The organism is Streptomyces sp. NPDC058685 (assembly GCF_042714725.1).
Classification (GTDB): domain Bacteria; phylum Actinomycetota; class Actinomycetes; order Streptomycetales; family Streptomycetaceae; genus Streptomyces.
Map to the genome: position 1 here is coordinate 59,103 of NZ_JBHXSL010000020.1, position 52,008 is coordinate 111,110.

At 70.8% G+C, this 52,008-nt stretch carries 41 protein-coding genes (1 of these 41 cut by a window edge); 22 read left to right on the forward strand and 19 right to left on the reverse strand.

What is annotated here, in order from left to right:
• Nucleotides 1–1,572, reverse strand: the 5' portion of a protein-coding gene (pgm, locus tag ACFWU3_RS18540; protein WP_384438234.1) for a phosphoglucomutase (alpha-D-glucose-1,6-bisphosphate-dependent). The gene continues 69 nt to the left of window position 1, outside the view; only the first 1,572 of its 1,641 coding nucleotides appear in the window; its start codon is at nucleotides 1,570–1,572; its stop codon lies off the left edge, out of view.
• Nucleotides 1,573–1,818: 246 nt separating this feature from the next.
• Here pgm and ACFWU3_RS18545 point away from each other — a divergent pair, with 246 nt between their 5' ends.
• A complete protein-coding gene (locus tag ACFWU3_RS18545) occupies nucleotides 1,819–2,310 on the forward strand; it encodes an MSMEG_6728 family protein (RefSeq protein ID WP_384438237.1) in 492 nt (163 codons plus the stop codon).
• A gap of 26 nt (nucleotides 2,311–2,336) precedes the next feature.
• Here ACFWU3_RS18545 and ACFWU3_RS18550 read toward each other — a convergent pair whose 3' ends face one another.
• From ACFWU3_RS18550 to ACFWU3_RS18585, 8 genes are all read right to left on the reverse strand, one after another.
• A complete protein-coding gene (locus ACFWU3_RS18550) occupies nucleotides 2,337–2,942 on the reverse strand; it encodes a TetR/AcrR family transcriptional regulator (protein WP_384438240.1) in 606 nt (201 codons plus the stop codon).
• Nucleotides 2,943–3,055: 113 nt separating this feature from the next.
• Nucleotides 3,056–3,919 carry a 3-hydroxybutyryl-CoA dehydrogenase gene (locus ACFWU3_RS18555; protein WP_384438242.1) on the reverse strand — a complete coding sequence of 288 codons (864 nt, stop codon included), beginning with the start codon at nucleotides 3,917–3,919 and terminating at the stop codon, nucleotides 3,056–3,058.
• An 84-nt stretch (nucleotides 3,920–4,003) separates the two neighbouring features.
• Nucleotides 4,004–5,173: an acyl-CoA dehydrogenase family protein gene (locus tag ACFWU3_RS18560; RefSeq protein WP_384438245.1), complete on the reverse strand. Its 1,170-nt coding sequence runs from the start codon at nucleotides 5,171–5,173 to the stop codon at nucleotides 4,004–4,006.
• A gap of 53 nt (nucleotides 5,174–5,226) precedes the next feature.
• Entirely contained in the window at nucleotides 5,227–6,399 is a 1,173-nt protein-coding gene (locus ACFWU3_RS18565) for an acyl-CoA dehydrogenase family protein (RefSeq protein ID WP_384438248.1), read from the reverse strand.
• A gap of 35 nt (nucleotides 6,400–6,434) precedes the next feature.
• Nucleotides 6,435–8,495, reverse strand: coding sequence for an acetate--CoA ligase family protein (locus tag ACFWU3_RS18570; RefSeq protein ID WP_384438251.1), 2,061 nt, complete (start codon nucleotides 8,493–8,495; stop codon nucleotides 6,435–6,437).
• Nucleotide 8,496: 1 nt separating this feature from the next.
• The gene (locus ACFWU3_RS18575; RefSeq protein WP_384438254.1) at nucleotides 8,497–8,688 is read right to left on the reverse strand and encodes a ferredoxin; all 192 of its coding nucleotides are present in this window, start codon (nucleotides 8,686–8,688) and stop codon (nucleotides 8,497–8,499) included.
• A complete protein-coding gene (locus tag ACFWU3_RS18580) occupies nucleotides 8,685–9,971 on the reverse strand; it encodes an NADH-ubiquinone oxidoreductase-F iron-sulfur binding region domain-containing protein (protein WP_384438257.1) in 1,287 nt (428 codons plus the stop codon). The genes ACFWU3_RS18575 and ACFWU3_RS18580 overlap by 4 nt, the downstream gene beginning before the upstream one ends.
• The gene (locus ACFWU3_RS18585) at nucleotides 9,968–10,453 is read right to left on the reverse strand and encodes a hypothetical protein (protein ID WP_384438260.1); all 486 of its coding nucleotides are present in this window, start codon (nucleotides 10,451–10,453) and stop codon (nucleotides 9,968–9,970) included. Before ACFWU3_RS18585 ends, ACFWU3_RS18580 begins: the two co-directional genes overlap by 4 nt.
• Nucleotides 10,454–10,819: 366 nt before the next feature.
• Between ACFWU3_RS18585 and ACFWU3_RS18590 the strand changes: the two genes are divergently transcribed.
• From ACFWU3_RS18590 to ACFWU3_RS18620, 7 genes are all read left to right on the forward strand, one after another.
• Nucleotides 10,820–12,112, forward strand: coding sequence for an aromatic ring-hydroxylating dioxygenase subunit alpha (locus ACFWU3_RS18590; RefSeq protein ID WP_384438263.1), 1,293 nt, complete (start codon nucleotides 10,820–10,822; stop codon nucleotides 12,110–12,112).
• Between the two features lie 164 nt (nucleotides 12,113–12,276).
• Nucleotides 12,277–13,416 carry a spermidine/putrescine ABC transporter substrate-binding protein gene (locus ACFWU3_RS18595; RefSeq protein WP_384438266.1) on the forward strand — a complete coding sequence of 380 codons (1,140 nt, stop codon included), beginning with the start codon at nucleotides 12,277–12,279 and terminating at the stop codon, nucleotides 13,414–13,416.
• Between the two features lies 1 nt (nucleotide 13,417).
• Entirely contained in the window at nucleotides 13,418–14,407 is a 990-nt protein-coding gene (locus tag ACFWU3_RS18600; protein WP_384438269.1) for an ABC transporter permease, read from the forward strand.
• Nucleotides 14,404–15,345: an ABC transporter permease gene (locus tag ACFWU3_RS18605; protein WP_384438272.1), complete on the forward strand. Its 942-nt coding sequence runs from the start codon at nucleotides 14,404–14,406 to the stop codon at nucleotides 15,343–15,345. The genes ACFWU3_RS18600 and ACFWU3_RS18605 overlap by 4 nt, the downstream gene beginning before the upstream one ends.
• A complete protein-coding gene (locus ACFWU3_RS18610; RefSeq protein ID WP_384438275.1) occupies nucleotides 15,342–16,481 on the forward strand; it encodes an ABC transporter ATP-binding protein in 1,140 nt (379 codons plus the stop codon). Before ACFWU3_RS18605 ends, ACFWU3_RS18610 begins: the two co-directional genes overlap by 4 nt.
• Nucleotides 16,478–17,800 (forward strand): flavin monoamine oxidase family protein, encoded by a 1,323-nt coding sequence (locus ACFWU3_RS18615; protein ID WP_384438278.1) that lies wholly within the window; start codon nucleotides 16,478–16,480, stop codon nucleotides 17,798–17,800. Before ACFWU3_RS18610 ends, ACFWU3_RS18615 begins: the two co-directional genes overlap by 4 nt.
• Nucleotides 17,793–19,208: an aminobutyraldehyde dehydrogenase gene (locus tag ACFWU3_RS18620; protein WP_384438281.1), complete on the forward strand. Its 1,416-nt coding sequence runs from the start codon at nucleotides 17,793–17,795 to the stop codon at nucleotides 19,206–19,208. The genes ACFWU3_RS18615 and ACFWU3_RS18620 overlap by 8 nt, the downstream gene beginning before the upstream one ends.
• Nucleotides 19,209–19,247: 39 nt before the next feature.
• Here the strand turns inward: ACFWU3_RS18620 and ACFWU3_RS18625 are convergent, their stop codons facing one another.
• The 5 genes from ACFWU3_RS18625 to ACFWU3_RS18645 all read right to left on the reverse strand — a co-directional run bounded on the left by ACFWU3_RS18625 (nucleotide 19,248) and on the right by ACFWU3_RS18645 (nucleotide 26,634).
• Entirely contained in the window at nucleotides 19,248–20,057 is an 810-nt protein-coding gene (locus ACFWU3_RS18625) for an HAD family hydrolase (protein WP_384438284.1), read from the reverse strand.
• Nucleotides 20,058–20,111: 54 nt separating this feature from the next.
• Nucleotides 20,112–22,877 (reverse strand): ABC transporter substrate-binding protein, encoded by a 2,766-nt coding sequence (locus ACFWU3_RS18630; RefSeq protein ID WP_384438287.1) that lies wholly within the window; start codon nucleotides 22,875–22,877, stop codon nucleotides 20,112–20,114.
• 141 nt (nucleotides 22,878–23,018) lie between these two features.
• On the reverse strand, nucleotides 23,019–25,337 hold the full coding sequence (locus ACFWU3_RS18635) for an FtsX-like permease family protein (RefSeq protein WP_384438290.1): 2,319 nt from the start codon (nucleotides 25,335–25,337) through the stop codon (nucleotides 23,019–23,021).
• A gap of 2 nt (nucleotides 25,338–25,339) precedes the next feature.
• A complete protein-coding gene (locus ACFWU3_RS18640; protein WP_384438293.1) occupies nucleotides 25,340–26,131 on the reverse strand; it encodes an ABC transporter ATP-binding protein in 792 nt (263 codons plus the stop codon).
• On the reverse strand, nucleotides 26,128–26,634 hold the full coding sequence (locus tag ACFWU3_RS18645) for a PadR family transcriptional regulator (protein ID WP_352208019.1): 507 nt from the start codon (nucleotides 26,632–26,634) through the stop codon (nucleotides 26,128–26,130). Before ACFWU3_RS18645 ends, ACFWU3_RS18640 begins: the two co-directional genes overlap by 4 nt.
• 166 nt (nucleotides 26,635–26,800) lie before the next feature.
• Between ACFWU3_RS18645 and ACFWU3_RS18650 the strand changes: the two genes are divergently transcribed.
• The 6 genes from ACFWU3_RS18650 to ACFWU3_RS18675 all read left to right on the forward strand — a co-directional run bounded on the left by ACFWU3_RS18650 (nucleotide 26,801) and on the right by ACFWU3_RS18675 (nucleotide 34,203).
• Nucleotides 26,801–28,069 carry an ABC transporter substrate-binding protein gene (locus ACFWU3_RS18650; protein WP_384438297.1) on the forward strand — a complete coding sequence of 423 codons (1,269 nt, stop codon included), beginning with the start codon at nucleotides 26,801–26,803 and terminating at the stop codon, nucleotides 28,067–28,069.
• A 203-nt stretch (nucleotides 28,070–28,272) separates the two neighbouring features.
• Nucleotides 28,273–29,946: a glycoside hydrolase family 13 protein gene (locus ACFWU3_RS18655; RefSeq protein WP_384438300.1), complete on the forward strand. Its 1,674-nt coding sequence runs from the start codon at nucleotides 28,273–28,275 to the stop codon at nucleotides 29,944–29,946.
• 37 nt (nucleotides 29,947–29,983) lie between these two features.
• Nucleotides 29,984–31,315: an ABC transporter substrate-binding protein gene (locus tag ACFWU3_RS18660; protein WP_384438303.1), complete on the forward strand. Its 1,332-nt coding sequence runs from the start codon at nucleotides 29,984–29,986 to the stop codon at nucleotides 31,313–31,315.
• Between the two features lie 10 nt (nucleotides 31,316–31,325).
• Nucleotides 31,326–32,663, forward strand: coding sequence for an ABC transporter permease subunit (locus ACFWU3_RS18665; protein ID WP_384438306.1), 1,338 nt, complete (start codon nucleotides 31,326–31,328; stop codon nucleotides 32,661–32,663).
• Complete coding sequence (locus tag ACFWU3_RS18670) at nucleotides 32,660–33,598, forward strand: carbohydrate ABC transporter permease (protein ID WP_384438309.1); 939 nt, start codon at nucleotides 32,660–32,662, stop codon at nucleotides 33,596–33,598. The genes ACFWU3_RS18665 and ACFWU3_RS18670 overlap by 4 nt, the downstream gene beginning before the upstream one ends.
• Before the next feature lie 233 nt (nucleotides 33,599–33,831).
• Nucleotides 33,832–34,203, forward strand: a complete 372-nt coding sequence (locus tag ACFWU3_RS18675; RefSeq protein ID WP_384438312.1) for a VOC family protein — start codon at nucleotides 33,832–33,834, stop codon at nucleotides 34,201–34,203.
• A gap of 450 nt (nucleotides 34,204–34,653) precedes the next feature.
• Here the strand turns inward: ACFWU3_RS18675 and ACFWU3_RS18680 are convergent, their stop codons facing one another.
• Nucleotides 34,654–34,956 carry an RICIN domain-containing protein gene (locus ACFWU3_RS18680; protein WP_384438359.1) on the reverse strand — a complete coding sequence of 101 codons (303 nt, stop codon included), beginning with the start codon at nucleotides 34,954–34,956 and terminating at the stop codon, nucleotides 34,654–34,656.
• A gap of 325 nt (nucleotides 34,957–35,281) precedes the next feature.
• Here ACFWU3_RS18680 and ACFWU3_RS18685 point away from each other — a divergent pair, with 325 nt between their 5' ends.
• Both ACFWU3_RS18685 and ACFWU3_RS18690 read left to right on the forward strand, forming a co-directional pair.
• Complete coding sequence (locus ACFWU3_RS18685; RefSeq protein WP_384438315.1) at nucleotides 35,282–36,028, forward strand: class I SAM-dependent methyltransferase; 747 nt, start codon at nucleotides 35,282–35,284, stop codon at nucleotides 36,026–36,028.
• A 305-nt stretch (nucleotides 36,029–36,333) separates the two neighbouring features.
• The gene (locus ACFWU3_RS18690) at nucleotides 36,334–36,513 is read left to right on the forward strand and encodes a hypothetical protein (protein ID WP_384438318.1); all 180 of its coding nucleotides are present in this window, start codon (nucleotides 36,334–36,336) and stop codon (nucleotides 36,511–36,513) included.
• 323 nt (nucleotides 36,514–36,836) lie between these two features.
• Here ACFWU3_RS18690 and ACFWU3_RS18695 read toward each other — a convergent pair whose 3' ends face one another.
• Both ACFWU3_RS18695 and ACFWU3_RS18700 read right to left on the reverse strand, forming a co-directional pair.
• Nucleotides 36,837–37,835 (reverse strand): helix-turn-helix domain-containing protein, encoded by a 999-nt coding sequence (locus ACFWU3_RS18695; protein ID WP_384438320.1) that lies wholly within the window; start codon nucleotides 37,833–37,835, stop codon nucleotides 36,837–36,839.
• 241 nt (nucleotides 37,836–38,076) lie between these two features.
• A complete protein-coding gene (locus ACFWU3_RS18700) occupies nucleotides 38,077–41,898 on the reverse strand; it encodes a S8 family serine peptidase (protein ID WP_384438323.1) in 3,822 nt (1,273 codons plus the stop codon).
• Nucleotides 41,899–42,220: 322 nt separating this feature from the next.
• Between ACFWU3_RS18700 and ACFWU3_RS18705 the strand changes: the two genes are divergently transcribed.
• The 4 genes from ACFWU3_RS18705 to ACFWU3_RS18720 all read left to right on the forward strand — a co-directional run bounded on the left by ACFWU3_RS18705 (nucleotide 42,221) and on the right by ACFWU3_RS18720 (nucleotide 45,196).
• On the forward strand, nucleotides 42,221–42,631 hold the full coding sequence (locus ACFWU3_RS18705) for a hypothetical protein (RefSeq protein ID WP_384438326.1): 411 nt from the start codon (nucleotides 42,221–42,223) through the stop codon (nucleotides 42,629–42,631).
• Between the two features lie 108 nt (nucleotides 42,632–42,739).
• Nucleotides 42,740–43,138: a hypothetical protein gene (locus ACFWU3_RS18710; protein WP_384438330.1), complete on the forward strand. Its 399-nt coding sequence runs from the start codon at nucleotides 42,740–42,742 to the stop codon at nucleotides 43,136–43,138.
• 623 nt (nucleotides 43,139–43,761) lie between these two features.
• Nucleotides 43,762–44,391 (forward strand): C39 family peptidase, encoded by a 630-nt coding sequence (locus ACFWU3_RS18715; protein ID WP_384438333.1) that lies wholly within the window; start codon nucleotides 43,762–43,764, stop codon nucleotides 44,389–44,391.
• A gap of 124 nt (nucleotides 44,392–44,515) precedes the next feature.
• The gene (locus ACFWU3_RS18720; protein WP_384438336.1) at nucleotides 44,516–45,196 is read left to right on the forward strand and encodes a pyridoxal 5'-phosphate synthase; all 681 of its coding nucleotides are present in this window, start codon (nucleotides 44,516–44,518) and stop codon (nucleotides 45,194–45,196) included.
• 281 nt (nucleotides 45,197–45,477) lie between these two features.
• Here ACFWU3_RS18720 and ACFWU3_RS18725 read toward each other — a convergent pair whose 3' ends face one another.
• A complete protein-coding gene (locus ACFWU3_RS18725) occupies nucleotides 45,478–45,762 on the reverse strand; it encodes a WhiB family transcriptional regulator (RefSeq protein ID WP_313948278.1) in 285 nt (94 codons plus the stop codon).
• 320 nt (nucleotides 45,763–46,082) lie between these two features.
• On the opposite strand from ACFWU3_RS18725, the gene ACFWU3_RS18730 reads away from it, so the two are divergent.
• The gene (locus tag ACFWU3_RS18730) at nucleotides 46,083–47,837 is read left to right on the forward strand and encodes a S8 family serine peptidase (RefSeq protein ID WP_384438362.1); all 1,755 of its coding nucleotides are present in this window, start codon (nucleotides 46,083–46,085) and stop codon (nucleotides 47,835–47,837) included.
• 172 nt (nucleotides 47,838–48,009) lie between these two features.
• On the opposite strand, the gene ACFWU3_RS18735 is transcribed toward ACFWU3_RS18730, so the two are convergent.
• A complete protein-coding gene (locus ACFWU3_RS18735; protein WP_384438340.1) occupies nucleotides 48,010–48,339 on the reverse strand; it encodes a hypothetical protein in 330 nt (109 codons plus the stop codon).
• A gap of 233 nt (nucleotides 48,340–48,572) precedes the next feature.
• Between ACFWU3_RS18735 and ACFWU3_RS18740 the strand changes: the two genes are divergently transcribed.
• The gene (locus ACFWU3_RS18740) at nucleotides 48,573–51,938 is read left to right on the forward strand and encodes a S8 family serine peptidase (protein WP_384438343.1); all 3,366 of its coding nucleotides are present in this window, start codon (nucleotides 48,573–48,575) and stop codon (nucleotides 51,936–51,938) included.
• The last annotated feature ends 70 nt before the right edge of the window (nucleotides 51,939–52,008 follow it).

Sequence of the window (52,008 nt, forward strand, 5' to 3'; positions counted from 1 at the left end):
GAGGAACGACTCGGCGTACACCTTGTAGACGTCCTCCGTGCCCGAAGGGCGGGCGGCGAACCAGGCGTTCTCCGTGGTCACCTTGATGCCGCCGATCGGCGCGCCGTTCCCGGGTGCCTCGGTCAGCACGGCGGTGATCCGCTCCCCGGCAAGCGAGTCGGCGGTCACCTGCTCGGGCGAGAGACGGCCGAGCACCGCCTTCTCCTCCCGGGTCGCGGGCGCGTCGACCCGTGCGTAGGCCGGTTCACCGAACCGCTCCGTCATCGCGGCGTAGTGCTCGCTCGGCGTACGGCCCGTCACGGCAAGGATCTCGGACGCCAGCAGCGCCAGGATGATGCCGTCCTTGTCGGTGGTCCACACCGAGCCGTCGCGCCGCAGGAACGAAGCGCCGGCGGACTCCTCGCCGCCGAAGCCGATGCTGCCGTCGGCCAGTCCGTCGACGAACCACTTGAACCCGACGGGTACTTCGACCAGCTCGCGACCGAGTTCGGCGGCCACACGGTCGATCATGCTCGACGACACCAGTGTCTTGCCCACGCCCGCGCGGGCCGGCCACTGCTCGCGGTTGGCGTAGAGGTAGGAGATCGCCGTGGCCAGGTAGTGGTTGGGGTTCATCAGCCCGCCGTCCGGGGTGACGATGCCGTGCCGGTCGGCGTCCGCGTCGTTGCCCGTCGCGATCCCGAACCGGTCGCGTCCCTCGATCAGCGACGCCATCGCGTAGGGCGACGAGCAGTCCATCCGGATCTTGCCGTCCCAGTCCAGCGTCATGAACCGCCAGGTGGGATCGGTCAGCGGGTTGATGACCGTCAGATCGAGGCGGTGCTCCTCGGCGATGCGGCCCCAGTAGGCGACCGACGCGCCGCCCAGGGGATCGGCGCCGATGTGCACCCCCGCGGCGCGGACGGCGTCCAGATCGACCACGGACGGAAGATCGCGCACATAGGACCCGAGGAAGTCGTACCGTCCCGTCGTCGGAGCCGCCAGCGCCCGGGCGCAGGGGATCCGGCGGACGTCCTTCAGGCCGCCCGTGATGATCTCGTTGGCGCGCTCCTGGATCCAGCCGGTCGCCTCGGACCCGGCCGGACCGCCGTTGGGCGGGTTGTACTTGAAGCCGCCGTCCGCCGGCGGGTTGTGCGAGGGCGTGACCACCACACCGTCGGCGATCTTCGAGCTGCGTCCCGCGTTGTGCGCCAGAATCGCGTGCGACACCGCCGGCGTGGGGGTGTAGCCGTCCTCGGTGTCGAGGAGCACGGTCACGTCGTTGGCCGCGAAGACCTCGATCGCGGTCACCCGCGCAGGTTCCGACAGGGCGTGCGTGTCCGTGCCGAGGAACAGCGGGCCGTCGATGCCCTGCCGGGCCCGGTACTCGCAGATCGCCTGGCTCGTCGCGGCGATGTGGTCCTCGTTGAACGCGGTTGCCAGGGAGGACCCACGATGCCCCGACGTCCCGAAGGCGACCCGCTGGGCCGGATCGGCCGGATCCGGATGCAGGGCGTAGTAGGCGGTCACCAGCCGGGCCACGTCGATGAGATCCTCCGGCTGCGCCGGCTGTCCCGCGCGCTCGTTCGGCATTCGCCCACTCCTCCATGTCGACCGGTCTCCTACCGGGCCATGATCGCGCGCGGAGGGCGATTCCTCCGGCTGCGGCTCGGCCCGGTCCCACATGTGGGGCATGCCCAGCGCGGGCCCGGACATCCGTGCCGCACGGCGATCGGGCGGCGCTCCGGCGGGCAGGTGGCCGGTTGCACCGTCCGTCGCCGGGGGAGGAGATCGGCGAGCGGTGCGTGAAGCCGCGGCCCCGCGCGGTATGCACCTTCCATGCAGACCTTCCTGCCCCATCCCGGATTCACGGAATCCGCCGAGGCCCTCGACCAGCGGCGTCTCGGCAAACAACGCGTCGAGGCGCTCCAGGTCCTGCGCGGACTCACCGTGCCGGGCTACGGATGGCGGCGCCATCCGGCGGTGCGCATGTGGACGGGGTACGAGGAGGCCCTCGTCCGGTACGGACTGGAGATGTGCCGTGTGTGGACCGACGCGGGACGGAACGACACCTGTGCCGTCACCATGGTCGACGACTTCCACGCCGTGCGCCCGGATGCAGCCGTACGCTCCCAGGAGGAACTCGCCTCGGACGGCGACCTTCCGCCCTGGCTCGGGAATGAGGCGTTCCACCGCAGCCATCGATCGGCGCTGCTGCGCAAGGACCCCGACTTCTACCGTGAGCTGTTCCCGGATGTGCCGGACGACCTGCCGTACGTCTGGCCGAGCTCCGACCGCGACCCCGAAGCCGCCGATCAGCCGCCGAGCTGAGGACCGGACCGGCCCGCACGACGGCGTCAGAGCACCGGGAAGTCCGGGCCCGTCCCGAGCGCCGGGGCGGCCGCTCCCCAGATGGTCGCCTGCGCGCTGTCCAGATCGACCTTCGGGTCACCGAGCATCAGCCGGATGCCGAAGCCGTCGCACAGCGCGAGCAGCATGGTGCTCGTCGCGTCGATGTCGCAGTCGGTGAACTCTCCGGAGTCGATACCGCGCTTGATCGCCTGGCCGACCCAGGTGTGCAGCTGGTCGTAGAGGTCGACGGCGAGGTGCCGCGCCGCATCGTCCCGCAGCGCCCTCACCCACAGCTCCTGCCACAGCCGCCAGTCCTGCCGCAGCTCGGGATCCGTCGGGAGCAGGCTGTGCAGAATCCGCGCCAGTACGACCGAGGCGGGCACCGAATCGGCGTCCCGCTCCAGCTCGGTGCCGGTCTGGGCGAAGGAGTGCGTCATCGCTTCCGTGAACAGCTTCTCGCGGTTCTCGAAGTGGTAGTGCAACAGCGCCGTCGAGACACCCGCGTGCTCGGCGACCATCCGCATCCGGATCTTCTCGAAACCGACCTCGGCGATCACTTCGCACGCCGCGGCGAGAATCCGCTCACGTGTTTCCCGCGTGCGTTCTGCCATGGCCACGTTGCTGCTCCCCGCGTCGTCCGGTGCCGGTCCCGGCGGGCCGCCCGTCGGCCGCGCCGGCTTCCATCTTCGCGTACGGCTGCGTACGACCGCCCGGGGCCGGGCCGTCATGAGTGGTACGTGTGGAAGCCCCTGCCCGACTTCCGGCCGAGCAGACCCGCCTCGACCATCCGGGCCAGCAGCGGCGGCGGTGCGTACAGCGGCTCCCGGAACTCGTCGTACATCGACTCCGCGATGGCCTGGGTGGTGTCCAGGCCGATGAGGTCGGTCAGCGCGAGCGGTCCGAGGGGGTGGGCGCAGCCCAGCGTCATGCCGCGGTCGATGTCCTCGGCGGACGCCGTGCCCGACTCCACCATGCGCACGGCGGCCAGCAGATACGGGACGAGCAGGGCGTTGACGATGAATCCGGCCCGGTCCCTCGCCCGGACGACCTGTTTGCCGAGTACCTCCGAGGCGAACTCCTCCGCACGAAGCGCGGTGCTCTCGGCCGTGAGCAGGGACGGCACCAGCTCCACCAGGGGCAGCACCGGCACCGGATTGAAGAAGTGCAGGCCCACCACGTGCTCCGGGCGGGCGGTGGCCGCGGCAAGGCGGATGACGGGAATGGAGGACGTGTTGGTCGCCAGGATCGCGTCCTCGCGCAGCACGGTCGCGTCGAGCCGTGCGAACACCGCCAGCTTGGCGGCCTCGTCCTCGGCCACCGCTTCGACCACCAGGTCCCGGTCCGCCAGCCCGTCCGGGTCCGCGGTCGTGGTGATGTGCGCCAGCGCCGTGTCCCGGCCCTCGGCATCGATCTTTCCGGCGGTCAGGGCCCGGTCCAGCGAGGCGGTGATACGCCGTCGCCCGGCGTCGGCGGCCGTATCGTCCGACTCGACCACGACGACGTCCCGGCCGGCGCGTGCGCACACCTCGGCGATACCGGAGCCCATCAGACCGCAGCCGACGATCCCGACCCGCTCGATGCCGTCCATCTGTCCTCACTTCTCTCGGGGTGCGAGATCTCTCGGGGTGCGAGGGAGGTCCCGAGCCGTCGGCCACGGGACCTCCCGGAGCCGTCAGGCGGACGGGATCTGGAGAACGCCCGTACCGCGCTTGATGAGTTCGCCGGCGATGATGAGGCGCTGGATCTCGGAGGTGCCCTCCCAGATGCGGTCGACGCGCAGTTCGCGGTAGAGGCGTTCGACGGGGTAGGAGCGGTCGTAGCCGCGTCCGCCGAAGATCTGGACGCAGCGGTCGATGACGCGTCCCGCCGCCTCACTGGCCGACAGTTTGGCGATGGCCGCCTTGGCGTGCAGCGTCTTGCGGTCCGCCAGACCCTGGTCCACCTCCCAGGCCACCTGGTGCGTGTAGGCGCGGTTGACGGCGATGTCGACGGCGCAGTCGGCGAGCATGCCCTGGATGAGCTGGAAGTCGGCGATGCGGGAGCCGAACTGGCGTCGCTCGACGGCCCAGTCACGGGCCAGTTCGAGCGCACGCTCCGCCGCGCCCGTCGTCCGCGCCGCGATCATCAGCCGTTCCTCGGTGAACCAGGACCGGGTGATGTCGTACCCCTCGCCGATGCCACCGAGCACGGCGTCCTCGCGGACGCGGACATCGGTGAAGGTGAACTCGGGGTGCTCGTAGACGAAGGTGTGCATGAAGCGCGGCACCCGCGTCATCTCGACGCCCGGTGTGTCCTTGTCGACGAGGAAGAGCGTCGGAGCGCCGTCCTCACCGGCAGCGGCCAGCACGATGATGAAGTCCGCGTGGTCGCCGACCGTGACGAACCACTTCTCGCCGTTCAGCACCCAGCCGTCCGCGGTGCGCGTCGCCGTCGTCCTGAGATTCTGCGGGTCGGAACCGGCCTCCGGCTCGGTCACCGCGTAGCAGTCGCGGCGCTGCCCCCGGATCACCGGCACGAGGTAGCGCTCGCGCTGCTCGGGCGTGCAGAAACGCAGCGCGTTGGCGGGCCGCCACACCATGTCCCACAGGGCACCGGTGAGCCGGCCGAGCTCCTCCTGCACGGTGGCCTGCTCCAGGATCGAGAGCCCGGCACCGCCCCACTCCGCCGGCATGTTGACCGCCTGGAGCCCGCTGTCCAGCACGGCGTCGCGGATCTCCGCGTGGGCCTGCGCGGGCAGGCCGTTGTTCTCCTCGCAGTCGAGCTCGTACTTCATGATGAACTCGGTGAGCCCTCGCGCGGAGCTCCTGAGCTCCTCCTGACGGGCGGTGAGACGGAAGTCCATGGTGTTCCTCTGTGTTCGGCGGTCGGTGCGTACGCGGGCAGAAGCAGGGGGCGTCAGTGCAGGGGCAGGGCGAGAGCCTGGGTCCCGCGCTTGATCAGCTCGTTGGCGATGATGAGGCGCTGGATCTCGGAGGTGCCTTCCCAGATGCGGTCGACGCGCAGTTCGCGGTAGAGGCGTTCGACGGGGTAGGAGCGGTCGTAGCCGCGTCCGCCGAAGATCTGGACGCAGCGGTCGATGACACGTCCCGCCGCTTCGCTCGCCGCGAGCTTCGCCGTCGACGCCTTGGCGTGCAGCGTCTTGCGGTCGGTGAGCGGCTGGTCGGCCTCCCAGGCCACCTGGTGCGTGTACGCACGGCAGACCGCGATGTCGACGGCGCAGTCGGCGAGCATGCCCTGGATGAGCTGGAAGTCGGCGATGCGGGAGCCGAACTGGCGTCGCTCGACGGCCCAGTCACGGGCCAGTTCGAGCGCACGCTCCGCCGCGCCCGTCGTCCGCGCCGCGATCATCAGCCGCTCGTCGGTGAACCACTCCTTGGTCAGGTCGTAGCCGTTGCCCACCCCGCCGAGCACGTCCTCGTCCGGGACGAAGACATCGGTGAAGACGAACTCGGGGTGGCCGTTGACCGCGGAGTGCATGAAGCGCGGCACCCGCGTCATCTTCACCCCCGGCGCCTGCTTGTCCACGAAGAAGAGCGTGGGCGCACGGTCGGGACCCGCGTCCGCCTGGACCAGAAGGAAGTCCGCGATGTCGCCGCAGGTCACGAACCACTTCTCGCCGTTGAGCAGCCAGCCGCCATCGGTACGGTCCGCGGTGCTGGTGCCCGAGCCCGGGTCCGAGCCGGCTCCCGGTTCGGTCACCGCGAACGCGTCGAAGCGCTCACCGCGGATCACGGGGAGCAGGTACTTCTCCCGCTGTGCCTCGGTGCCGTAGGCGAGGACGTTGGCAGGCCGCCAGGGAATGTCCCACAGGCAGTTGGTGACCTTCCCGAACTCCTCCTCGACGATGACCTGATCGAGGAGGGACAGTCCCGCACCGCCCCATGCGGCGGGCATGTTGATCGCGTAGACGCCGGCGTCGATGGCGGCACGGGTCAGTTCGCGGACGGTCTCGACGGGCAGCGGTCCGCCGGCCTGCTCGGACTGGTCCTCGTACCGCATCAGCAGCCGGGAGTAGGCGGCGGACCGGGCCTTGAGATCGGCCTGTTCGGGGGTGTAGCGGAACTCCATGGTGGTGTCCTCCGGGAGGGGTGGGGTGCGGGAGGTCAGGCGAGTACGGCTCGGGCGTCGAGGGCGAGCACGCCGTCCGGGCGGACCAGCAGGGGGTTGACCTCGAGTTCGGCGATCTCGGGGTGTGCGGCGGCGACCGTGGTGATCCGCTCGATGACGGCTGCCGCCGCGGAGATGTCGACGGCCGGCCGGCCGCGGACGCCGGAGAGCAGCGCGGCCGTCCTGAGGCACCTCAGCAGCGCCTCGGCGCGTTCCGCGGGTACCGGTGCCAGGGAGAAGGCGACGTCGTGGAAGATCTCGGTGAAGATCCCGCCGAGCCCGACCATCGCGACGGGCCCGAACCGGGGGTCGCGGTTGACGCCCACGATCAGCTCGACGCCGTCGGAGAGATCGGCCATCGCCTCGACCGAGTAGGCGGCCGCGCCCAGTCGGGCGTCCATCTCCCGGAACGCGGCGAGCAGCGCGGCCTTGTCGTGAAGCCGCAGCGCCACCCCGCCCGCGTCGGACTTGTGCAGGACGTGCAGGGCCTTCAGGACGTACGGGCCCGGGAACGCGTCGGCTGCCGCGAGGAGTTGAGGCTCGTCCGTGATCTCGCGCGATGCGGGGAAGGGCACACCTGCCGCGGAGAGAAGCGACCGGATGCCGTAGTACCCGGCGTCCGCCGCCGGCGGCGCGGCCGGCGGCAGCGGTGCCACCTCTGGTGGGCCGCCGACGGGACGCACCGTCATCGCCGCCAGCGCTCGGGCGGCGTCCTCGGTTGCGGCGAAGACCGGTATCCCGGCCTCGGCCAGTGTCCGGCAGCTCGGCGACTGCGGATACATCGACTGGACGACCAGGGGCTTGGGGTTCGCCCGCCAGCGGGTGACGATCCCCTGCGCCGCCTGTGCCTCACCGGCCCCGAGCGCGGCGCCCCCGCCGCCGAGTCCGCCGCCCGAGGCCGCGTAGCCGCCGAAGTACCCGGTCAGCAGGACGGTGTCGACCTCGTCGGCGTCGAGGAGTCCACCGACGGTCGTGGCGTACGAGAGCGGGTTCTGCTCGCCCATGCCGGCCAGGTCGACCGGGTTGCCGACGGCCGACTGCTCCCACAGCAGCTCCTTGAGCTGTTCCTGTGTGCCGCCGGTCAGCTCGGGGACGTCGAGTCCCGATGTCTCGGCGGCGTCGGCGGCGATGACACCGTGACCGCCGCCGTCCGTGAGCACGGCGGTGCGTACGCCCCTGCCGCGGGAGTCGGAGTGCAGCGCCGCCAGCACCACGGTCATCTCGCGTGGTGTGGTGACCAGGTGGACCCCGGCGTCCCGGCAGGCGGCGGCCACCACGTCGGACGACGAGGTCAGGGCGCCGGTGTGCGACTGCGCGCTGCGGGCGGACGCGGTACCGCGACCCGCGGTGAGCAGGACGACGGGCTTGCCCGCCGCTGCCGCAGCCCGCGCGAAGGCGCGGCCGTCGCCGAAGTCCTCCGCGTACACGCCGATGGCCGATGTGGCGTCGTGCCGGGCGCAGTCCTCGACCAGGTCGACCAGCGTGACGTCGGCCTGGTTGCCCAGGGAGACGAAGCGGGAGAATCCCAGTCCGTGCGGGGCGCACCGGATCTGGAGCTCCAGTGCGAGGTTGCCGCTCTGGCTCAGCAGGGCGATCCCGCCGGGGGCGAAGCTGTCGGAGGCCAGGTACAGCTCGGTCGTGTTGTCCGCGATCCCCAGGCAGTTGGGCCCGACGAGCACGGCTCCCGCTTCGTGCACACGGGCGGCGACGGCCTGTTGGCGCGCGAGGCCGGCGGGGCCGGTCTCGGCGAAGCCCGCGGTGATGCCGACGATGGCGCGGGCCCCGCAGGCGAGTGCGTCGTCGACGGCGGCCTCGAAGCCGGGGCCGGGTACGGATATCACCACCAGGTCGACGGGCTCGCCGATCTCGAGGAGGCTGGTGGCCGCCTTGCGGCCGAGGACGGTGCCGCCGCGGCGGTTGACCAGATGGACCGGCCGCCTGTCGGGGGCACGCAGTGCCTGTGCGGCGACGGAGTGGCCGTACTTCGCCGGATCGTCGCTGGCGCCGACGACGGCGACCGACTTGGGATCGAAGAGGGCGCTCAGATCACGTGCCATGTCACTTCTCCAGGCGAAGGGCGGCGTTGGGACAGGCTTGGGCGCAGACACGGGCGGCATCCTCGCGGCCGGAGGGCACCGGGACAGCGATGACCGCGGCGTAGCCCCACTCGTCGAGCTCGACGAGGTCGGCGGCTTCTTCCTGGCAGAGCCCGTAGCCCTGGCAGAGCGTGGAGTCGAGGAGGAGTTTCACGGTGTTCCTTTCAGCGCGGGCACGGGCGTGGCAGGGGAGGGGGCGATCTCCGGTACGGGTACCGAGAGACCGCGGCCGCGGGGGGCGGCGGCGCAGGACGGGCAGGGGGAGTCGAGGTGGGCACGCGTGACGTCGGGGAAGGCGCGCAGGAGGCTGCCCGCGTTGCCGGCGGCCGCGTCGAGCAGGCCGCAGGCTCCGCGTCCTGGCAGTCCCTCCGACCAGCGGAGCAGTTTGGTGAGGGCGTCGGGAGCGGCTGTGCCGAGGTGCAGCGCGTGCAGGGTGTCGCGGATCGATCCGGTACCGGCCACACAGACGCCGCACTGCCGGGCGCTCTCGGCAGCGAGATGGCCCACGGCATCGGAGGCGAGGGAGACCGGGCACTCACCGGCGCCGAGGAAGCGGATCGCGCCGCAGCCCACCGCGGTCCGCGCGGCGGTGAGTACTTCGGGATCCAGCGGCAGATCGAGGGAAGCGGCACCGACCAGGCCGCCGAACAGTCCGCCCATCAGTGCCCCCGACGCCTCGTGCGTGCCCTGGAGGGTGGCGAGGCTGCGGAGGGTGGTGCCGTAGGGGACCTCGGCGAGCATGGCGGCACTGTCGCCGCCGGAGAGTGAAACGAGGGTGGAGCCTGCCGTGCGCCGTCGTACGTCGGGCCGGGACGCGATGAGTGCGATCCGGGCGAGGGTCTCGACGTTGGAGACCAGGGTCGGCCGGTCCTCGACGCCGCGCTCGAAGGGGCGCGGCGGCTTCGCGGTGGGCAGCGCGGGGCCGCCGTTGATCCTGCGGACGACCGCGCTCTCCTCGCCGGCGACGTAGGTGTGCGGGGTCTCGACGATCTCGATGGGCAGGGGCTGCTCGTGTTCGGCGAGCGCCCGCCGCACGGCGTCACCTGCCACGGGGTCGGAGAGATAGACGCAACCGCGGGTGGCTCCGGTGATCGCGGCGGCGTGAGCCAGACCGTCGAGGACGAGGTGGGGCCTGGCACGCAGCAGCCAGCGGTCCTTGACCGAGCCGGGTTCGCCTTCTTCGCCGTTGGCGACCACGACCGGGGGTGCGCCGCCGTCCCGGACGGCGCGGAGCTTCACGGCGGCCGGAAAGCCGGCGCCGCCGCGGCCGCGAAGACCCGAGTCGGCGATGTGCTCCAGCAGCCGGTCCGGTTGGGCGAGCTCCTGACAGCCGCCCGCGGACAGGTAGTCGTCGATGCTCTCGGCCGTGTGGGGCGCTGTTCCGAGCACGGTGCCCGAAAGCTCCGCCATCAGGGAGAGGATGGTCGTCGCTGTCATGCGCGTCCCCTTGCTGTGCCGTGCGTGGTCTCCGCGCCGGTGACGGACGCCGGTATGCCGGTGCCGGCGCCGGTGCTGTCGGTCCCGGCCGTGGTGCCGGTCCGCAGGGCCCGAACCGCTTCCTCCAGCGCACGGCGATCCGCGGCCGTGCTGTCGTAGCCGGGACCGGGGAGACCGATGAGCATGTGGTGGTGGTCGAGCACGACCTCGCCCGCGAGCAGTGCCGCACGCCGGTCGCCGGGCCGGGAGCCGTCGGCGACGGCGGTCACCAGATGGGTGACCTCGGCCAGGTAGCGCAGCCAGCTGCGGCGGGTGCCGCGCAGGATCAGGCGCTGCACCCTGCGGTGCTCGGCGTCCGCCAGCTCCGGCGGTACGGCGGCCGTATCGCGCCGGGGAGCGCGCAGGGCAGCCACGCTGCGGGGCAGTTCCCGTTCGGGTTCGGGGGTGAGCCCGAGCCAGACCAGACTCCGACGACCGCTCATGCGTGCCTCCGGGGGAGAGGGAAGGGAAGCCGGCCCGGCGTGACCGGGCGGCGGGGAGCCTCGGGGACGAGGTGCTGTCCGTGGGGCTCGGTGCAGGGCGAGAACGCCGTGCGACTCCGGTGGTAGGGGCCCGGTGCGCCACCGGGCGGTCGCTGCGAGGGCCGGTGACATGCCGGATCCGGCGACACCGACTAAACTAACTAATCAATTAGTCAGTCCGCAAGCCTTGACTTTGCGGAAACCCGCCAGCAACCTGACTGACCAATTAGTTAGTGCGGTTCCGGCGTCCCCCGCCCCGGCCCACTGACCGCCTGTGGGCCGCCTCAACAACCGATCGCCGCACCTGTGGCATGGAGGAGACAGCCGATGCAGCCCGACATTCCCGTCACCATGACACCGCCGACCCGCCAGACCCAGGAAAGCCCGGGTCAGGCGCTGTCGGCCCGCTACTACACGGATCCCGAGACGGCAGCCGCCGAGACCCGGAGCATCTTCGCCAGGTCCTGGCAGCTCGCGTGTCATGAATCCGATCTGCCCGGACCGGGCGCCCGTCTCGCCGCGTCCGTCGCCGGACGCGAAGTCCTCGTGGTGAGGACCGAGGACGGCTCACTCGCCGCCCATCTCAACGTCTGCCGGCACCGCGGAACACGGCTGGTCACGGCCCCCGAGCCCAGTGGCAAAGCCATCCGCTGCCCGTACCACGGCTGGACCTACAAGCTCGACGGACGCCTTGTCGGAGCCCCCGAGGCACGCCAGATCCCGTGCCTGGACAAGCCCAAGCTCGGCCTCCACTCCGTCGCTGTCGAGTCGTTCCTCGGCTTCGTCTTCGTCAACCTCGACCGGGACGCCGTGCCGCTGGCCAAACAGTGCGCCGGCCTCGCCGAAGCGGTCGGCCACTACGCGGGCACCGACCTGGTGCCCGTGGGCCGCAGCCGTATCCATGATCTGGAAGGCGCCGAGGTCCAGAACGCCAACTGGAAAGTCGCCGTCGACAACTACCTGGAGGGTTACCACGTACCCGTGGCCCACCCGGGCCTGATGCGCCTTCTCGACTACCAGGGCTACACCTGCGAGATCGAGGAGTCCTACGCACTCTTCGCCTCACCGCTGCGCGACAAGCCGTCCTCGAACTGGGCGGAACGTCTCTACCAGCGGATCGCCGCCCCGATGCCCGGTCTCGCCGAGGCCGACCGCAGGGTGTGGCGGTACGCCGTGATCTACCCCAACACACTCATCGACTTCTACCCCGACCATGTGCTTGCCTGGACCGCGATCCCCACGGCGGTGGACCAGGTGGCCGTGCCCGGCGCCTTCTACACCCGGCGGGGCACCGGACTGCGCACCCGCCTCGCCCGGCGGCTCAACATCCACATCGGCTGGATCACCAACGACGAGGACGCCGAGCTGGTGGCCAGGGTGCAGAAGGGACTGACCACGCCGGGCTTCGAGCCCGGACCGCTGTCCCGCCGCGAGGCGGCGGTCGGCTGGTTCGCCGGACGCGTCCGCGAAGACCTCGACGGCAGCACCGGCGAAGGATTCGGCGGCGCCGCCGGCGGACGGCTCGACGGCAGCATCGGTGGCCGGCTCGCCGGCGGCCCCCATGACCGAGTCGACGGCGCCTCCGGCCCGGACAGCCCCCGCAACGCTCCGACGCCCTGAGCCGACACCCGGCGGCCAGGCAGGAGAAACCGGAACCGCGGCGGCGGTGCACCCCACACCGTCCGGCGGCTCCCAGGTCGAGCACGGAGTCAGGCATCCGTGCGTCCGTGACCGCGCCCTGAGCACTGTTCGTCCGTCCACGGACCCCACGGAGAGGACCGTCGATGTCCCCCGAGGCACTCCCACCGTCCCGCCGCTCCTTCCTCCGCACCAGCACCGGCGCGGCTCTCGGCCTGGGACTCGGTGCAGCGACAGCCGGCTGCGGCTTCCTGCCCGAGGATCCGAACGCCCACGGCGATCCCGACGCCCCGATCGATGTGCGCGTCGACGGGAACCTGATCTATTTCAACTGGGCCGACTTCGTCGATCCGGCCGTCTTCAAAGGGTTCGAGAAGGAGTACGGCGTCAAGGTCATCCAGTCGAACTTCGACTCGATGGAGGGCATGGCCGCCAAGCTCAACGCGGGAAACCGCTACGACCTGATCTTTCCGACGGCCAAGTGGGCCCAGCGGCTGACCGCGGGCCGCCGGCTGCGCCGGATCGACCACACCCGGCTGAAGAACGCCGAGTCCGTCTTCGGCACGTACGACTACTTCGCCGACCCCTGGTACGACGCCCACTCCGCCCACACCGTCCCGTTCACCATGTACAAGACGGGGATCGGCTGGCGGAAGGACCGCGTCGGCGAGCTCACCGGCTCCTGGGACGACCTGTGGAACCGGCGCGCCAAGGGCAAGGTCTTCGTGCTGGACGACCGTGACGAGGTACTCGGCCTGGGCGCGCTCAAGCTCGGCCTCGACGTCAGCACCGCCGACGAGAGCGACCTGGACCGCATCACCGACACCCTTCAGTCGCTCCGGCCCCATCTGCGGGGCTTCTCCAGCGACAGCTACAACAACCTGCTCAACGGCAACGCGGTGATGACCCAGGCGTGGAGCGGCGACATGGCGGCCATGCTCGGGCAGGCCAAGGACCCGTCCGTGCTGGGCTTCGAGGTCGCGAAGGAAGGCGCCCCCGTCAACTCCGACTGCTACGCCATCCCGTCCGACGCACGGCACCCCGGCACGGCGATGCTCTTCATCGACTACATGCTCCGCCCGGAGAACGTGAAGAGAAACATCGAGTACATCGGCTACCCGATGCCGGTCGGCGGCAGCGAGGACACCTACGCCGCCCTGGTGGAGCCCTTCCCGCAGTGCCTGGTCGGCGCAGACGACCTCAAGGACGAACTCTTCTTCCGCAACGGCAGCTCGAAGGGCGAACGCGCCCGCGACACCGCCTGGACCCATGTGAAGGCCGGCTGACATGGCACTACGCACCCCACCCGACGGCGGGAATCCCCTGGATCCGCCCGACCACCGGAAGCCCGCGTCCCCTGCCGACGGTGCGAAGCCCCCGTCCCGTCCCGACCGCGGGAGGTCCCGGCCCCGCCCCGGCTCCTCCGCCGCCGGCACCCGGCTGTGGACCTGGCTGATGATTCCCGGCACCCTCTGGATGACCGGCTTCCTCATCGCCTCGCTCGTGCTGGTCGCCGCGCTCGCGTTCGGCACCACCGATCCGCTCGGCAACCCGCAGTTCGGTCTCAACTTCGACAACATCGCGGCGATGGCCGACCCGGCCTACCGTGCGGTGCTGCTCCGCTCCCTCGGCTACGCACTGCTCACCTGCGCGATCTGCCTCCTGGTGGCCTATCCCGTCGCCTACGCCATCGCCCTGCACGGCGGCCGCTACAAGAACCTCCTGATCGCCGCCATCGTCGTGCCGTTCTTCGCCAACTACCTGGTGCGGATGTACGGCTGGTCCGTCGTCCTGTCCGACGACGGACCGCTGCTCCGAGCGCTGCGCGCCATGGGCCTCGCGGACGGGGACACCAAGATCCTCCAGACGGGCCCCGGAGTCGTCGCCGGACTCGTCTACGGCTTCATCGTGTTCATGATCATCCCGCTGTACGCGGCGCTGGAACGCATGGACGTCTCCCTCATCGAAGCGGGACGCGATCTGTACGGCGGCCCCTTGCGGACCTTCTTCTTCGTCACCCTGCCCGCCACCCGGCAAGGGGCGGCAGCCGGCTGCGTCCTTGTCTTCCTGCCCGCCATGGGCGACTTCGTGAGCGCCCAACTGATGGGAGGGCCCGACCAGATCATGATCGGCAACCTGATCCAGGACAAGTTCTTCCAGGGCCAGAACTGGCCGCTCGGCTCGGCACTCACCATGCTGATGATGGCGGTCCTGTTCGTCGGGATGATCGGCTACCTGCGCCGTACCCGCAAGGACGAGGCGGAGGCGGTCCGATGACCCTGCGTCCCGCCCTCCACCCGGTGCGCCGGCCGAGCCCCCGCACCGCCGCCGACACCACACCGCGCGGCGCGGGCAGGTCCGCCGCCTCCCGTCCGGGCCACTCCTCCCGCACCCGGCACCGCCGAGGCACCGACCGCAGGCCCCGCTTCGCGATCGCCGTCACGGCGCTGTTCTTCCTCCTCCTCTACCTCCCCATCGGCGTCGTCGTCCTCTTCTCCTTCAACTCCCAGAAGTCCCTGACCGTCTTCGAGGACTTCAGCCTCCGCTGGTACTCGGCGTTCTTCCGGGACGACGTCCTGCTGTCGTCACTCGGGATGAGCCTCCAGGTGGCCCTGGTCGCGATGGTGGGATCGCTGATCCTCGGCGTCGCCCTGGCCCTCGGTCTGGTCCGCTGCCGCAGCCGTCTCGGTTCCCTCGCCGGACTGGTCATGCTCGTCCCGCTGATCACCCCGGAGATCGTCACCGGTGTCGCGGCGATGCTGCTCTTCAAGGGCATGGGCATCACCCTGTCCACCGGCACCGTGATGCTCGCGGAGATCACCTTCTCCATCTCCTATGTGACCGTGATCCTCCGCTCCCGGATCGCGGCACTCAACCCGGAGGTGGAGGAAGCCGCGATGGACCTCGGCGCCACCCGCTGGCAGTCGCTCCGGCTGGTCACGCTGCCCGCCCTGCTGCCCAGCATCCTGGCCTCGGCGGTCCTCATCTTCGCCCTCGTCTTCGACGACTTCGTCCTCGCCTACTTCACCACCGGCGTGGAGCCCCAGCCGCTGTCCGTACGCATCTACTCGGCGATCCGGTTCGGTGTGCAGCCCACCATCAACGCCGTCGGGACCCTCATGCTGGCCGGCTCCGTCGGCCTCATCGTCCTGGCGCTGACGATCCCGCGCCTGTTCGGCCGCCGCGGCGGCCTCGATCTGCTCTCCGGGAAGTGACAGCCGTGACATCCACGACCTCCGCGGACACCTCGCCCGCAGTCCGCCTCGACGGCGTCAGCAAGAGCTACGCAGGCTCGTTCGCCGTGCACGAACTCTCCCTCGACATCGGGGCGGGCGAGTTCTTCTCGCTCCTCGGCCCCTCCGGCTGCGGCAAGACCACCTCGCTGCGGATGATCGGCGGCTTCACCGATCCCACCGACGGCACCATCCTGCTCGGCGGCGAGGACGTCACCTGCCTCCCGCCCAACCAGCGCAACGTCAACACCGTCTTCCAGAGCTACGCGCTCTTCGACCACCTCTCGGTCGCCGACAACGTGGCCTTCGGCCTCAAGCGCAAGGGCGTCGGCCGGAAGGAGATCCGCGAGCGCGTCGGCAACATGCTCGACCGCGTGCAGCTCGGCTCCCTCGCCGACCGCAAACCCCGCACCCTCTCCGGCGGTCAGCGCCAGCGCGTCGCCCTGGCCCGTGCCCTCGTCAACCGGCCCCAGGTCCTGCTGCTCGACGAGCCGCTGGCGGCGCTCGACCTCAAACTCCGCCGCCGGATGCAGGTCGAGCTCAAGCAGATCCAGCGCGAGATCGGCATCACCTTCGTCTTCGTCACCCACGACCAGGACGAGGCGCTGACCATGTCCGACCGGGTGGCCGTGATGAACGAGGGGCACGTCGAGCAGTGCGGCACTCCTGAGGACGTCTACGAACACCCGGCGAGCACCTTCGTGGCCTCCTTCATGGGGACGTCCAACCTGGTTCCCGGCACGTACCGTTCCGGCTCCGTCGTCGTCGACAAGGGCCCGTCGCTGCCCGTCGGCAGCCGCAGCGGAGTGACCGAGGGCAGCAACGTCAGTCTCTCCATCCGGCCCGAGAAGATCTGGCTCTCCGACTTCACCCCCGACATGGCCATGGTGAACGGCGTCATCCGGGAAACCGTTTACTCCGGCCCCACCACCACCTATCTCATCGAACTCGCCCCCGGCATCACCGTCTCCGTCCTGGAACAGAACACCGACCGCTCCCGTATGGAGGACCGCTGGAGCGGCGGCGAGAGCGTCGAGATCGGCTGGAGGCCCGAGCACTGTCTCGTGCTGGACGGTCACGCCGGACGCGAGAACACCGCACCCAGGGAGCGCGTATGAACCACGACGTCATCGTCCTGGGCGCGGGGCTGGCCGGACTCGCCGCGGCCCGCGACCTCGCCGCCGGCGGAGCGGACGTCCTCGTCGTCGAGGCACGCGACCGCGTCGGCGGCCGGGTGGAACAGACCCGCCTGCCCGACGGCCGGCTGGTCCAGCTCGGCGGCGAAGTGGTCGGCCGCGCCCACACCGCGTACCTCGCCCTCGCCGCGGAACTCGGTCTCACCCTGACCCCCAGCTATGTCGCCGAGCCGGGCGCCATGGCCCGTGCCACGCCGGAAGGCGTCTCCGCGGGCGACCCGCCGCACTGGTTCACCGGCGGGGACGACACCTGCCACCGCCGGGTCACCGCCGCCTTCACCGCCCTCGCCCGGACCGTCGACCCCGACGACCCGTGGTCCCACCCCGAAGCCGCCGCGCTGGACCGGCTCTCCGTCGCGGACTGGCTGCGCGGCGAAGGGGCGTCCCCCGGAGTCGTACGTCTGTGGGAGATCGGCCAACTCGCCCTCGCGAGCGGCTCCTACGAACGCACCTCGCTGCTCGCCGCCCTGCGCAAGAACGCCGCGGTGCCCGGCAGCGGGGACGGCGACCACTACGACTACGAGGACTGGGAAGGGCTGCGTGTCGCAGAAGGGTCGGCGACGGTCGCCCTGCGCATGGCGGAGGCACTGGGGGAGCGGATACGCCTCGGTGCACCGGTCGCGTCCGTCACCGTGGAACCGGGCAGGGTCGAGGTCGGTCTCGCCGGCGGGGAAACCCTCACCGCCGGGGCCGTCGTCAGCGCCCTTCCCGTCGGCCCCCTCCGATCGGTCACCGTCTCGGGTGTCTCCGACGAGCGCATGGCCTCGCTGCATCGTCAACGCCAGGCGGTCGCGGCCAAGTTCACCGCCGCCTACGACAAACCCTTCTGGCGCGGCCGCGACCTCAACGGACTGTCCGAGTGCGAAGGAGTCCTCGGCAGCACGTGGCCGCAGAGCGAGGGAATCCTCTCCGCCCTGATCCCCCCGGAGCGCTACGGCGTCCTGCTCGGCATGCCCTCGCACACCCGCGAGCACGAACTGCTCGGCGACATCGCCCGTCTCTACGGCGACGAGGCCCACCGACCGGTCGCCGCGTATCTGCGCCTGTGGGGCACCGACCCCTGGACGCAGGGTTATGTCACCCAGTGGACGCCGGGCGATGTCACGGGCGTCGGTCCTCTGCACGCCACCCACGAACCACCGTTCTACGTCTGCGGTTCCGACCAGTGGGTCGCCGGCTACATGGAAGGCGCGGTCCGCACGGGCCGTGCGGCAGCGAAGGAGGCACTCCGGCGTGGCTGAGACCCAGAAGCACTCCGAGATCCTCAACCACATCGGGGGCGCCGACCTGCCCGCCGCGTCCGGCGAGGTGACACAACTCGTCGACCCCGCCAGTGGCGAGACACATCGCAGCGCCCCGCGCTCCGGACCGGCCGATGTCCAGGCGGCCTGCGCCGCGGCGGCGGCGGCGTACGAGACCTGGTCCGTGACCACACCGGGCGAACGGCAGCGCGCCCTGTTGCACATCGCCGACGCGATGGAGGCACACGCGGACGACCTGGTGGCGGCGGAGGTGGGGGACACGGGCAAGCCCGCCGAGCTGTTCCGCGACGACGAACTCCCGGCGACCGTCGACGCGTTCCGCTTCTTCGCGGGAGCCGCGCGCGCTCTGCCGGGTGCCGCGGCGGGGGAGTACACCGAGGGCCGCACCTCCCTGCTGCGCCGCGAACCGATCGGTGTCTGCGCCCAGATCACCCCGTGGAACTACCCGCTGATGATGGCCGCGTGGAAGATCGCCCCCGCTCTGGCGGCGGGCAACACCACCGTGCTCAAGCCCGCCGACACCACGCCCTCGTCCGTCGCGCTGCTGGCGCGGATCGCCGCTGACCACCTGCCGCCGGGCGTACTGAACGTCCTGTGCGGCGACCGGGACACCGGCCGGGCCCTCATCTCCCATCCCGAGGTCCGGATGATCGCGGTCACGGGCAGCGTCCGCGCGGGCCGCGAGATCGCCGCGGCAGCCGCCGCCGACCTCAAACGCGTCCACCTGGAGCTCGGCGGCAACGCCCCCGTGATCGTGCACGACGACGTGGACATCGAGGCCACCGCCGCGGAGCTGGCCGCGGTCGCGTACTACAACGCGGGCCAGGACTGCACGGCACCGACACGGCTCCTCGTGCACACCCGGGTGTACGACGCGTTCGTGACCGCCCTCGCGGCGCACGCCGCGAAACAGCGCCCCGGAGCCGACTTCGGACCGCTCAACAGCGCCGGTCAGCTCGCCTCCGTGGAACGGCTGCTGAACGGGCTCCCCGCCCACGCCGAGATCGTCACCGGCGGCGCACGCCTCCGGCGCCCCGGCCACTTCCTCGAAGCCACCGTGATCGCCGGGGTCCGCCAGAGCGACGAGATCGTGCAGGAGGAGATCTTCGGGCCGGTCGTCACCGTGCAGCGCTTCACCGACGAGGACGAGGCGCTCCGCCTGGCCAACGACGTACGGTTCGGACTCGCCGCCAGTGTGTGGACCGCCGACCACGAGCGCGCCATGCGGGCAACCCGGGCCCTGCACACGGGGATCGTCTGGGTGAACACCCACGGCACGACGGTGTCCGAGATGCCGCACGGGGGAGTCAAGCACTCCGGGTACGGCAGCGATCTGTCGATGTCCGGCCTGCTGGACTACACGCAGGGCAAGCACGTGATGCTGTGACGGCGCCCGGGCCACCGCCGAGCCGCCATCGACGTACGGTCAGCCCCGGCCGAAGAACTCCTCCAGCACGACGGCCACCCCGTCGTCCGCGTTCGACGCGGTGTGCCGCCCCACCGCAGCCAGTACCGCCGGATGGGCATTGGCCATCGCGTAGCCGGTGCCCGCCCACTGGAGGATCGCCAGGTCGTTCGGCATGTCGCCGAAGGCGATGACGTCGCTCGCGTCGATGCCACGGACGGCACACAGCGCGGACAGCGTGCTCGCCTTGCTCACACCGGGTGCGCTGATCTCCAGCAGACCGCGGCCGCCGGAGTGCGTGAACTGCGCGACCCCGCCCGCCGACTCCTCCGCCGCGGCCAGCAGGAAGTCGGCGTCGAGCTGCGCCGACCAGGCGAGCAGCTTGGTGACGGGCACCTCCGTCAGCCACAGGTCCACCAGCGACGCCACCGCCACCTCGAAATCGGCGGCCCCTTCGAAGCGCAGCCCGAACCCCGGCTCGTACAGCAGGTGGTGTCCGGTCTCCAGGGCGAAACCCAGCCCGGGAGCGGCCGCCGCCAGGGCCGTGGCCACCTGGCGGGCCGTGGGCAGCGGCAGGACCCGTGTCTCGACGACGATCCGTGAGGCGACGTCGTAGACGAGGGCTCCGTTGCTGCACACGGCCGTGCCGACCAGGCCGGTCGCGGCGGTGAGCATGTCGACGAATCGAGGCGGCCGGGCCGTGACGAAGACGACCTCCGTACCGGCGGAAACGGCGGCCCGCAGGGCGCCCAGCGTGCGCGGCGACAGGACGCCGCCGGGACCGAGCAGCGTGCCGTCGAGGTCGGTGGCGATCAGCCGAGGACGGTTCATCGCCCGATGCTACCGAGCCGCCCTTCCCGGCTCACGCCTGCACTCCGTGACCGGTCACCTCTGCGGACAGGGAAACTCCTTGCCCTTCGGGCCCCACGTCCGGCGTACGTCGCCGCGTGTCACCGTGCCGCACAGCAGCTCCGTCGCCGGCTGCCCGTTGCTGCCCCGCAGCACCGCGAGGAGCTTGTCCTCCGTCACCCGACCACCGCCCGCCGCGCCGTGGGCGTCTATCCGGCCGGTCGCGCCGTCGAAACCGCCACCGCCCAGGCCCTGGTAGAGCACCCCCTGGAGCAGTCCGCGGTCGAGGCGGTCGTCGTGACCGCCGGTGGTGCGCCACGCCTGGTCGATGCCTTCGGCGAGATAGCGCAACGCGTCCCAGGCGAGCGCCACATGGCCGTCCTCGCGCATCGCCTTGGTGCTGGGTGTGCGGTCGGTGCTGTACGCACGGTCGTACGCGGCGAGGAAGGCCGCGGCCTCCGGGCTCTGCTTCGCCAGCGTGGGCGCGTAGCCGTGCGAGGCGTAGAAGAGGGTGAGGCCCTTGAAGTCGTCCCAGGGGCGCTGCTGTTCGGTGAGGGCATTGGTGACGTCGTCACCGCCGAGCACGCTGAGCTTCGGGCAGTCGCCGGAGAACCGGGAGATCTCCGCCAGGAACAACTGGAACTGACTGGCGCGAGCCGACCACACCACCGCCGTCCGCGGCTCCTTCTGGACCGCACGGCAGACCTCACGGGCCAGATCCTCCACGGTGGGCACCGGCCGGCCGCTCACGGCACCAGGGACGGGGTCCGGTTCCGGAGCGTCGTTCGGTGTGTAGAGGAGCACGTCGGTGCGGGCCGGACCGTAGGAGGAACGGAAGGAAGCGGCGAGGCTGTTGCTGTACGCGTCGGTCGCGTCCGCGACGAGGCTGACCCTCGCCGCCGTCCGTCCGCCCGTCATGGCGGCGCTCTTCGCGAACACGGCCATCAGTTCCGCCGCCCGGGAATCGGTGGGAGCCGTCTGGTAGTAGTGCTCGCCCTGACGGAGAAGCTCGTCGGCCGTGCCCGAGGTACCGACCATCGGGATGCCGGCCTTGTCGAGAACGCGTATCGCGTCGTACGTCTTGCGCCGGCTCTGCCCGAAGCCGACGACACCCGCGATGGAGGGGTCCCGCGCCGCGAGTTCCGCGATCCGCTCGGCGACGGCGGGCGCGTCCTTGAACCGGTCACCGGCGTTGGCGGCCAGTACTCGCAGCGGTACGCGTTCGCCCGACCGCAATGCCTGGGCGTTGATGTGCTGCTGTGCCAGCGCGATTCCGCGCAGCTCGGCCAGGGTGCCGCCGCGCACGGGGTCCTCGGCGTCCTTGCCGCCGGTGAGCGGCCCGAAGTAGACGACGGTACGGCGGCCGGGCCGGCGGTCGTCGGCGCGCCTGCCCGCGAGCTCGGTGTCGACCTCCCCGTTCTGCCGCTCGATCTGCTGAAGCACGGCCCGTACGGCCTGCTCGCTGGGCCCTCTGCCGAAGCCCGCCGCGCCCTCGGCGACACCCACGCACTGCCCGTCCGTGCCGAGGAACGTGGAGCCCTGGCACGGATCGTCGTCGTCGCCGCCCCGGACATCCGGTACGAGGACGAGGGCGGCCGCGACCGCGAGCGCCACGGTGCCGACCCCGAGAACGCCGGCCACCTCCGCTCCCGGCCCCCAGCGCGGCGACGGTGTCACCAGCGTCGGCCAGCGGCCCAGCCAGTAGACCGCCGCCTGATCGTCCTCGGGGACCTCCGTCACCGGGACGACGATGCCCGTCGGCTGCCCCGGCGTCATCCCGCGCCGCTCGATGTTGATCAGCTCCGCGCCGGCATGCGCGAGACCGGTGGCGTCGATGTCCGGGATTCGCGAGGCGAGCGAGCGCACGCCGCCCGCGACGGCGAACACCGAGGTGCAGCGCAGATCCTCCATCGCGGAGCGCAACTCGCGCAGGAAACGCTGGACGCGCGAGTCGGCGGGACCGGCCTCGTCGAAGAGCAGCACGAAACGGGTGGTGCGCCTGCGCCGCCAGGGGTTGAACATCCGGGAACGGCACGCCTGGTCGAGATCGGCGAGCAGGGCGTGCATCAGCACCCGGTCCATCCGCTCCGGCTCCGTGGCCGGTTCACCGTGCACGAGATCGAGGGCGGAGCGGAAGAAGTCCGTGGGCGGGCTGCCGTGCTGGCGCCGTACCCACTCCGCGTACCAGCTGCGGCTGCGGGCCCGGCCGAGCATGCGCCGGTTGGCGCGCCAGCTGTAGAGGGCGCGCGGCAGCCGCTGGAAGAGCGGGCCGGCGATGAAGTTCCACAGCAGTTCGAGGAGCGTGCCACCGCTGGCCTGGTCACGGCCGCCGAGCCACCACAGAGTCTGCGCGGTACGGGACCAGTTGCGGTGCTCCGCGTAGCAGTGGTTGCGCAGTTCGGCGTGGCGTCGTTCCATCAGGCCCTCGATGGCGGGGGCGGTCACGACGGAACGGAGCAACCGGTAGCTGTGCAGCCGCAGTTCGCCGGTGCCGGGCGGCATCGTCTCCGCGAGCTGAAGGGTCAGATGCTCGAAGAGTTCGAGCGGCGGCGGATCCGCCCCGTCCGGGATCTGCGGAATGTACGCGTGCGGTGCGAGGACTTCGCTGCGGCCCCGCATCCGGGACCGCAGTCCGGCGACGATCCGTCGCCCGGCACTTCCGTCGCCCGGCTCGCTGAGCAGGACGACCGGCACTCTGCTGCGGCTGCGCCGCGGCTGCACCACCAGCTTGTCGAAGGCGTCGATGAAGCGTTCGACGCCCGGATAGGCCGGAATGCGGTTCTGTGGATCCCCCGTCGACATGAGCAGGCCCCTCTCCCGTTCCCCCGAGGAACATGAGTCATTCCCGCTGACTGCCGTATGAAAGCACGGAGTTGGATCACGGCGTGGGACAACTCCGAGCCAAGCATGTGCCAACTGCGGGGCGGGGCCGGGAGGTTTGCCTCAGAGCGTCTCGGCCAGGGAGTCCGCCAGTCGTCTGCGCGCCGCCCTGGTGGCGGGGAGCGCCGCTGCCGCGACGGCGCCCAGCACGGCCCCGGCGGCCACCGAGGCGAGCAGGAGCGCGGGCGGGGCATGAGCGATGCCCGCGCCCATACCGCTGGAGCGGCCCTGGACGTCGACCAGCCAGCTGCCCGACAGCACCCCGAGCCCGGTACCCAGCGCGGCGGCCAGCAGCGCCGTGAACCCGGCGGCCGTCACGATCGCCGCGCTGATCTGGCGCGGAGTGAGCCCGATCGCCTTGAGCGCGAGGAGGTCGCGGCCCCGGTCGCGTACCCCCGTGCCGATGACCGTCAGCAGCTCGGTGAGTCCGATGAGCGCCAGCACACCGATCAGCGTCGCGATCACCCCTCGCGCCGGCTCCAGACGGTCCGCCGGATTCGGTGTCTCGCGGATCTCCAGGGCCCCGCCGGCCGCCGCGGCGAGCGAGTCGCTCACGGCGCGCGGGTCGGCGCCGGGGCGCAGCACGAGATGGTAGAAGTCGGGCCGCAGAGCGGGGTCGCGTTCGGCCAGGGTGTCCACCGTCGTCGAGATCACCCGGCCGCCCGCCTCGGGTTCGATGCTCCGCCCGACGATGTGCAGAATCTGCGGCCGCCCCTCGACGGTCATGCGCACCCAGTCACCGACCCGGACGTCCAGCAGGTCGAGCAGACCCTGTCCGGCGACGGCCTCGTCCGGCCCGTCGGCCGCCCGTCCCTCGACCACCGTGAAGGGATAGGGGGAGCGGGCGGTGCCGAGACCGCGCAGCGTGATGGTGCCGGTCTGCCCCGGTACGAGGGCGGCGACCTCCACGCCGGGATGGACGGCGGCGACGGCCGGCGGGGCGGTCAACGCCCGGTCGAGCTGCTGCCCTGACGGGCTGCCGGGCTGCTCGGCCCGTACGGTCAGCGCCGCGGGCACGCCCATGTCGGCGGGGCGGCTGCGGAACACGTCCAGCGTGGACCAGGCGACCAGGGCCACCGTGATCAGCAGCAACGGGAGCGCGAGGCGGGCCACCGTCAGCAGGGTGCGCGCACGCCGGGGGAACGCGGCCCGCCACCCGAGCACCAGCGCGGGCGGCACTCGCAGGCCGAGAGCCCGCCGGCCGAGGCCGGTCATGGGCGAGGCCGACGGAAGCGCGGACCGCGCCATCGGGACCGGCGGGACGCGGCCCGCACGCCAGGCGGCGAGCGTGGTGGCGGCGGCGATCAGCAGGACCGCGCCGCTCGGAACGCCGATCATCAGGGCCGTGTGACCGGGCAGGTCCTGCCAGACACCGGCCGCCTCACCGATCCGGCCGGGTATCCGGGAGCCCAGGAGGGCGATCGCGGCGGTGCCGAGCGCGACACCGAGCAGGGCGCACGCGAGGTGCTGGAGCAGAAAGCCGCGGACCACCTGGCCGGGGGTGAAACCGATCGCCTTGAGGATGGAGATGTCCCGCAGCTGACCGCGGATCCGGGCGCCGATCGCTCCGGACGCGGCGAGAGCGGCGGCCAGCAGGGCGCCCAGGCCGAACACGGCGAACAACTGCCCGAGCAGCCGGTCGTCGCTGCCGGCCTCGGCCCGTGCCTGCTGCCACTTGGTCACTTCGGCGACCCGGTCCGCGCCGAGCAGCGTCACGGCCTGCTGGACGGTGAAGTCGAGATCGGCGGGGTCGTTCAGCCGCAGTCCCACGCTCTGCGAGGTGCTGCGGGGAGCGACCTGGTCGAGCGTGCCGGGCAGCACCCAGCCGATGCCGGGTTCGCCCCCGGGCCGGTAGCGAGGTTCCGCGGCCTCGGCCACTCCGGCGACCCGCAGGGTGCGCGAGGCCCCGTCCGGACCCTTCACGGTCAGGCTGTCACCCGGCTCTGCCCACAGAACACGGGCGACGGAACTCTCCAGCACCACACCGCCCGCGCCGGCGTCGAGCCAGTGGCCTGTGGTGACCAGCGGCCGGGCGACCTCGGGAGGCTGGATCCCGGTCGCGCGCAGGGACACGCTCGCCCGTACGCCACGGGACTCCAGCGTCGCCTTCCCGGTGCGGTACGGGCCCGAGACGCCGGCGACCTCTTCGAGGTCGGACAGCTTCGACAGGGCGTCGGTGTCCGCCGCGGCCCGGGTGTGGAGCCAGACATGGGCTCCGTCGGACTGGGTGAAGATCCGCTGCCAGGGGTTGGCGGCATAGCTGAACAGGGCCACGGCGAGCAGGAGCGAACCGATGATCCCGGCGCCGGCGAGGACGACGAAGACCGCCTGCCCGCGATGGGCCCGCAGATCGGCGTGCGCCCAGCGAAGTGTGGCCCGCACGCTCACTCCTTCAGTTCGAGCACACCGGAGACTCCGGCACCCGTGGCGCGTGACCCCGCCCCGAGTGCCGCGTCGTCGGCTATTCGCCCGTCGAAGAAGCTGATGACGCGGTCGGCCGCGCTGGCCATCCGCGCGTCATGGGTGACCAGCAGAATCGTCTGGCCACGCTGGTGGAAGCGGGAGAGCAGCCGCAGCACCTCGCGGGTGCCCTTGCTGTCCAGGCTGCCCGCCGGTTCGTCGGCGAGCAGCAGCGCCGGATGGTTCACCAGTGCCCGGGCCAGCGCCACCCGCTGCTGCTCACCGCCGGAGAGTTCACCGGGCATGGAGCGTTCCCGGCCTTCGAGACCGAGTTCGCTGAGCAGTTCGGCCCGGCTCTCCCGGGCTGCCCTGGGCGAGGCGCCCGCCAGCAGGGCGGGCAGTTCCACGTTGTCGGCGACCGTGAGGTCGGAGACCAGATTGAAGAACTGGAAGACGATGCCGATGCTGCGACGGCGCAGCATCGCCCAGCGGGCCTCGCGATAGCCGTCCACCTGGCGTCCGTCGAGCCAGAGACTTCCGCTGTCCGGCCGCTGAAGTCCGCCGATGAGATGGAGCAGTGTGGATTTGCCCGCGCCGGAGGGTCCGGTGACGGCGACGAACTCTCCGGGCTGGACCACGAGATCCACCCCGCGCACGGCCGGTACCGGGGCGCCTTCGCCGTGGTGGGTCTTGGTCAGGCCCTCGGCGCGCACGATCGGTACGACGCCCCGCTCGCCGGGCGTGCCCGGCTCGGCGGGAGTGGCGTCGTCGCTCATTCCAGCTCCTCCTGACAGCGTTCGAGCCAGTCGAGGTCGGCCTGCAGATGCAGCATCGCGCCTTCGATCAGCAGCTGGGAGACCCGGTTGTCCCGGTCCTCGGCCGCCGCGAGCTTCGACAGGTCCCGCATGGTGTTCAGATACTGCCGACGCTGTTTGTTGATCAGCACGATCGGGTCGGCCAGTCCGGACTCCGGGGCGAGGGCGATCTTCATGAAGAACTCGTCCCGGACCCTCGGCTCGTCGGTGGTCTCCTCGAACCAGGCCAGTACCGCCTCGTGCCCGGCATCGGTGAGCCGGTAGGTGCGCTTGTTGGGCCTGCCGGCCTGTTCGACGTCCTCGCCGGCGATCAGACCGGCCTTTTCCAGCCGCCCCAGGGTGACATAGATCTGGCCGACGTTCGGCTGAGGGTACGCGGCGCCCAGGAGCTTCTCAAGGTCCTGCTTGAGCTCGTAACCGTGCGCCGGTCCACGGGTGAGGAGAGCCAGGAGCGGCAGCCGCACGCGCTCCCTCCCTCCGAGGTCCGTAGTCTCTTGTTGCTCGGACGCGGGGTGTGGTTCGTGCCACCCGCCTTCTCTGCCTGGACGTCTAGTATCGCCCATGCCTAACGGGTATACATAGGCCACATTGAACGGCGTCGTGGCCGGATCGGTGTACCGGGAGGAACCTATGCGGTGGATGCATGCCGCGGGTAGGGGGCTCCTCGTACTCGCCGTACTGCTCGCGGGATACGCGGGCTTCGGGAGCCGTGCGAGCCCGGAGGGTGACGGCCGCGGTCCCATGACGCTGGTGACGGCGGGCGATCTGACCGAGTACCTCGGTCCGCTGCTGGACGACTGGAACAGCGCACACCCGCAGGAACGGGTGACCCTGGTCGAGCTGCCGGACTCGGCGGACGAGACCCGGGCGCAGATGACCAGCGAACTGCGCTCCGGCAGTGACCGTTTCGACGTGCTGAACATCGACGTCGCCTGGACCTCGGAGTTCGCCGCCGCAGGCTGGATCTCCCCGCTGGAGCGGGACAAGTTCCCACTGGACAGCTTCCTTGCGCCGGTGGTCGACACGGCCACCTTCGACAGCCGTCTGTACGCGGTCCCGTATGTCACCAATGCCGGATTGCTGTACTACCGCAAGGACATCCTGGAGAAGGCGGGCGAACAGCCGCCCCGCACCTGGGCGGAGCTCGCCCGGCAGGCCAGGACCCTCGCCCCCCGTTACGGCCTGGACGGCTATGCCGGCCAGTTCCTGCCGTACGAGGGGCTGACGGTGAACGCCACCGAAGCCGTCCACTCGGCGGGCGGTTCGATCCTCCGCGACGACGGCGCCCGGGTCACGGTGGACTCGGCGGCGGCCCGGGACGGACTGGAGTTCCTGGCGAGCGGGGTGCGCGAGGGGTGGATCTCCCCCGAAGCCCGTGACTACAAGGAGGAGGAGTCCCGGCAGGCCTTCCAGGACGGCAGGCTGCTCTTCCTGCGGAACTGGCCGTACGTCCACTCGGAGGCCAACGCCCCCGGGTCGAAGGTCGCGGGAAAGTTCGGTGCCGTGCCTCTGCCGGGCCCGGACGGTCCCGGCACCAGTGTGCTCGGCGGCTCCAATCTCGCCGTGAGCAGTCACTCGCGCCATCCGGAGTCGGCCGCCGATCTGATCGCCTATCTGACCAGTGAGCGCGTTCAGCGTCAGGTGCTGACGGAGGGCTCGCTGCCGCCGGTGCGCGCGGACCTGTACGAGGATCCCGCGCTGATCCGCGCGTACCCGTATCTGCCCACGCTGCGCCAGAGCGTGCTGGCGGCCGAGCCGAGGCCCAAGAGTCCGCGGTACGACCAGGTGAGCCTCGCGGTGCAGGCCGTCGTGCAGGACGTCATGGCACTGCGGGAGACGCCCGCGCAGGCCACGGTGCGACTGTCCCGCGAACTGGGTTCCATCGCCCGCAGACAGTGACCCCTCTCTGCTCCCTCTGAACGGCTTGCTACTTACATGTTAAGTAGCAAGCCGTTCTTTGTAATGCGGAGATAGTCGGGCATACCCGGGCTGTTTTAGGCGACTTCGTTGACACCCTGCCGTCATCGCTACTTAACATGCAGGCATCACGGCGCACCCGATCCGGGGCGCACTCGCATCCAGCAGGAACAGGTCGACGCGAGATGCTCACAACCCTTCCGGCCGCCCCAGGCCGCACTTCCCGCACGACCGCCGCATGGTGGCGCGACGCGGTGATCTACCAGGTCTACGTCCGCAGCTTCCTCGACAGCACCGGGGACGGCATCGGCGATCTCGCCGGCGTCCGCGCCGGACTGCCGTACCTGCGCAAGCTCGGCGTCGACGGCATCTGGCTCAGCCCGTTCTACCCGTCGCCACAGCACGACCACGGCTACGACGTCGCCGACTACCGCGACGTGGACCCCGTCTACGGCGACCTCGCCGAATTCGACCTGCTGATGGGCGACGCCCGCCGGCTCGGGCTCAAGCTCCTGCTCGACATCGTCCCCAACCACTGCTCCAGCGAGCACCCCTGGTTCCGCGAGGCCCTCGCCGCCGCCCCGGGCAGCGCCGCCCGCAGTCGCTTCCACTTCGCCGACGGCCGCGGCCCGCGGGGCGAGGAGCCCCCCAACAACTGGCGCGCGATGTTCGGCGGCCCCGCCTGGAGCCGGATCACCGAGCCCGACGGCACCCCGGGACAGTGGTACCTGCACCTGTTCACCCCGCAGCAGCCGGATCTGAACTGGCGCAACCCCGAAGTCGGCGACTCCTTCGAGGACGTGCTCCGCTTCTGGCTCGACCGGGGCGTCGACGGCTTCCGCATCGACGTCGCCGCCGGCCTCTTCAAGCACCCCGAACTCCCCGACTCCGCCGACCCCGAGGCGGACGAACGCTCCCGCGACTCGGTCAACCCGCTCGCCTGGAACCAGCCCGAGGTCCACCAGGTGTGGCGCCGCTGGCGATCGGTGTGCGAGGAGTACGCCGCCCGTGACGGCAACGAACGCCTGCTCGTCGGCGAGGTCTCCGTGCCGACGGCACGCGAACACGCCGAGTACGTACGCCCCGACGAACTCCACCAGGCGTTCTTCTTCGACCTCCTCAGCGCACCGTGGGACGCCGGCGCCTTCCGGGAGACCATCACCGAGGCGATACGCGACATCGCCGGCACCGGCTCCACCGTCACCTGGGTCCTCAACAACCACGACCAGGTGCGCACGGTCACCCGGTACGCCGGTGAGCCCGGCGTCGAGGGCAGCGGACTCGGCGCCGCCCGCGCCCGCGCGGCCGCCCTGCTGATGCTGGCGCTGCCCGGTGCCGCGTACGTCTACCAGGGCGAGGAGCTCGGACTCCCCGAGGTCCTGGACCTGCCGGACGAGGTGCTCACCGACCCGATCTTCCACCGCACAGGCAGCCGGGCACGCATCCGCGACGGCTGCCGCGTCCCGCTGCCCTGGTCCGGCCACGCCTCCCCGTTCGGCTTCAGCCAGGGCGAGGCTGGTGCCCGGCCGTGGCTGCCGCAGCCCGAGTGGTTCGCGGCGCACGCCACCGACCTGGCACTGGCCGACACCCGCTCCTTCTGGCACCTGTACCGCGAAGGGCTTCAACTCAGGCGCAGCCTGCCCCAGTTGGGCGAAGGCTCGCTCCGCTGGCTCGACGCGCCGCCCCAGGTGCTGGCCATGGTGCGCGGCGACGGACTGATCTGCGCCGTCAACTTCGGCACCGACCCCGTGCCCGCACCGGTCCCCGGCACTCCGCTCCTGTCGAGCGGCCCCTGTCCCGACGGCATGCTCCCCGGAGCGACCGCCGCCTGGTGGACGGGCGACTGCCCCACTGCCTGACCTCCCTCTTCCTCACCCACCCTCGGAAGGAACCACCATGCGACGACCCTCGATCAACCGCCGTACAGCGGCAGCCGCTTCGGCCGCACTCACCCTCGCCGTCGGCGCCACGGCCTGCGGCGGCACCACCGGACCGGCGAGCGGCGGCAAGCCCCTCGACGGCCAGACCGTGACCATCGCCGGCGTGTGGACCGGCAGCGAGCAGAAGAACTTCAGCAAGGTGCTCGACGCCTTCACCGAGGAGACCGGCGCCAAGACGGTCTTCGTGCCCACCGGTGACAACGTCTCCAACTTCGTCGGCACCAAGATCGACGGCGGCAACGCCCCGGACGTCGCCATGGTTCCGCAGGTCGGCGTGCTCCAGCAGTTCGCGAAGGAGGGCTGGCTCGCACCGCTGTCGAAGAAGGCGGCGACGACCGCCACCGCCAACCTCGCCTCGGTGTGGAAGGAGTACGGGACCGTCGACAAGACCTACTACGGCCTCTACTTCAAGGCGGCGCACAAGTCGACCGTCTGGTACAGCCCGAGCGCCTTCGAACAGGCCGGCGTCGCGGAGCCCAAGAGCTACACCGAGATGGTGAAGACCGGTCGCACGATCGCCGACTCCGGGCTTTCCGGCTTCTCCGTCGCCGGCCAGGACGGCTGGACCCTCACCGACTGGTTCGAGAACATCTACCTCTCCCAGGCCGGACCCGAGAAATACGACCAGCTCGCCACCCACACCCTGCCCTGGACCGACCCCAGCGTCGTCAAGGCACTCACCAAGTTCGGCGAGCTGTTCAAGGACAAGCAGCTCGTCGACGGAGGCGCGGCCGGCGCGCTGCGCACCGACTTCCCCGGCTCCGTCGAGCAGGTCTTCGGCCCCGAGCCGAAGGCGGGCATGGTCTACGAGGGCGACTTCGTCGGCGGCACGGCCAAGGACGACTTCGGCAAGAAGCTCGGCGAGGACGCCAAGTTCTTTCCGTTTCCCGCCGTCGACAGCGGCAAAGCGCCCGTGGTCAGTGGCGGTGACGCCGCCGTCGTGCTCAAGGACGGCAAGAACCAGAAGGCGGCGCACCAGCTGCTGGAGTTCCTGGCGACTCCCGAAGCGGCTTCCGTGTGGGCCGGTGCCGGCGGCTTCCTGTCGCCCAACAAGGACGTCGACTTCGCCTCGTACGGAGACGACACGACACGCGCCACGGCCAAGTCGCTTATCAAGGCCGGTGACTCGGTCCGCTTCGACATGTCCGACCAGGCCCCGGCCGCATTCGGCGGGACCAACGGCACAGGTGAGTGGAAGCTCCTCCAGGACTTCGTGCGCGACCCCTCCGACCCCAAGGCCACCGCGGCCCGGCTCGAAGCCGCGGCCGCCAAGGCGTACAAGAGCTGAGGCAGCGATCATGGCCGTCCTCGCATCCGCCCGCGCCGCGAACCCACGGCGCCGCGCCCAGCTCAGGAAGCGCAACGTCGCGGTGGTGTTCGTCCTCCCCGCCCTGCTGCTGCTCGGTGCCCTCGTCGTCTACCCGGTGCTGTTCTCCGCCGGCCGCAGCCTCTTCGATGCCAGTGGTGACCGCTTCGTCGGCGGTCAGAACTACGCCGAGATATTCAGCGACCCGGCCACCCTCAAGGCCATCCGCAACAGCACCATCTGGGTGGTCGTCGCCCCGGTGCTGCTGACCGGCCTCGGCCTCGTCCTCGCCGTGCTCACCGAGAAGGTGCGCTGGGCGACCGCCTTCAAGCTCGTTCTCTTCCTTCCGATGGCGGTGTCCTTCCTGGCAGCCGGCATCATCTTCCGCCTCGCCTACGAGGAGGACCCGAACAAGGGCGTGCTCAACGCCGTCGCCGTCGGCGTCCACGACGCCTTCGACGACCGTTCCGCCTATCCCACGGCCCGGGCCCGGCAAGGATTCGGCATCACCGCCGACAAGGGCGGCTCGTACCGTGCGACCGACGCGGTCGCCCCCGGCACGTCCGTCACGCTCGGCTTCGTCGGGGTCGCACCCGACAAGATGCCCGCCGAGGCCGAGCCCGCACGGGCCGCCGGCTCCGCGGCGCCGGCCGCGGACGAACTCAGCGGTGTGGTCTACCACGACTTCACGCCCGGGGGCGGCGGCAGCCCCGGCAAGGTCGACCCGGCCGAGAAGGGTCTGCCGGGCATGTCGGTCGAGGCGGTACGGGACGGGAAGGTGGCCGCGAAGTCCACCACCGCCGCCGACGGGTCCTTCACCTTCACGGGCCTGAAGGACGGCTCGTACACCGTCCGGCTCCCGGCGGAGAACTTCGCCGCTCCCTACCAGGGCATCTCCTGGCTCGGACCCGCACTGGTCACCCCGGCGATCATCGGCGCCTATCTGTGGATCTGGACCGGCTTCTCGATGGTGCTGATCGGCGCGGGACTTGCCGCGCTGCCGCGGGACGCCCTGGAGGCGGCCCGGATGGACGGCGCCAACGAGTGGCAGATCTTCCGCAGGATCACGGTCCCGCTGCTCGCCCCGGTGCTCACGGTCGTCTTCGTGACCCTGGTCATCAACGTGATGAAGGTCTTCGACCTCGTGTACATCATCGCGCCGGGACCCGTGCAGGAAGAGGCCAATGTGCTGGCGACCCGGATGTGGCTGGTGTCCTTCGGCGGCGGCAACAACCAGGGCCTCGGCAGTGCCATCAGCGTCATCCTTCTGCTGCTGGTCGTCCCGGCCATGATCTTCAACGTCCGGCGCTTCCGAAGGAGCGGAGCATGAGCGGCCACAGCACCATCGAGCGCCGGCCGTCCCCGCCGCCGGCCAAGTCCCCGGACCCCGAGCCCACTCGGGCGTCCGTCCCTCGCCGGCGCAGCATCGGCAGGTTCACCGGCCTGCTGAGCAACGGAGTCGTCCAGGCCGTCCTGATCGTCGTCGCCCTCGTCTGGATCACCCCGCTGGCCGGGCTGTTCCTGTCGTCCATGCGATCCGACGGCGACAACGCGGCCAAGGGCTGGTGGACGGCGCTGACCGACCCCGGTCAGCTGTCGCTGGACAACTACACCGCCCTGTTCGCTGATTCCGGGATCACCCAGGCCTTCTGGAACACCGTGCTGATCTCGGTGCCGGCCACCGCACTGGTCGTCATCATCGCCGCACTGGCCGGATACGCCTTCGCCTGGCTGGAGTTCCCCGGCCGCAACGCGATCTTCCTGGTCGTCGTCGGGCTTCTCGTGGTGCCGGTCCAGATCGGACTGCTGCCGGTCGCCAAGCTGTTCGGCGCGATCGGGCTGTTCGGCACGATCCCGGGCGTGATCCTCTTCCACGTCGCCTACGGTCTCCCGTTCGCGATCTTCCTGCTGCGGAACTACTTCGCGGAGATCCCCCGCGAAATGCTGGAAGCGGCACGGATGGACGGCGGCGGCGAGTGGCGGATCTTCACCCGCCTGATCCTGCCGCTCGGCCGGCCGGCCCTGGCCAGCCTGGCGATCTTCCAGTTCCTCTGGGTCTGGAACGACATGCTGGTCGCGCTGCTCTTCGCGGACAGCGAGTCCCAGCCGCTGACGGTCGCCCTCCAGTCCGAGATGAGGCAGTTCGGCAGCAACATCGGCGTCCTGGCGCCGGGAGCCTTCCTCTCGGTCGTGGTCCCGCTGGTGGTGTTCTTCGCCTTCCAGCGGCACTTCGTCCAGGGAGTGATGGCGGGATCGGTCAAATAGCAGAAGGCGGCCCCACCGGCAGGGGGGGGAGCCGGTGGGGCCGAGGAGCCCGAGCGGCCAGGGGGGAGAGGCCGCGAGCTCGGGTCGACAGTCCGTCTGCCCCCTCTTCGGCACCTGATACCTCTCCGGCGAGATTTTTCCGAAGAAGTTTTTCCGGGCTCGGGCTCGGGCTGGAACCCGGGCCGCGGGCAGGACGCCAGGCTCGCGCGGGAGCCGTCTGATTGACTCGCGGCATGCTGCGCATCGGATCGGTCGTGATGGGAGTCTCGGACGTACGCCGCGCCGCGACGTTCTGGACGAAGGCCCTGGACTACGTGCCGCGCGACGAGATGGAGGACGACTGGGTGGTCCTGATCCCGGCGCGGGGGAGCGGGCCTCAGCTCTCGCTCGGCCGCAGCGAGACACCGGTCCAGGACCACCCGAGGATCCACCTGGACCTGTACGCGGGAGACGCGGCCGACCAGGCGGCGGAGGTGGAGCGGCTGGTGTCCCTCGGCGCGCGGCGCGCCGACTGGGACAGCTACCCGCAGGAGGCGGACTTCGTGGTGCTGGCCGACCCCGAGGGGAATCGCTTCTGCGTGATCGACACCGGTGGCGGCGGGTGACCTGTGCCCCACGGGGCCGTCCCGACGCACGGGGATGCGCTTGGGGATCGCCGGATGGCGGCACGAAGCGAGCATGAAGGTGTGGCGCCTGGAACGCCCATCAGGCTCCAACGGCCAGGGACCAGGCGCCACTTCGACATGTCTGGTGATGGCGGGCGAGCCAGGTACTTCATCGGGGCCTCGGGGGCCCGCCCGCCCGGAACTGGGGCGTACGTGGCCTCGAAGGGCCCGGGCAGACGCCCCGGACGTACGGCCGAGGCGGGCGCGGCGGTGCAGGTCGACGAAGTACCGGCCCAGCGGCTCAGATCTTCCGGAGGCGCCAACCGGCGGGCGAAAAAGCGCGCTCCTGGATCAGAGATCCAGGAGCGCGCGCTGTTCAGAATTGCCGCTGTTCCTGTCCGAGAGCAGACCGTCGGGCTGTGCCGAAGCGCGACACCCGCTCAATGAAGTCTAGACAGAGACATTCCAGTAATACCAATTCTGGGAGCCGTGCTCCATCCAGTCCCACTGAGTGATATGCACTCCGTTGGCGACGCTGGTCCCCTTCGGCGTGACAAACTTCCAGCTGTCAGCTCCGCGGATCCCTTCGAACCCTGTCACGCTGCTCTGGTAATACTTCCAGCGCTGCACAGGGCTGCCCGTGCAAGTCCACAGAGTGAGCAGCGCTCCATTTGCTGCACTGTTTCCCTTGGGGGTGAGGCATTTCCCACTGGCCCGGTGAACGAGCTCACCGGAGGCGTTCCATCGCCACATCTGCACAGATTGAACTAGTTTTCGAAGCGCAAGAATGATCACTATAGCACCCGCTACTCCCACCCCTTTCCTCTGCCGGGTTGCCCGTCCATTCTTCGGTGAAGCCACTCATGGGCACCCGCATGTCGGACTACCGAGAGCGGATTTCTGCATTCCGCTCATGTCGTCCCGTGGTAAGCCCGAGTCGCGGCGGACCGTGTAGCAGGGGCGGCAAAGACGGACCGACCACCCGATCTTTGTGGCTTCTGCCAGTACGGGCCCGCTGTCGCGGATGGAGAGACTGCCGGGTGTCCGGGGCGAGGACACCACAACGGGAGGGTGCGCGGTGAGTGCACAGCAGACGTACGACGAGATCGGTGAGGCGTTCGAGGGCTTCAAGGCCCTGCCGCTGGCCCAGTACGTGGAGGCGCCCAGCTTCCTCGGCATGGTCGGGGAGGTCACCGGAAGGAAGGTGATCGACCTGGCCTGCGGTACCGGCTTCTACAGCCGTGAGCTGAAACGGCGCGGCGCGGCCGACGTCCTCGGCGTCGACATCTCCGGCGAGATGATCCGCGCGGCGGAAGGGATCGAGCAGGCGCAGCCGCTGGGTGTGCGCTACGAGGTATGCGATGTGGCCGACCTGTCGCCGGCGGGGGAGCGGTTCGATCTGGCGACCGCGGTGATGCTGCTCAACTACGCGGAGACCGTCGCCGAGTTCGGGCATCTGTGCCGCAAGGTGCACGAGAGCCTGACGAGCGGCGGCGAGTTCCTCATGCTCCACCAGACGCCGGACTACGACTTCTCCGGGCCGTCGCCGCGCCCGTACGGGTTCCTCACCGAGCTGACGGGCGAAGAGTCCGGTATCGGACCCCGGGTGAAGATCACCGCGTTGCTGGACGAGGCGCCGGTCACGTTCACCGCAGGGCTGGCGCGCCGCGAGGTGTTCGAGACCTGCCTGGCCGAGGTCGGGTTCAGTGAGATCACCTGGGTCCCGACCACGGTGTCGCCGGCCGGCATCGCCGCGTACGGTGACGCGTTCTGGGCGGACTACCGGGCCAACCCCGCGTTCGAGATGCTGCGCTGCCGCGCCTGAGGACCGATCGGACATCCCGGTGGCCCGGCCTCTGGATCCGTCCCGGACGGGCCCCGGGCTGCCCAGGGAGGTCCGCCGATGCGCGGGATCCGCCGCACCCCCATGGCGAACAGGGCACGGGACGCCGCCGCGGTCCGTCTATGGCAGACCGCGGCGGCTGAAGCAGGGGCGGGGTGCCGGAATTTGTCACCCTCGCCATCCGTTGAGCGGATGACTCACCAGGAGGCGCTTGTTCTCGCCCCTCGCGCAGAGGCGGAGCGGGTGCCATGAGTGCGGCGTGAGAACCGTGCTGAGGAGGCGTTGAAATGGATCAGGAAAGCAAGCCTGTCGACGCGGCGCAGGTGCAGCGAAGCCTCCGGTTCTCGAAACTGCCCGAGCCCATTCGGCTGGAGGACACCGTCGAGGAGCGCCCGGCCGGCACGCACGACTCGGTGAGCGGCGCGTACAACTCCGACTGGTGGCTCATACGCATGGGCGGCATCTGACGTCGTACCCCTGACCGGCGCGGGTTCCCCCATCAGTTTTCACACCGTCGGCACCTGCGTCGGCACCGTAGAGCTCCGGCCGAGCGGCCCGACACTTCCCCCGGAGAGGTCTCTGTGAAGCGAAGGAAGATCTTCATTCAACTGACGTCGATCGCGGCTGCCGGTGCGGTCGCGGTCGGGTGTTTTCTCCACGTGTTCTAGCCGGGGCAGCCGCATGCCGGGCAAGGACTTCTACCTGGCTGAGCGGGGACCGCCGAAGGCCCTTGGCTCAGCCCCGTGCCCGGGTGCCGCGCCGCTGCCATCGGCCTCTGGCATCCGCCCGCCTAGAGCCAGCCCCGACGCGCCGCGTGCCAGGCGAGCTGCATCCGCGTTCCGGCGCCGACGAGGGCCATCATGTGCTGGATCCGGCGTTGTACGGTGCGGCGGCTCAGCCCCATCTGACTGGCGATCGCCTTGTCGGCGATGCCGGCCACCAGCAGGGAGAGCACCCTGCGGTCGGTCTCGCGCAGAACCTCCGTGTCCTCGGTCTCGTCCGGCCCGACGATGGTGCCCGAGGCGCTGACATGCAGAGGAACCGCGTCCTCCCAGTAGCGCTCGAAGAGTGCGGTCAGGGCTTCCAGAAGACTGCTGTCGCGCAGCAGTGCGGCCGTGGGTTCACCGGGGCTGCCGTACGGGCCGCCCGGCACCAGCGGGCAGATGGCCGTCTCCCGGTCGGCGACGGCGAGCCGCAGCGGGAGATGTGGCACGGAACGTGCGAGTTCGCCGGCACGCACCCCGGAGATAACGTTGTCGACGGCTCCGTCGTCGTCGAAGAAGGCCCGTTCGTACAGGACCCGGTAGCGGACCCCGCGCGCCAGGGCGTCGAACTCCGCGCGATTGCTTCCCGAGGGCATGGCCACGTACTGGGCCTTGCAGAACCAGAGCATCTCGTGACGCGCGTTGTTCTGCAGCCGGCGCAGATGCTGGCGCAGTGCCTCGGCCCCGGTGATGACCTCGATGACATGACCGGCGTCCTGCCGCCGGGTGCTGCGATAGCTCTCCAGGAGGTCGGCGACGGCGGCCCGGCTCTGTTCCAGGGCGTCCGCGCGGCGTTGCAGACGCGGCAGCAGCGCCACGTCCGGAGGCGCGGCGGTGAAGTGGAGGGGGCTCTCGTCGCCGGATATGACCAGCCCTTTGACGGTCAGCGCGGCGAGGACGCCGTCGACCTGTTCCCGCCCGAGTCCGGTCTGCGCGGCGATCTCGTCGGCCGACGCCTTGGGGGTGATCACCAGAAGCCGGTAGACGGTCTCCTCGACCGACGTGAGGCCAGCCGCCTCCAGCATGCCGGGTCTCCAGGGCTGAGGGGTTCGCACACAGCCGAGGGCGAACCAGCAGGTGAGCTTGAAATTTGGACTATAACCGAGTGAGGTGTCGTGCATCGATGACGACGACGATCTTTTTCGGCTCCTCGCGGACGAGCCCGGCCCGGCCGTCGGGCACGCGCCCGAGAGCGCCGAGCGGCGGACGCCGGGGCCCCACTCCCCGACATCCGCCGCGGTCCACGGGGAGGTGCCTAGGTCACCGTCACCGACCGGCGCGGTGCAGGTAGGCGCGGTCCACCGTCTGGCGGACGCTGTTGCCCGCCGCGTCCCTCGCGGTCACACGCACCGTGACGTACGCGTCGGAACGCACCCGGTCCGGACGCTTCACCGTGGCGGTGAAGCGGTCTCCCTTGCGCGCCGTGGTGGCGGTCGTCCAGGTCCGGCCACCGTCGTAGGACGTCTCGACCTTCACCGACGTACCGCGCGGAGCCTGCATGCCGTCCTGCATCCGGACGTCGATCCCGAGGGCATGGGTCCGGCCGGGAGCCACCGCGTTGAACAGATCGGTCGGCACCGAGTAGTCGACCTGGAGCAGGGGCAGTCGCGTCGCAGTCGCGGCCGTGTCCGAGCGGAACGTCCACGACGTCCGCGTGCCCGTGCCGAAGCGCCAGTCGTCCGAGGTCCGGGCGGTCGTCAGGTCGAGCCGGTACTCGGCGTCGCCCGCGGGCACCTCGATGTCGCCCCAGGCGCCGTTGTCGGACTCCTCGACCAGCTGCCCGTTGCGGTAGAGGACCGCGTGCGTCGTGTCGGCGAGGTCACCCGCCGCACGCGCGCCACCCACACCGCCGCCGGGGAAGGCCGGCGTCTCGGCGAACCCGTAGTGACCGGCGGTGGAGTCGGTGAACTCCGGGACGAAGACGGACAGGGTGTCACCGGTGCGGACCGACGCCCGACCCGCTCCGCGCGGGATCGACGGCCGGGCCGGAGCCCCGAACCAGCGTTCCGACACCTTCTCGCCGGACCGGTAGGTGCGCGGCATGTTCATCATTCCGGCGGCCAGTGGCCGGTCGGGGGAGTCGATGACGTTGTGGTGGACGACCTGGTCCCACAGGGTGTCGCCGCCGCTCACGTACTCGACGCGCTCGCGGCCGACCGGCGTGTACCGGCTGCTGACGTCCCAGGCCGTGTTCTGGAACGGACGCCATCCGAACCGCTGCTCGCTCGTCCAGGACGAGGCGCCCGTCTGCGTGTAGGCGCTCCGGATGACGGCGCTCTCCCGCTCGGAGACGGTGTGCACCAGCTTGTCGGGCACGTGTCCCTTGGCCACCTGCATGACGTCGTAGAGGTACGGGCTGTGCTCCGTGCCCGAGAACGCCACCGTGGCGCCCTTCTTCGCGCGCTCCAGCAGCTCCGAACCCTGCGCGGAGGAGACCCGCATGGTGGGTACGGCCATGCGCTCGGTGTCGGGACGCCAGCGCGTCCAGTGGATGATCCCCTCGGGCCAGGCGACCATCAGCGCCTTGGCGCCCGCGGACTTCGCGGCACGCGCCAGCGCCCGGGTGTCGTCCGAGGGCTCCACGCGGACAACAGCCAGCTTCCCGCGGGCGTGGCGGAAGTCGGGCGCGGTCCCGGTGCCGGCGTTCACGGCACTCAGCCGCGCACCGCGGTCGCCGAAGACGGGCGAGTCCTGCTCGTAGTACGGGACGAGCGGCCGGGACATGCCAGGAACCCTGGCCTCCAGCTGAGGCGCGGTCAGCTGCCAGCGGGAGCTGAACTCGAACGCGCCCTCGGTGACCGGGGCGGTGCGGCTGACGTAGACCCGCTTGACCGAGTCGAACATCTGGAGGCCCCAGCTCCTCCTCTCACCCTCGAACTCGCGGTAGAACTGGGTGCTCAGGAAGCCGCGCTGCTCGGCGGGGCGCGGGGTCCTGATCGTCACCTCGGTGACGTCGGAGGCATCGAACGCCACCGTCGTGTCCTTGGTGACCTTGACTTCGGGGACGATGAGTTCGCCCGCCTCGCCGCCGTTCACGCTCTCCGAGAAGAAGCCGCCCTGGAGGACGTACGTGCCCTCCTCGACGACGGCGACACCCTTCTCCAGGTCCGTGTAACTCACGTACCCGGCGGGGCCCCAGATGTTCGGAAGGCCGTCGCTGCCGGAGGGCCGGCCCTGACGGTCGCGCGGGACCACGGTGAGCACGTGCTGCCGGCCGGTGACCTGGAGGGAGACAGTGGTGTGGGCCTGCACCGTGCCGTCCGAGGTCTTCGCCGTGACGTAGCCGTAGTACTTGCCGCGGCTGACGCCTGCCGCGTCGAGGTGCAGCGGTACCTCCGCGCGGGCGCCGGGGGCGAGCGTCAGCGAGGCCGAACCGAGGCGCACGGCGCCCGCGGCGGGGGCCTGACCGCCGTCGGTGGCCAGGCTGACGCCGAGGTCGAGCGTGAGGGGGCGGCTGCCGGTGTTGGCGTATCGCACGGCGAGCGTCTGCGTCTGCCCCTTCCTGTCGCCGGCCCGGACCGGGGCGAAGGCGAGGGAACCGGAGGCCGTCAGCGGCCCCATGGCCGTCGCGAGGTCGATGCGGCCGCCGCCCTGCTGGGTCACCTTGGTGCCCGACACCGTCTTCGAGGTGCTGATGAGGGCGTCCTTGAGCTGTTGGGCACTCCAGTCGGGGTGCTGCTGCGCCAGGATCGCCGCAGCGCCGGCGACGTGCGGTGTGGCCATCGATGTGCCGGACGCCGCCACGTAGTTGGCATTGACCGGCGAGCCCATGGTGGTGCCCGACGCGCGGGCGGCCACGATGCCGACACCGGGCGCGGTGACGTCGGGCTTGACCGCCCCGTCGCCGAGCCTGGGTCCGCGGCTGGAGAAGCCGGCGAGGGAGTCGTCGCGGTCGACGGCGCCCACGGTCAGCGCGGCGTCGGCGGTCCCCGGCGAGCCGATCGTGGACTGGCCGCTGCCCCCGTCGTTGCCGGCGGCGATGACGAACAGTGAGCCCGTGGACGCCGTCAGCGCGTTGACGGCCTGGCTCATGGGGTCGGTGCCGTCGGTCGGCCCGCCCCCGAGGCTCATGTTGATCACCTTGGCGTCCTGGGCTGCCGCCCATTCCATGCCCTCGATGACCGAGGACTCGGTCCCGTACCCGTTGTCGTCGAGCACCTTCCCGACGATCAGCTCGCTCTCGGCCGCGACACCGCGCATGGACCCGCCGGACGCGGCCCCCGTACCGCCGACGGTCGCGGCGACGTGCGTACCGTGGCCGAAGTGGTCACCGGTGCCCCCGCTGTTGGAGAAGTCCTTGGCCTGCGCGATGCGTCCGGACAGGTCAGGGTGCTTGTCGTCGACACCGGTGTCGAGGACCGCCACCTTGACGCCCTTGCCGTGGTAGCCGGCCTTCCACGCGGTCGGCGCGTTGATCTGACCGGTGCTGCGGTCCAGCACGGCCCTGACCTGGCCGTCGAGCGCGATGCGCGGGGTGACGGCGGCGCGGGCCGCGTCGGAGCCCGCGGCGGATGCCAGCGCGTCCCAGAAGCGGCCGAGTTCGCCCGCCGCGACCCTCAACGACCGGGCGTTGATGCTGTCCAGGTCGTACGCGGGCGTCTTGGCGGCCCGGAAGGTCATCAGCCGGTCGGCGGCGACCGCGGTGGCCTGCGCCCTCCGCGCGTCCTTCGCCGCGGCCGGTGACGACTCGGACGAGACGATCAGCGGAAGCGAGGAGGATCGCTTCTCGTCGAGGCCCGCCGCGATCAGCGCCGTGACCTCGAACAGGCGGCGGTCCAGCGTGCCGGCGGTCACCAACGACTGGGCGTCGGAGGGGATGACGGTCAGGGCCTTGTCGCCGCCCTCCTCCGTTCGGAAGGAGATGCGCTCGCGCCCCGGTCCGGGCCGGACCGACGCGACGTGCCTGCCTCCCGGCACCGTCGTCACGGTCACCCGGTCACCGGTGATCAGCCGCACGGTGGCGGAGGCAGCGCGGTCGGCGATCGGCGAGGGGCCGTCCGACGGCGTTCCGGCGGAGGCGGTCGTCACGCCTCCGACGGTGACCATCAGTACGGTCGATATCGCCGCTGATCGACGAATCCATCTCATCAGGCAAACACCTTTCGAGCGGGTGGTGGTCGGGTGATGAACGACAGAATCCGCCGAGGTCACCGGGCATGTCACTGACATCACGTGGCACAGATGCGACATGTCACAAAGGCGACGGCCGCCTGCCCGGTGGGGTCACCGCCCCTGCGGAACGCTCGCCGTGGCCGGCCGGCCGGGCGGGGACCGGATCGCGCCGCGCCGGGCCGGGCCATCGCGCCGCGCCGGGGGCCGGAGGACCCGCGAACTCCCCGCAGCGCCACGGCTGTCGTGGCAGGACCGCCAAGATCGCCCGGACCGGCGCTGAGGTTCCTATGCTTCCGGAATGGAACAGAGCGAGGTCCTCAAGCGTGTGATCGGCATCCTCACCCAGATGACCGACTGGCGGCGCATCCTCGAGGAGGACGAGGAGCGCGACATCGGGAGCGACCCGAGTGTCATCACCGCACTGCTCAGCGAAACGCTGCCCAGGATCCGTATCCCGGAGGACGCGACGCACGAGGAGATCGCGAACCTCGTGGCCGAGAAGGTCGGCGGAGCGATTCACCAACTCGTCGGAGCCTTCACCCTGGCCTTCGTGGAACTGGCTCAGGTCCACGATTCCGGACGGGACAACATCACGACGAACGACGTCCTGCGTGAACTGGCGCTCCGCGCCGAGCACCTCAACTCCAACGGAGGCTCCGACGCCGACGGCGACTCCGGCGGGGATCACGACGAGGGCCCCGACTCGTAGCCGGACTCCTCGGTGGACGACCCAGGTACGTGCCCCCGTTCGGCCGTCGCCACGGAAGTGGAACGTACGTTCCTCCGTGCGGAGGTGAATGCTGCACAATGCAACCTCATGAGGGGGAGCAGCGGGCCAGAACCGCCGTACGGCGACAGCGGCGGGCCGTCGCCCGAGGACGACGAGCGGCCTCGCTGGCGTCCGGTGCTGATGACCGCGGTGCTCGTACCGGCTGTCGGCGCTGCGGGAGGAGCCGCGGGGCCGCTGTTCCAGAGCAGCGCGCCCGCCTTTCAGTGGCTGCCGCTCCTCATGGTCGCGTGCGTCTTCGTCGTCCCGTTCATCCTGCTGGCTCTCGGGTTCATCTGGGCGGTCAACAGATTCTCGGACGCGCTGTACCGGGCCAGGGAACGGCGCTTCGCACGCGTCGCGTCCGACAGGTCCCACCAGCGGTTGCGACAGCCGGCGGCTTCTGGCCCGACGCGCGAGCGTGGGACGGCCGAACGGACGCGGGGCTGAGGGGATCCGGTCCCCGCGCTTCACCCGCGCCCGTCCGGCCCGCTCAGCCGGGTTTCAGTCGTCTTCCGGTACGGGGGCCGGCCGGGCGTCCTTCATCCGTTCCGGCGTCCAGTAGTCCCGTACCTCGTCCGCCTCGTCCGGGTTGCGGAGCACATCGCCACGTAACGGCCCTTGTCGCTGCTGCTGATGCAGGAGTTGAGCGCACGAGTGGCACCCCTCATGGTCGATGGGCGCACGCCGCACGGCAGTTCGCCGCGGTGCGTGCAGTGGAAGCGACCGTAGGTGTGGCATGTGCCGCCGTGACAGTCCGAAATGAGTCCCTCCGCTCGCCATCGGGAAGGAAGGGTGCTTTTCGTATGAAAGGGAATGCTGTATCCCGTTTGCCCCCCTGTGCTTCAGCCGGCGCACGCCGGAGCGGGATGGGGGCGGCGCGTGCGCTCCCCGACCAGGTCAGCGATCCCGTCCCCGTCCTCGCCGCCGTGCAGGCCCTCGCGCGGGCGTACGGTCCGGCCCGGCGGTACCGCTCGGTTGCGCCGTCCGGCCCACTCGGCCCCGTTCCGTTTCCTCGCCGCCGAGGACCCGTCCACCGGCCCGACGGCACCCGTCCGGCAGACTGAGGCCCTATGGCCGATCACCCCGCGATCCAGCACGCCGTTCCGTACCACGCGCAGTGGGCGTCACCCGACCTGGTGCCCGCCATCATCTCCGGGGCCATGGCCGCCGCCGATGATCCGCTGTGGCCCAAGTACGGAGCGGAGAGCCCGGAGGAGTACGCCTGGTGGTCCTGGCGGCTGTGCGGAGTGGCCTGCCTGCGTATGGCACTCGAATTCTGGCAGGGCACCGCGCCCACTCCGATGGCCCTCGCCGCCGAATGCGTCGAAGCCGGCGCGTACGTCCTGCGCGAGGACGGCCTGGACGGGCTGATCCACGCCCCCTTCGCCGCCTACGCCGAACGCCGGTGGGGCCTGTACGCCGAGTCCCGTCGCGACCTGCCCGCCACCGACATCCCGGAGTTGGTCGCCGCCGGACGGCTGCTGATGCTGTCCGTGCACCCGTCGATCCGCGAGCTGGACGCGCCGCCGCCGCGCCGGGGCGGCCACCTCGTACTCGCAACAGGCGTCACCGACGAGCACCTCCTCATCCACAACCCGTCCGGCTTCCCGGGCCCGTCGCAGCAGTTCGCCCGTGTGCCGTGGGAGGTGCTGGACCGGTACTACGCCGGACGTGGCGTGGTGCTGGGTCGCGAATCCTGACGGGGCGGGGTAAGGGACGCTCCACCCCCGCCGCGCCTCGACTCGCCGCTCTCCCCTGAGCCGTCCGCCCGTCCGTAGATAGGATTCGCAGTGCGGATATACGGGGCGATAGCGGGAGGTTGCGGTGTCGGAGAGCGAGCGGACCGGGAGCGTGCGGGAGTGGCTGCGCGGCCTGGAGGTCTTTGCCGGACCACTGCCGGAGTTCGATCCCGCGAACGCGCCGGGCGAGCCGGTGGAACTGTTCCTGTGGTGGCTGGCGGAGGCGGTCGAGGCCGGCGTACCGGAGCCTCACGCCATGACGCTGTCCACCGTCGATGCGCTCGGGGAGCCCAACGCCCGGATGCTGATCCTGAAGAACGTCGACGCGGTGGAGGGATGGCAGTTCGCCGCTCACGCCGGCAGCCCCAAGGGGCGCCAGCTGGCGGACCGCCCTTCGGCGGCGCTGACGTTCTACTGGCCGGGGCAGGGACGCCAGGTCCGGGTGCGGGGTGCGGTCGCGCCCGAGTCTGCCGAGCGCAGTGCCACCGACTATCTCGCCCGGTCGGACACGGCGCGGGCGGAGGCCCTGCTCGGCTGCCAGAGCAGGCATCTCAGCAGCCTCGAAGAGCGTGACCTCGGGGTGAAGGAGTCCCTGGCCCGGATCGAGAGGGAACCGGGGCTGGTCGCCGAGTGCTGGACCCTGTACACGCTCGTGCCCACCGAGATCGAGTTCTGGCAGGCCGACGCGAGCCGGATCCATACGCGTGTGCGCTACGAACGGGACGAGCCGGACAGCATCTGGCAGCAGCATCTGCTCTGGCCGTAGCAGGCACGGACAGATCACCGCAGTCGCCACAGTCGTAGCGGAGCCCATCAGGCCGTCGCAGGGGTGCGCCGTGCCTGTGCGGCGGCAGCGCCGCGTCATCCGATGTCGGCGCCGGCCGGGCCGCGCGGCGGGCGAGCGGCCGGAGCGAGGAGTGACCCGTCACCTCACCGGGTGAGGGCCCTCCCGGCGCTCCGCCACAGCCCGCGAGCCGTCGTTCTGCCCCGGCGGGGCAGCCGAACGGCCCTGGGGCCCGTCGTTCGGATCAGGCCGAACGACAGGCCCTAGTGGGCGGCCGCCGCCGATCGCCGCCTGGCGTTCCGGCGCTTGAGTGCCCGGCGCTCGTCCTCGCCGAGTCCGCCCCACACTCCGGAGTCCTGGCCTTGTTCCATGGCCCACTCCAGGCACTGCTGCTGGACCGGGCACCGATTGCAGACCGCCTTGGCCTCGGCGACCTGGAGCAGGGCCGGGCCGGTGTTGCCGACGGGGAAGAACAGGTCGGGGTCTTCGTCGAGGCATGCAGCTGCCTGACGCCAGTTCTCGTACTCCACGGAGAGTGCCTCCTCCATTCGCAGACGTTGTGTTGCCGGGCTCCTCTTCGGGTCACCGACGATCGGCCGCTGAAACTACCGATGCGTCAGTGATTCAGGGCGATGCCCATGTGGCCGCCCGACGTCGGGGGCGTTCGCCATCATGGGCCGACAAGCGGAGTCCGGCCAACCACCTGTCGGACATGGGCACTTGTGTGATCGAACTCTTCCCATGCGGGTCCGAGATCTGACATGTTTCGTTCACCTTTCCCGACCCGCCCGGTCGGCGCCACCAGCGTCCCGGGCCCACGGAGGATGTCTTGCCTACCCTCATATCCAGCCGCCTCAGACGCTCGGTCGTGGCCTTGGCCGCTCTCGGCGCGACCGCGGTCTTCGTGCACCCCGCCGGCGCGGCTCCCGCGGCCACGACCGTGTCAGGAAGCCCTGCGGCACTCTCGGCCCCGGCGTCGACAGCCGCATGGGCCGCCGGCACACGGGCGTACCTGGTCATCGGCACGCCGGGCGACACCTCGGCGCTGCGGACCGCCGTCACGAACAACGGCGGCACGGTCTTCGCGCACTACGACGCGATCGGTGTCGTCGTGGCGCACTCGACGTCCACCTCCTTCGCCGCCACCATGCGCGGCGTGAGCGGTGTCCAGCAGGTGGGTGCCACCCGGACCTCGGACGTACCCGCCGACGCGTACAGCCCCGCGCTGCCCGCCACTCCGGCGCAGACCCCGACCACGCTGACCGAGTCGAACCGCTGGGACATGACCCAGATCAAGGCCGACAAGGCCTGGGCCGTCAGCACCGGTTCCGCGAGCGTCAAGGTCGGCGTCCTCGACACGGGCGTCGACGACCTGCACCAGGACATCGCGCCCAACTTCAACGCCGCCGACTCCGCCTCCTGCGCCTACGGCAAGGCGGACACCCGGACCGGCGCATGGCGCGACGTCGGCACGCACGGCACGCATGTGGCGGGCACCATCGCGGCCGCGAAGAACGGCAAGGGTGTCATCGGCGTGGCCCCCGGCGTGAAGATCTCGTCCGTCCGGATCGCCGAACCGGCCACCAGTATGTTCTTCGCCGAGAACACCATCTGCGGTTTCGTGTGGGCCGGTGACCACGGCTTCAAGGTCACCAACAACAGCTACTACACCGATCCGTGGATGTTCAACTGCCCGGACAACGCCGACCAGGCGGCGATCATCGAAGGCGTCAGGCGCGCGCAGGAGTACGCGGAGAGCAAGGGCTCACTTCAGGTCGCGGCCGCGGGCAACTCCAACTACGACCTCGCCAACAAGCGGACCGACACGTCGAGCCCGAACGACTCGACCCCGGTCACCCGCACCATCACCAACGCCTGCATCGACATCCCCACCGAACTGCCCGGTGTGGTGACGGTGGCGGCCATGGGCAACGGCAGCGTCAAGGCGTCGTACTCCAACCTCGGCCGGAACATCATCGACGTCGCGGCCCCCGGTGGCGACGGCGCCTCCGGCGTCTACTCGACGCTGCCCGGCGGCAAGTACGGCAACATGAACGGCACGTCGATGGCCTCGCCCCATGTGGCGGGTGTCGCAGCGCTGCTGGCGAGCTCCGCCCCCGGCTCCACCCCGGCGGACCTGCGGGCCGCGCTGGCCACCCAGGCGACGGACATCGCCTGCCCGTCCGACAGCCGCTGCACGGGCACGACGGCCAACAACGCCTTCTTCGGTGAGGGCCAGGTCGACGCCCTGAAGGCCGTCGGAGGCACGCCGCCGCCCGGGAAGTACTTCGAGAACACCGCGGACGTCGCCATCGTCGACAACGGCACGGTGGACTCCTCCCTGCCGGTGACCGGTGTCACCGGGAACGCCCCCGCCGCGCTCCAGGTCGGTGTGGACATCAAGCACACCTACCGCGGCGACCTCGTGCTGTCCCTCGTGGCGCCCGACGGCACGGTCTACACACTGGAGGACTTCCCGAACAGCGACAGCGCCGACAACGTCGTGAAGACGTACACGGTGAACGCGTCCTCGGAGGTGGCCGCCGGCACCTGGAAGCTGCGCGTACGTGACGTGGCCTCGCAGGACACCGGAAAGATCGACGCCTGGAACCTGACCTTCTAGGACAGGGACACGTCCCGGCCATGCAACAGGTCCCGGGCAGAGGCTGTTCGCCTCCGCCCGGGACCCACGGCAAAGCCGGCCCGGTGGTACGCACGGGGGGAACGGACCACCGGGCCGGACATCATCAGTATAGCGTTCAACTACCACTGCTCGCGCACCGCGGTTCGAACGCTCAGCCACCCGCGATCCACCGCAGGACCGTGCTGAAGTCGGAGTCCTCCAGAGCGCACAGCGCGTCGATGGCGGCGAGGTCGCCCGGGCGGGGTGCGACCCCCGCCGTGGTGAGAGCCGTCTGCACGTCCAGCCGGCGCTGGTCGCCGACCGGCAGCGTGTACGGGACGCGCTCCCTTGGGTCCGGAGCCGGCAGGAGGTAGTCACCGGCCGAGTCCGCGAGGGTGTCCACCGTGCGCCCACCGAGGTACCAGGCACCGGGGAAGCGGTACGGGTCGATCTCCTGCGACGTCTGAGGCGCTGCCGTGTCCGTGGTGTGCCAGCTGTGCATGAGAGCCTCCTGTGATGTGCGTGTCACTGAGGGTCAGGAGGCGTAACTCCCGCCGCGGGTTGCAACGGCCGGGCTTTATCAGCCGGACGCCCTAATCGGCATCTCGTCATAGATCAGGGCCGTTGGTGTGACGCCGAGGCATGTGGAAGTGAAACATTCCGCACCACCGACCGCGTCTTCCCCCACAGGAGCCACATGTCACTCATGTGCTCATCGTTCTCCGAGGGGGAGAGTTGCGCAGAAGACACAGCGGACCGAGAACCGTCGTCCCGGCCGTGGCGCTCGCGTGTGTCGCCGGGCTGGTCACCGCCTTACCGGCGGCCGCCGATCCGGCCTCCGGGCCGCCGGCGCCGGGGAGTTCGGGCGCCCGCGCGGACACCGCCGTGGCACGGTGGATCACCTTGGTCACGGGCGACTCGGTGGGTGTCGACGCGTCGGGCGAACCCGTGCGGATCGTGCCCGGCAAGGGGCGGGACGACATACCGATCAGGATCGAACGCACGAAGGGTCGCACCCTTGTGCTGCCGCAGGACGCACGGCAGTTGATCCGTTCGGGGCGCGTCGACGAGCGGCTCTTCGACATCGGCGAACTCGACAGGTCCGAGCACCGGCGGAGTGCGCGGGCCGGGCTGCCGCTGATCGTCGCCTACGGCGGCCGGGGCACCACATCAGGGGCACGCACGGCCCAGGGGTTGAAGAGCGCTCTGCGCAAGGACGGCGCGGCCACGGTCCGCCGTACCTTCCCTCGGATCGACGCGGACGCGGTCACCGTCCCCGCCACGTCCACGGGCAGCGTGTGGAAGACCCTGACCCGGGCGTCCACGACCGGCGCCGGGCAGCGCGGCGCGGCGCCGGGCCTCGAGCGGATCTGGCTCGACGGCGTCCGGAAGGCGAACCTGGACCGAAGCGTTCCGCAGATCGGCGCCCCTGCCGCATGGGCAGCCGGCTACGACGGCGAGGGCGTCCGGATAGCCGTCCTGGACAGCGGGGTCGACGAAACGCATCCCGATCTCGAGGGCCGGCAGGCGGCCGAGGCGAACTTCTCCTGGGCCGCTGACACCAAGGACCGCCTCGGGCACGGCACCCATGTGGCCTCCATCGCCTCCGGCGCGGGCGCCGGGTCCGCGCAGAAGTTCCGGGGTGTGGCACCGGGCGCACGCATTCTCGACGCCAAGGTGCTCGACGACGACGGTTACGGCAGCGACTCCGCCGTCATCGCCGGTATGGAATGGGCCGCCTCCCAGAACGCCGACATCGTGAACCTCAGTCTCGGCGGCCCGGACCGCCCCGGCATCGATCCCGTGGAGGAGACCGTCAACCGGCTCTCCGCGGAGATCGGCATCCTCTTCGTCGCCGCCGCGGGCAACTCCGGCCCGGGCATGGGCACGCTGGAATCCCCGGGCAGCGCGGACGCCGCGCTCGCCGTGGGGTCGGTCGACGCGAGCGATGTGATCGCGCCGTCGTCCGGGCGCGGGCCGCGCGCCGGCGGCGGAGCCGTCAAGCCCGACGTCGCCGCGCCCGGAGTGGCCATCACGGCGGCATCCGCGCCGGGCAGCAGGATCGCGGGCGAGGTCGGGGAGCAGCCGCCCGGCTACGTCACCATCTCGGGGACGTCCATGGCCACGCCGCATGTCGCGGGAGCAGCCGCGCTCCTCAAGCAGCAGCACCCCCAGTGGACGGACAAGGAACTCAAGGCCGCCATCGTCGCCGGCGCGCGGCCCGGGGGCGCCGGAGTCTTCGCGGAGGGCAGCGGCCGTGTCGACGTGACGGCTGCCATGAAGGTGTCGGTCGTCGCCGAGCCGACATCCGTCGGCTTCTCCCGCCAGGCCTACCCGCACACCGACGACAAGCCGGAGACCAGAAAGCTCACCTACCGCAACCTGGGCGGCGAGCCGGTGACGCTCGATCTCTCGGTGACGGCCGTCGGGCCCGACGGGAAGCCGGGGCCCGCGGGCATGTTCGCTCTCGGGGCGGAGCGGCTGACCGTGCCGGCCGGTGGCACCGCCGCGGTCGACCTGACGGCCGACACCCGGCCGGGCGGCGAGATGAACGGCATGTACGGCGCGACGGTGACGGCCCAGGGCGCGGGCGGGACCGTCCGCACCGCGGCGGCGGTCGAGCGCGAGGTGGAGAGCTACGATGTGACGGTCCGTCACCTCGACCGCGCGGGGGAGCCCGCGAAGGACTACTGGCCCTCTCTGAACCGGCTCTCCGGGCTCGGTGCACCGGGTGAGGACTACGCGACCGCGGGCGCGGGCGGTGGCACCTACACGGCGCGGCTGCCCAAAGGCGTCTACTACCTCGACGCGCTGATCTTCGAGGAGGACGAGAGCAGGAGCCAGATCTCGGCGCCCCACTTCGAGGTCACCGAGGACACCACGGTGACCCTGGACGCCCGTACCGCGAAGCCGATCGGCATCACCGGTCCGGACCCGGCTGCCGAGCGGGTGTTCGCCGAGACCTTCATCGAACTCGACACCCCTGACTACGGATTCTCGGCCGGAATGACCGGGCCCTCGTTCGCGAGTATGCGGACGGCTCAGCTGGGACCGGACTTCTCGACCGACGGCACCCTGTTCCAGCAGTTCAACGCGTTCGACCGGCGGGGCGCGAATGAGTACCGGCTCGCCTACGGCAACAAGGTGACACGGCTGGCCACCGGCTTCGAACGGCATGCCGAGCGGGCGGAGCTCGCCAGGGTCGGCCTGCGGCTCGGTGCCACGGTGGGCGGCAAGCAGGGAGCCCTCGTGGCGACGCCGTTCATCGAGGGCAGCTTCGGCTCCATCTTCAGCCCGTCCGTGAACCGGCCGCTTCCGGCGACGGCCACGTTGTTCCTCACCGCCGCGGCCGGCACCACCTGGTCCATCGCGCTGGACCAGTGGGACGACACCGGTTCCTCCTCGGAGATCTCGCACGGGACGGGGATCAAGCGGTACGAGGCAGGGCGGGCGTACCGGACCGACCTCGGCATCGGCGTGTTCGGCCCGGCGCTCGGCACCTCGCAGGGAGTGGTCCGCGACGGTGACACCATCACGGGCTGCCTGGACCTGTTCCGGGACGGCGCGGGCAACTGGAGCTTCGCGGACGCCGACACGCTCTCTACGGCGCTGTACCGCGACGGCGTCGAGATCGACGGTTCCGGGGACATGCTGAACTGCTGGCAGGGCGTCACCGTCCCCGCGGAAACGGGCGCCTTCCGGCTGACCGTCTCGGGCGTACGAGCCGGCCCGGCCGGCGCCGCAGCGGAGGTGAGCGCCGCATGGACGTTCACCTCGGGCCGCACGGCCTCCGAGCAGCCCCTGCCGGTCTCGGTCGTCCGTTTCACGCCGCGCCTCGCGGCGGACTCCACTGCCAGGGCAGGCGCCCTGATGCGGGTGCCGGTGAGCGTTCAGGGCGCCGCCGCGGGCAAGAACCTCGCCTCTCTCGTCGTGCAGGTCAGCCACGACGGCAAGACCTGGAAGAAGGCCGCAGTCGTGGGCGGCGGGGTGGTCGTGCGCAACCCGCAGGCGGGACAGGCGATTTCACTCCGCGCGATGGTCACCGACAAGCAGGGCAACGCCCTCACCCAGACGATCCGGAATGCCTACCGGGGGAAGTAGCCCACGATCGGCACGTTCCCCTGACACGAGGAGGGGGCCGACCTCACGAAGGGCCGGAAACACGGAGGAC

Bases quoted from the DNA above. Each gene is read 5' to 3' on its own strand.
- ACFWU3_RS18680 (WP_384438359.1), bottom strand. From the start codon at position 34,956: ATGTGGCGATGGAACGCCTCCGGTGAGCTCGTTCACCGGGCCAGTGGG.
- ACFWU3_RS18665 (WP_384438306.1), top strand. From the start codon at position 31,326: ATGGCCGTCCTCGCATCCGCCCGCGCCGCGAACCCACGGCGCCGCGCC.
- ACFWU3_RS18675 (WP_384438312.1), top strand. From the start codon at position 33,832: ATGCTGCGCATCGGATCGGTCGTGATGGGAGTCTCGGACGTACGCCGC.
- ACFWU3_RS18565 (WP_384438248.1), bottom strand. From the start codon at position 6,399: ATGGAGTTCCGCTACACCCCCGAACAGGCCGATCTCAAGGCCCGGTCC.
- ACFWU3_RS18690 (WP_384438318.1), top strand. From the start codon at position 36,334: ATGGATCAGGAAAGCAAGCCTGTCGACGCGGCGCAGGTGCAGCGAAGC.
- ACFWU3_RS18545 (WP_384438237.1), top strand. From the start codon at position 1,819: ATGCAGACCTTCCTGCCCCATCCCGGATTCACGGAATCCGCCGAGGCC.
- ACFWU3_RS18700 (WP_384438323.1), bottom strand. From the start codon at position 41,898: ATGAGATGGATTCGTCGATCAGCGGCGATATCGACCGTACTGATGGTC.
- ACFWU3_RS18670 (WP_384438309.1), top strand. From the start codon at position 32,660: ATGAGCGGCCACAGCACCATCGAGCGCCGGCCGTCCCCGCCGCCGGCC.
- ACFWU3_RS18715 (WP_384438333.1), top strand. From the start codon at position 43,762: ATGGCCGATCACCCCGCGATCCAGCACGCCGTTCCGTACCACGCGCAG.
- ACFWU3_RS18655 (WP_384438300.1), top strand. From the start codon at position 28,273: ATGCTCACAACCCTTCCGGCCGCCCCAGGCCGCACTTCCCGCACGACC.
- ACFWU3_RS18555 (WP_384438242.1), bottom strand. From the start codon at position 3,919: ATGGACGGCATCGAGCGGGTCGGGATCGTCGGCTGCGGTCTGATGGGC.
- ACFWU3_RS18625 (WP_384438284.1), bottom strand. From the start codon at position 20,057: ATGAACCGTCCTCGGCTGATCGCCACCGACCTCGACGGCACGCTGCTC.
- ACFWU3_RS18585 (WP_384438260.1), bottom strand. From the start codon at position 10,453: ATGAGCGGTCGTCGGAGTCTGGTCTGGCTCGGGCTCACCCCCGAACCC.
- ACFWU3_RS18650 (WP_384438297.1), top strand. From the start codon at position 26,801: ATGCGGTGGATGCATGCCGCGGGTAGGGGGCTCCTCGTACTCGCCGTA.
- ACFWU3_RS18725 (WP_313948278.1), bottom strand. From the start codon at position 45,762: ATGGAGGAGGCACTCTCCGTGGAGTACGAGAACTGGCGTCAGGCAGCT.
- ACFWU3_RS18570 (WP_384438251.1), bottom strand. From the start codon at position 8,495: ATGGCACGTGATCTGAGCGCCCTCTTCGATCCCAAGTCGGTCGCCGTC.
- ACFWU3_RS18705 (WP_384438326.1), top strand. From the start codon at position 42,221: ATGGAACAGAGCGAGGTCCTCAAGCGTGTGATCGGCATCCTCACCCAG.
- ACFWU3_RS18710 (WP_384438330.1), top strand. From the start codon at position 42,740: ATGAGGGGGAGCAGCGGGCCAGAACCGCCGTACGGCGACAGCGGCGGG.
- ACFWU3_RS18595 (WP_384438266.1), top strand. From the start codon at position 12,277: ATGTCCCCCGAGGCACTCCCACCGTCCCGCCGCTCCTTCCTCCGCACC.
- ACFWU3_RS18550 (WP_384438240.1), bottom strand. From the start codon at position 2,942: ATGGCAGAACGCACGCGGGAAACACGTGAGCGGATTCTCGCCGCGGCG.
- ACFWU3_RS18735 (WP_384438340.1), bottom strand. From the start codon at position 48,339: ATGCACAGCTGGCACACCACGGACACGGCAGCGCCTCAGACGTCGCAG.
- ACFWU3_RS18630 (WP_384438287.1), bottom strand. From the start codon at position 22,877: ATGTCGACGGGGGATCCACAGAACCGCATTCCGGCCTATCCGGGCGTC.
- ACFWU3_RS18695 (WP_384438320.1), bottom strand. From the start codon at position 37,835: ATGCTGGAGGCGGCTGGCCTCACGTCGGTCGAGGAGACCGTCTACCGG.
- ACFWU3_RS18560 (WP_384438245.1), bottom strand. From the start codon at position 5,173: ATGGACTTCCGTCTCACCGCCCGTCAGGAGGAGCTCAGGAGCTCCGCG.
- ACFWU3_RS18590 (WP_384438263.1), top strand. From the start codon at position 10,820: ATGCAGCCCGACATTCCCGTCACCATGACACCGCCGACCCGCCAGACC.
- ACFWU3_RS18600 (WP_384438269.1), top strand. From the start codon at position 13,418: ATGGCACTACGCACCCCACCCGACGGCGGGAATCCCCTGGATCCGCCC.
- ACFWU3_RS18660 (WP_384438303.1), top strand. From the start codon at position 29,984: ATGCGACGACCCTCGATCAACCGCCGTACAGCGGCAGCCGCTTCGGCC.
- ACFWU3_RS18580 (WP_384438257.1), bottom strand. From the start codon at position 9,971: ATGACAGCGACGACCATCCTCTCCCTGATGGCGGAGCTTTCGGGCACC.
- ACFWU3_RS18640 (WP_384438293.1), bottom strand. From the start codon at position 26,131: ATGAGCGACGACGCCACTCCCGCCGAGCCGGGCACGCCCGGCGAGCGG.
- ACFWU3_RS18615 (WP_384438278.1), top strand. From the start codon at position 16,478: ATGAACCACGACGTCATCGTCCTGGGCGCGGGGCTGGCCGGACTCGCC.
- ACFWU3_RS18605 (WP_384438272.1), top strand. From the start codon at position 14,404: ATGACCCTGCGTCCCGCCCTCCACCCGGTGCGCCGGCCGAGCCCCCGC.